Genomic DNA, 57,671 nt, shown 5'->3' with positions numbered 1-57,671 from the left:
CTTGCGGAAATCCTGGCCGGTCTGGCCAAGGTGATCCGCGCGCGTTTCCGGCTGTTCCGCCGCGTGAACGCCATCACCGCCGAGGCGAAATGGTCCGGCAAGTTTCTGTCAGCCTTCCCGATTGTCGCATTGATCGTGATCAAGCTGGGTGACCCGCATTACTACGACGAGGTCATGTTGCATGAAATGTTCATTCCGGGTTGTATCGCAGTCGTCCTGTTTCTGGGGGCGAACCTGCTGGTGATGCGCAACCTTACAGACATCAAGGTTTAGGGGGATATCGTGAGTATTTTTTCTTCGATCAACGACATGATGGGGCCGCTTGGCTGGATTGTCTTGCTGGGCGTTATGGGGCTGACGATGATCGGCCTGACCATTCTGTTCATCGCGCGCCAGCCCGAAGACCCGCTGACCAAGCTCAAGCGCACCCAGTCGGGGGCGTCCGATGGCCGTCCGTCACAACAGCGCTTGCGCCAAACCGACCGCAACGAGCAGCTTCAGAAATTCGCAAAGTTCCTTGAACCCGAAAACATCGAGGAACTGAGCGCGAAAGAACTGATGCTGCGTCAGGCGGGCTATTCCTCGCGCGATGCGGTGCGGTTCTTCCACTTTGCCCAGATGATCCTTGGCATACTCGGCCTTGTGGTCGGTATTGTTTATGTCAACTTTCTGGGCGGCGGCGAAGGTCTGACCACACAAAAGATGATGATCTATACCGTTGGGCCGGGTGGCTTGGGCTATTACCTGCCGCGCTATTGGGTGAACAAACGCGTCGCAAAGCGCAAAGAGGAAATCACCCGCGGCTTTCCCGATGCGCTGGATATGATGCTGGTCTGCGTCGAAGCGGGGCAATCACTGGATCAATGTATCGTACGTGTTGCCCACGAACTTCACGCGTCATACCCGGCCCTGGCAGAGGAATTCGAAGTCGTCGCTTATGAAATGAAAGCGGGCAAAGACAAGATCAACGTCTTGAACGATATGGGTGAGCGCTGCGGCATTCAGGATATTTCATCCTTCGTGACCGTTCTGGTTCAATCCGCTGCCTTTGGTACGTCGATTTCGGATGCGCTTCGGGTTTATGCGGATGAAATGCGGGATAAACGCGTGATGCGTGCCGAAGAAGCCGCAAACAAGTTGCCAACCAAGATGACCCTTGCCACAATGATGCTCACAGTACCGCCTTTGCTCATCATTCTGGTAGCACCGTCGGTCATTGGCATTACCCAGCTAGGTGAAGGTACAAGATGATCAAGCACCAAAGTCTCAAGCGTCTTCCAACGCTTGTACTTTGTTTGACAATCACCACCGGATTAACCGCCTGTTCAACAGGCGGTTTTCCCGCGTTCGGGGTATCGCGTACCGACGCCAACCCCTTTGCCCCCGGCGTGAACCAACGCAAGGACGCCGAAGACGGTGTCGAGGTCGCCCATCGCCTGATGAAGGCCGGTGAATACGAGCTGGCCATCCGCGCCTTTAACCGTGCGGCCCTGGCCACCGAATTGAACGCCGAAATCCTGTCAGGTCTGGGCAGTGCCAATCTGGGTCTGGGGCGTCTGGGTCAGGCGGAAAAGCTGCTTCGCGAGGCCGTGGCCAAAGACGATACACAGCCCGAAGTCTGGAACAATCTGGGCGTTGTTTTGATGGAACGTGGCAAATTAGCCGAGGCAAATCTGACATTTCGCAAGGCGTATGCGCTGGATAATGGCGAAAGTGACGCAATCCGCGACAATTTACGCTTAGCACTCGCAAAATCAGAAAACTCTGCTACGATCCCATCTCAAGAAGAAGATTATAAATTGGTACGGCGCGGTTCGGGTGACTACCTACTCCGGCCGGTACCATGACCGAGGCAGAGCAGTAAAAGGACGCAAAAATGCGCCACCCCATGATTTTGGCCGCCTGCATTGCAGGCGTCACCGCTGTTGCAGGCTGTGGAGACAAATCCGGTGACAACACCGTTTCACGCGCGTTTCAAGACGTGAACGTGATTGATGAAACAAATCTGAATGATGTCATGCTGACGGTCGCGGACCCGAACGAGGCGGTGAATTATTTCGCCCGCACCGAAAAGGAAAGCCCCGAGCGGATTGATATCAAACGTGGTTTGGCGAAATCTCTGGTCCGTGCAAAACGGTATACCGAAGCCGCCGCCGTCTGGGCAAAGATTGTAAAGATGGAAGACACCACCTCCGACGACAGCGTTGATTATGCCGATGCGCTGATCCGCTCTGGCGACTGGGCAAGGGCCGAAAAGACCCTTGATGCGGTGCCCCCTACCCATGAAACCTATAACCGCTACCGTCTCGAGGCGATCGTCGCCGACAGCAAGCAGGAATGGGAAAAGGCCGACAGCTTTTATGAAATCGCAATCGGTCTGACCACGAAACCCGCATCGGTTATGAACAACTGGGGCTATTCCAAGCTGACACGCGGCGAATACAAAGCTGCCGAACGGTTGTTTGGCGATGCGATCCGCCAAGACCCGACCTTGTTCACCGCCAAGAACAACCTGATCCTTGCCCGTGGCGCACAGCGTGAATACACCCTGCCCCCGATCGAGATGGACCAGACCGAACGCGCCCAGCTGTTGCACACGCTTGCCCTGTCCGCGATCAAAAAAGGCGATGTGGAAACCGGCAAGGGGTTGCTTCAAGACGCAATCAACACCCATCCGCAGCATTTTGAAACAGCCGTCCGGTCGCTTCGTGCGCTGGAAAACGCGGGCTGACGGGGGATGTCGATCACCGTCTATGCCGCGGTTTGGTTCTTACCCTTTGTCCTGCCACTGTGCCTTTATGCAGCCTACACCGATTTGGCATCCATGCGGATCACCAACCCGACAGTGCTGGCATTGGGTGCCGTCTTCTTGATCATCGGCCCGATTGCCCTGCCGCTCGAAACGTACCTCTGGCATCTGCTCGCCATGGTCGTCACCTTGATCATCGGCATCTTCTTGAATGCCGTCGGGGCGATGGGGGCGGGTGACGCGAAATTCATTGCCGCCGGCGTGCCTTTCATTGCCTTGGGTGATTTGCGGCTGATGATGGCATTGTTCATGGCGACGCTATTGGCGGCAGCCGTCACGCACCGCGGTGTAAAATATACCCCCCTGCGCAAACTGGCACCCGATTGGACCAGCTGGGATCAAACCAGGAAATTCCCCATGGGGCTGGCGCTCGGTCCTGCTCTTGCCATATATTTGATCCTCGGCGCGCTGTTCGGAGCCTGAATTACGCCATATTCGCCTGCTAGTTTGATCTCCAGTCAACGATCATTCGACCCAGAGGGCCTTTTCATGAACATGCAAAACTCTACCGTGCTGGCACCGCCGCCACCGCGCACCATCGAAGACATGAAACTGCCCGTCGTCATGATGCGCGATATCATGATCAAAACCATGTACCGCAAGAATGTCACGATGGTCAGCGAAGTCGCAAAAGCGATTTGTCTGCCCATTCAGGTCACCCAGGAACTGGTCGACATGGCCCGCGACCAACGCCTTCTGGAGGCAACAGGCACGCTGAACGCCAATAACGGCAATGAAATGGGCTATCAACTGACCGATTTGGGCAAGGCGCGCGCGCTTGATGCCCTTGCCCAGTCCGAATATTTCGGCCCCATGCCGGTCCCGCTCGAGGTCTACCGCGAGCAGGTTGAGCGCCAGTCGGTGCGCAACATGCAAATCACCCGCGCCCAGCTCGAAGGGGCAATGGGCCATCTGGTATTGCCCGACGCATTGATCGGCAACCTCGGGCCTGCCGTGTCTGCCGGCCGCTCGATCCTGATGTACGGCCCACCCGGCAACGGTAAATCCAGCATCTCGAATGGCATCCGCGACGCGCTTGGCGACAAGATATTCGTCCCCCGCGCGATCGAATATGCGTCGCAGGTCATCACCGTCTATGATCCCATCGTGCATTCCGCCGCCTCGGACGAGGAACAAGACCCCAATTCCCTGCGCCGCGTGACCCGCTATGACAGCCGCTATGTCAAATGCGAACGCCCCACGGTCATCACGGGTGGCGAATTGTCCCTTGATATGCTCGATCTGGTCTACAACCCCACGGCGCGCACCTATCAGGCCCCGCTTCAGCTGAAATCGACAGGTGGCATCTTCATCGTCGATGACCTTGGCCGCCAGAAGGAACCACCCCAAAGCATCGTCAACCGCTGGATCGTTCCGCTTGAGGAAAGCAAGGATATCCTGGCCCTGCAATCGGGCGAGAAATTCGAGGTGCCTTTTGACACGCTGGTGATCTTCTCGACCAACTTCCACCCGAACGAAATCTTTGACCAAGCCGCCTTGCGCCGCATCTTCTTCAAGATCAAGATCGACGGGCCGAACCAGAAAAACTTCCTCAAGATCTTTGCGATGGTTGCAAAAAAGCGCAAGATGCCCTTGGATGAACCAACCCTGATCCACCTGCTCAAGAATAAATACCCCACGATCGACAATACATTCGCGAACTATCAGCCGATCTTCCTGATCGACCAGATCATCGCAATCTGCGAATTCGAAGGAATACCCTACCAAATGACCCCCGAATTGATGGACCGCGCCTGGGCCAACATGTTCGTCAAAGACGAACACATCGTGAAATGATGCAATGCGGTCTTTGATCGGTGTCGCAGGCTGTGGCCGCATGGGCGCGCCTATGCTGGCCGCGCTGCGGGCGGCTGACCTGCCCGCGCGGGGCTATGACGTGGTGCCCTCCGATCTGGCACACATCACCGACGACATCGCCGTCTTCTCCGAAGACCTCCATACGCTGATCACCGTCGTGCGTGACATCGACCAGACCGATGCGGTGCTATTCGGCGATCAGAATTTCACCGCCATTCCCAGCCTGCGCCGGATCATCGTCTGCTCGACCCTCAGCCCGCGCTACGTGCTTGGCCTGCGCGACCGCGTGCCACCTCATATCACCCTGATCGACGCCCCCATGTCCGGTGCCCAGATCGCGGCCGAACAGGCGCGCCTCAGCTTCATGCTGGGCGGGGACAGCGATGATCTGGAAAACGCGCAACCCCTGCTCAACGCCATGGGCAAACATTTCCACCATATGGGCGACTTCGGTGCAGGCATGCAGGCCAAGGTTCTCAACAACCTGCTAGCCGCCTCAAACACCGCCATGACCCGCCTCGTGCTGGATTGGGCCGATCAGGCCGGACTGGATGAAAGAAAACTCCTCAAGCTCATTCACACATCCTCCGGCCAGAACTGGCTGGCCTCGGGCTTCAATGACATCGAATTCGCCCGCGACGGTTTTGCCGCCGATAACACCATCGGTATTCTTGTCAAAGACGTTGCCAGCGCCCTCGATGCCGCCCCGACGAATGCCGACACAGCGCTGCCCGAACTCGTTCAATCCGCGATTAGAAGCCTGACACCCCGCCCCTGATTTCATTTTGCCATGTAAACTCCGGGGGTTTGGGGGCTGGCCCCCAATCTTATTGCCGGGCCCGGGGCTGTTTCCTGCGCAATCGCACCCTATCTTACCTCCCATGCACATCCTTCCGCCCCAATTCACCACATGGTTCGACAGCAAAGGCTGGACAGTCCATCCGCACCAGCAAGCCATGCTGGACCGCGCAGACGCCCCCGCCCTTCTGCTGATCGCCCCCACAGGCGGTGGTAAAACCCTGTCCGGCTTCCTGCCCACGCTGGTCGATCTGGCCGATGGTGACCACAAGGGGATGCACACGCTTTATATTTCCCCGCTCAAAGCCCTTGCCGCCGACATCAAACGCAATCTCACGACGCCGGTCACCGAAATGGACCTGCCAATCCGGATCGAAGACCGCACGGGCGACACCTCACAAACCCGCAAACGCCGCCAACGGGCCGACCCGCCCCATATCCTGCTGACCACCCCCGAAAGCCTGGCCCTGCTGACCTCTTACGAGGACGCGCCGCGCATGTTCAAAGGCCTCAAACGGGTTGTGATTGATGAAATCCACGCCTTGGCAGAAAGCAAACGTGGCGACCAGTTGATGCTGGCGCTGGCGCGGCTGCAAACCCTTTGCCCCGATCTCAAACGGGTTGGCCTGTCTGCCACGGTCGAAGACCCGGCCGCCATCGCGCATTTCATGGCGCGTCACCCTGACCCCTGCCCGATCCTTCTGGCCGATCCCGGCCCCCCCCCCGACATCCAGATGCTGCGCACTGCTGAGGCCCCGCCGTGGTCGGGCGGCGGCGCGGCCTATGCAATTCCGGCAGTTCTTGATCAAATCCAGCAGCATAAAACGACGCTGATTTTCCACAACACCCGCGCCCAGGCCGAGATTTTCTTTCACAACCTGTGGCTGGCGAATGACGACAGCTTGCCCATCGGCATCCATCACGGGTCGCTGGACCGCACCCAACGCGAACGCGTCGAAGCCGCAATGGTGCGTGGCGACCTGCGGGCGATCGTCTGTACCGGCAGCCTTGATCTGGGCATCGACTGGGGCGATGTGGATCTGGTCATCCAGATCGGCGCGCCCAAGAATGTGAAACGCCTTGTTCAACGCATTGGCCGCGCCAATCATCGCTACAACGCCCCGTCCAAGGCCCTGCTGGTCCCCGCCAACCGCTTCGAAGTCGTCGAATGCGTGGCGGCTCTCGAAGCGGTCTTGGCCGGAGAGCTGGACGGCGACCCGCGCGGCCCCGGCCCCCGCGACGTGCTGTGCCAGCACATCCTGATCACGGCCTGCGCCGGCCCGTTTGATGCAGACACGCTCTTTGCCGAAGTCACCTCCGCCGGCGCATATGCGGCACTGACCCGCCCCGAGTTCGACGCCTGCCTCGATTTCTGCGCGACCGGTGGCTACGCTCTGCGGGCCTATGACAAATGGCAACGCCTGATGCTGCGGGACGGGCTCTGGACCCTGCGCGACCCGCGCAGCAGCCAACGCATCCGCATGAACATCGGCACGATCCAGGACACCGATACACTCAAGGTCCGCATGAAACGCAACCGGGGCGGCAAACCTCTGGGCGAAATCGAAGAAGCCTTCGCCGCGACCCTAACGGCAGGCGATACGTTTCTGATCGGCGGGCAGATCGTCAAATACGAAGGCCTGCGCGAAATGACTGTTGAAGTCAGCCGCGATTCCGCGAAAAAGCCGCGCATCGCATCTTTCATGGGCACGAAATTCGCGACCTCGACGCAGCTATCAGAACGGGTGCAACGGATGTTCACCCAAGAAAGCTGGCCCGACTTGCCCGAGCACACAGCGCAGTGGCTGGCCCTGCAACGCGAGGTCAGCCAACTGCCCCAACCCGGCCGCCTACTGGTCGAAAGCTTTCCCCACGACGGGCGCGCGCAAACCGTGATTTACGGCTTCGCAGGGCGCAACGGCCAGCAAACCCTCGGGCTTCTTTTGACCAAACGCATGGAAGAACTTGGGCTCAACCCGCTTGGATTTGTGGCAACCGATTATGCCACATTGATCTGGGGCCTGGACCCCGTGCAAGATCCGGCACCGCTTTTTGACCCAATCGCATTACACGACGGGCTGGATCTTTGGTTGGCCGGAAACGCCGTGATGAAACGTACCTTCCGCGCGTCAGCCACAATCGCCGGACTGATTGAACGCAACACGCCACAGGCCCGGAAATCCGGCAGACAAGCGACCTTCAGCTCTGACATTCTTTACGACACGCTCATGAAATACGACCCCGACCACCTGATGCTCGACATCACCCGCCAAGAGGCCCTGCGCGGGTTGGTTGATTTTGGGCGGATCGAAGAAATGTTGTCACGTATTGGCAGCCGGATCGACCACCGCGTCTTAGATAAAGTCACCCCCCTTTCGGCACCGCTTTTTCTGGAAGCAGGGCGTGTCCCCGTCAAAGGCGACGCCGAGGAACGATTGCTGGCGCAAGAAGCGGCGCGTCTGATGGAAGCCTCCGGATTGGCCAACATAACGCCCGCCCCCTCCAATACCCCACGGTGGAGGGTAGGCTGGTAACCACATCCGTCGCCTTTGGTTTCGATCGCGGTCTTTTTGAGTATTTTTAAAAGGGTGAAGCCAAAGCCGTTCATCCCTTGTTAACCAGGTGAGCCGTACAACGTTAAGGCGGTACAGGCTGGAGAGCCGATGGCCGTAAAGGGTGAAGGCGTTCCGGCTGGTTCAAAGACTTCTGCTGGGACGTCTTCCGTTCTTCACCCTTTTAAAAATACTCAAAATTCGAACATCTCTGCGAATGAAGCGCCTGCAAACCTCTTGCAGTCCATGCCTCCATACCCCATGAACGAAGCATGAACTTAGGCCATAACTTCACATTGTTCGGGGCGCGGCTTACCGCGCTTGGCTCTGGCGCGCTATGGTGGGCCGAACACCGTTTGCTTTGTGTTTCTGACCTGCATTTGGGAAAATCAGAGCGCATCGCCCGCTGCGGCGGCACCCCGTTACCGCCTTACGAGAGCCAGGATACTCTGACACGGTTGGCGCATGATCTTGAACGGTGTAATGCGCAGACAGTGGTCGCTTTGGGCGATAGTTTTGATGACCTTGGGGCGGCCCAAGCATTGCCGGAGGCGGCGCGTCTGTGGATTGCAAAGCTGCAGGCGGGTCGAAAATGGGTTTGGATAGAAGGCAATCACGATCCCGGCCCTGTTGGCCTTGGGGGCGTGCATCTGGGCGAAATCGCATGCGATGCCTTAACCTTTCGACACATCGCGCAGCCCGGCGCACAGGGGGAGGTTTCTGGGCATTATCACCCCAAAGCATCCGTTTCCCTGAAGGGGCGTACGATATCGCGTCCGGCTTTTATCTATGACCACGCACGGCTGATCCTGCCGGCCTATGGCACCTATACGGGGGGCTTGCGGACAAGTTCGGAACCCATCCGGTCGCTCATGTCCCCCCAGGCGTGTGCAATCTTGACTGGACCAGCCCCTGTTGTCGTCCCGATGCCGCGCTAGGCATTTTCATGTGTTTTGAAATGTGCCAGCCTGACCAAAACAAGGAGCGCCCCATGGACGAAGCGAAACGGATCCGGATATACGACAGCTTTGCGGCGCAATCGATGATGGCGACCTTGGGGGCCAAGTTGTGCGATGTTTCAGATGGCAGCGTCAGGATCGAAGCCCCTATTCTGCCGGGGGCGCTGCAACAACAGGGGTTCGGCCACGCCGGCCTGACGTTTTCCATTGGCGACAGTGCGGCAGGCTATGCGGCTTTGACCTGTCTGTCGCTGGACATGGAAGTTGTCACAGCCGAGATCAAGATCAACCTGATGGCCCCCGCCCGCGGTGAAAAACTGATCGCGGTTGGCAAGCTGGTCAAACCCGGCAAAAGGCTGTGTGTCGTCACATCCGAAGTGTTTGCGGTCGAAAATGGCGAGGAAAAACTGATCGCGATCCTGCAAGGCACGATGGTGCCGGTCCCTGCCTAGATCAATCCGGCCTCTTGGACCAAGGGCCGGTAACTCCGGCTGACAGGAACCTCCTCCCCCGAGGCAAGTATCAGGAAATCGCGCCCCTGCACCCGCCGGTGCCGGACCACAGCCCCCGTTGCAACCCAATGCGAGCGGTGAACCTGCAAGCCATCCAAGTCCTTCAGCGCCTCGACAGCATCCTGAAGGCGCAGCAGAACAAGCGTGCTCCCGTTCTGCGTAACCACATTCAAATAGTGATCCTGCGCCTCGAGCCTGATCAGTTTTCCACGCCGGTCCAGGGGAAGCCGTCGCAGGAAACTTGCCTCTGTATCCTCTGTCGATATTTCAGCAGGCGGCACGAACACAGTGCGGGCAAGCGCCAGCGTTCCATGCACAACGACCACCGTCATGGCGATGATCCCGATCAGATAGAGCAATTGCCCAACGCCCTGCCAGCCCGGAAACAGCCAGCTGTTTACGCCATGGATGATGCCAGACAGAACGAGTGTGAAACCGACCCAAAACAGCAGGGCCTTCCAGACATCCGCCTTTTTTGCCAGACGCAGGCTTAACGTCGTGCCAAACACTGACAGCGCTATGATGCCCGCCCAATAGAAAAACCTCGGCACTATCGTCAACGCATCATGGGTGCCAAACGGGCCCGCAAAGGTGCAGAACACAGTCGCCAGCAGCCAGACCGCCAGCAAGACCAACCCGCGTTTTCGTTCACGAAGCGTCGATGACATTCCCTGATCCGACCCCTGATCCAACCTGTTATTCACGAAGCCCCGGCGGCATTCGCGTAAACCCACTTGGGGGCAACCACCAAAGTTTGGCACGCATTGGGCGGTAAACACAACGGAGTTTCCCCATGTCCCTTTCCCCGCTTTTGAATGCCGCCCCGATCATCCAGATTCACGCTTTCATGGCGATTGCCGCCTCCATTTTGACCATCGCCATCTTCACCCTGCGACGCGGGACCATCGCCCATCGCTGGATGGGGTGGTCATGGGTCATCCTTATGGCGGTCGTAGCGCTTAGCAGTTTTGGCATTCACGGGATCGCGATGTTTGGTGCCTTCAGCCCCATCCACCTTTTATCGGCCTTTGTTCTGTTCCAACTTGTGGTGAATATCCGCGCGGCCCGGTCGAAACGCATCCACACCCACGCCCGCAACATGAAGCTGCTGACGTTGGGCGCACTTGTCGGGGCAGGTGCGTTCACCTTCCTGCCCGGTCGCATCATGTATCAGGTGGTGACGGGGGGTTAGGCCGTTAGCCCCTCAGGCTCGTCCAGCCCATTGGCGCGACAGCAGGCGGTGACCGTGTTGGCCAACAGACAGGCAATGGTCATCGGCCCCACGCCGCCAGGCACCGGTGTAATCGCCCCGGCAACTTCCGAACAGCTGGCGAAATCCACATCGCCCACAAGGCGGGTCTTGCCCTCGCCGTTTTCAGGCGCATCCAAGCGGTTGATACCGACGTCAATCACGGTTGCACCGGGCTTGATCCAATCGCCCGGCACCATCTCTGGGCGTCCGACTGCGGCGACAACAATGTCGGCGCGGCGCACGACATCTGCCAGATCCTTGGTCCGCGAATGGGCAATCGTCACGGTACAGCTGTCATTCAACAGCAGCTGCGCCATAGGCTTGCCGACAATATTGCTGCGGCCGATGATGACCGCGTCCATGCCGGACAGACTGCCGTGATGATCCCGCAACATCATCAGACATCCCAGCGGCGTGCAGGGCACCATCGATTTTTGCCCGGTCCCCAACAACCCGACGTTCGAGATATGAAACCCGTCGACATCCTTGCCGGGATCAATCGCATTGATCACCAGATCCTCGTTCAGATGCTGGGGCAAAGGCAGTTGCACCAATATACCGTGAATTTCCGGATCAGCGTTCAGATCAGCAATCAACGTCAGCAAATCGGCCTCGGATGTATCCGCCTGCAACCGGTGCTCCACCGATTTCATGCCAACCTCGACCGTCATCTTCCCCTTGGAACGGACATAGACCTCGGATGCAGGATCAGCCCCGACCAGCACAACGGCCAGCCCTGGCGTAATGCCGTGCTCCGCCTTCAATCGGGCCACATGCTCAGCTACCTGCCCCCGCACGCGGGCTGCAAACGCTTTGCCGTCAATGATTGTCGCTGTCATGGGTTCCGTCCTTCATCTTCTCTGGCTCTTAAATATCCCTGCCAGAGGCAGGAAAGGGCGCGGGGGTCTTCCCCCGCGCCCTTTTCATACGCCCTTAGAACAGACCTTCAACATCCCCATTGGCATTCAGGCGAATATTTTCAGCCGATGGCACCCGTGGCAGGCCCGGCATGGTCATGATTTCACCGCAGATCGCCACGACGAACCCTGCGCCCGCTGACAAACGCACCTCGCGCACAGGGATGTTAAAGCCCGTGGGCGCGCCACGGCGTTCCGGATCGGTGGTAAAGCTGTATTGCGTCTTGGCCATACAGACCGGCAAATTGCCGTAGCCCTGATCTTCCCAATCCTTCAACTGGTTCAGGATTTTCTGATCCATCACCGCAGCATCCGCGCGGTAGATCTTGGTCGCAATGGTGTTGATCTTATCGGCAAGGCTCATTTCATCCGGATAGATCGGTGCAAAATTCGCCTCACCCTTTTCGATCACTTCCACAACCTTGGTTGCCAGATCGGCAGAGCCTTCGCTGCCCAGTTCCCAATGCCGGGACAGGACCGCTTCGGACCCCTGAGAGGCGACATAATCCTTTACCGCCTGCACTTCGGCATCCGTATCGGTGACAAAATGGTTGATCGCCACGACCACTGGCACGCCAAAGGATTTGAGGTTCTCGATGTGGCGGCCAAGGTTGGGACAGCCCGCCTGAACCGCCGCGACATTCTCGGCCCCCAGATCGGCCTTGGCCACACCACCGTTCATCTTCATGGCGCGCACGGTGGCCACAACGACCACGCAAGACGGTGCCAGACCCGCCTTGCGGCATTTGATGTTCAGGAACTTCTCGGCCCCTAGATCGGCGCCAAAGCCCGCTTCGGTCACAACATAATCGGCCAGTTTCAGCGCCGTGGTCGTCGCAATAACCGAGTTGCAGCCATGCGCGATATTGGCGAACGGGCCGCCGTGCACAAAGGCGGGGTTGTTTTCAAGCGTCTGCACAAGGTTCGGCTGCATCGCGTCTTTCAGCAGCACGGTCATCGCGCCGTCTGCCTTGATGTCGCGGGCATAGATCGGTTTGCGCTCGCGGGTATAGGCGACGATCATATCGCCAAGACGCTTTTGCAGATCGCTCAGGTCTTTTGCCAGACACAAGATCGCCATGACCTCGGATGCTACGGTAATGTCGAACCCTGCTTCGCGCGGGAAACCGTTGGATACGCCGCCCAGCGACGCCGTGATCTGGCGCAGCGCGCGGTCGTTCATGTCAACGACACGGCGCCACACGACACGGCGCAGGTCGATCTCAAGCTCGTTGCCCCAGTAGATGTGGTTGTCGATCATCGCGCTTAGCAGGTTATGCGCCGAGGTGATCGCGTGAAAGTCGCCGGTGAAATGCAGGTTCATTTCTTCCATCGGCACGATCTGCGCATAGCCACCGCCAGCGGCACCGCCCTTCATGCCAAAGTTAGGCCCCAGCGATGCCTCGCGGATACACACGGCGGCGTTCTTGCCGATGCGGTTCAGACCGTCACCCAGACCGACGGTGGTGGTTGTCTTGCCTTCGCCCGCAGGTGTCGGGTTGATCGCGGTCACAAGGATCAGCTTGCCATCAGGGCGGTCCTGTACCGAGTTGATGAAGGACTGCGACACTTTCGCTTTGTCGTGGCCATAGGGCAGCAGATCGTCGCTGCTGATGCCCAGCTTTGCACCAATCTCTTGAATGGGTTTCTTGGACGCTTCGCGTGCGATTTGGATGTCAGTTTTAAAAGCCATGGTATCCCCCATTCAGTGCCGCTGCGGCATGTTGTAGCGGATTCATACAGCGATGCACTGCTAATCCGGGTCAGATTTACGACATTTCCAACGCGCCTTGCGGCGTAGCCCCGACACGCAGCTTTCTTTTAAGATACGGCGGGGTTCCTGATAGAGGACGGCCCTGCGCGACGCAGACCTCACATCCACGAATGCGCGCGGGACAAACGAACCGGCAGCGTCAGCTTGAACCGCGTAACTGCCCGTTCTTTTTCATTCGAAGAAAGCGAAACAGGCCAAATCTGTCGGCAGTCTCTCGGCTCAGATCATCCCCGGTGCCCAAGGGCGCTGATCGGGCACATGCAGGCGCATCCGCTCTCCCAGCGTCAGGATGCCTTCACGCTCTACCCATGCGGTCACGCCGCGGCGGTCTTTGGCTGCCGGTTTGAACGCTTTGCCGCGCCCCGGCATATCGGCTTCGATCTCGCGCGCGGGCAAGGTGCAGGGGCGGTTTTCCATGTCGATCACAAGGGTCGCACCCGATTCAGCCTGAAGCCGCGAGGACGGCGGCACATGGGTGAAATCAGAAATCCCTTCAATCACCAGACTTGCCCCCAAATAGCTGGGGTCCAGCGCGTCAATGCCCATAGTGGCGGCGATGGCGGCGATTTCCTCGGCGCTCATGACGCACAGCTGACGGGTGTTCCGGATCACCGTGTCGCGCGGGTATTGTGACAGCACGCGGCTGCAAGACGGGCGCGTCAACCCGCCATGGGTTTCGCCTTCGGCACCGGCAAAGCTTAGGGCAAGGGACTGTCTCGCGTGGGCTTTGAGCCCGGCTGCGCGGTCGGGTACGGTACCAAGCCAGGTGATCGTGGCGTAATGGTCGGTCGGGACGAGGGCTGGCATAGGTTTTCTCCTTGTTGCGGCAACTTGCGCAAAACCGCCCAAAAAGAAAAGGCCCCGCAGATGCAGGGCCTTGTGATTTATTTTGATGGGTCCATCAGCGATGCTGATCAGGCCATTGGCTCCGGTTCCATATCACCAGAGGGGGGCGATTTCTTGCCCTTTGCCTTGGGGATCGCCGTTACACTTGGCTTGTCCATCCCGCTGGTGTCTTCACCATCGGGGTCCTGGGGTGGCTTGCCATCCATGATGCGCTGGATTTCTTCACCGGTGAGGGTTTCATATTCCAGCAGACCTTGGGCCAGACGCTCGAATTCGACCTCATGTTCGGAAATCATCTTGAAGGCCACATCATAGCCGGTATCGATGATGGCTTTGACTTCGCTTTCGATCAGTTCCTTGGTCGCGGCAGAGACGCTAAAGCCTCCTGCCCCGCCATTGGCCTGATACCCGGCAGCCGCTTCGGAATAGTCGATGTTGCCGACCTTGTCCGACATGCCCATGCGCATAACCATACCGCGCGCCAGTTGGCTGGCTTGCATGATGTCACCCATTGGGCCGGAAGACACACTGTCAGGGCCGTATTTAAAGATTTCAGCCGCTTTGCCCGCCATGGTCATGGCGATCTTTTGTTCGGCTTCGTCCTTGAACATTTGCAGCTTGTCCATTTCAGGCAGGCTCATCACCATGCCCAAGGCACCACCGCGCGGGATGATTGTGGCCTTGTAGACGGGGTCACATTTGTCGAGCTTCATACCAACGATGGCATGGCCCGCTTCGTGATAGGCGGTCTTTTCTTTCTGGTCCTGGGTCAGAACCATCGAACGCCGTTCGGCCCCCATCATGATCTTGTCCTTGGCAGATTCGAAATCCATCATCGCCACGAAACGACGACCGACACGCGCAGCCGTCAACGCAGCCTCGTTTACCAGGTTCGCCAGATCGGCACCCGAGAAACCGGGTGTACCACGGGCGATGATGCGCAGATCAACGTCGGGGCCCAGCGGTGTCTTGCGCGCATGCACGCCCAGGATTTTCTCGCGGCCTTTGATGTCGGGGTTGCCGACAGTCACCTGACGGTCAAAACGGCCCGGACGAAGCAAGGCAGGGTCCAACACATCTTTGCGGTTTGTGGCCGCGATGATGATGACACCTTCGTTGGCTTCAAAGCCGTCCATTTCGACCAGCAACTGGTTTAGCGTCTGTTCGCGTTCATCGTTGCCGCCACCATAGCCGGCCCCACGCGAGCGGCCCACGGCGTCGATTTCGTCGATAAACACAATACACGGTGCGTTCTTTTTGGCTTGCTCGAACATGTCGCGCACACGCGATGCACCAACACCTACGAACATTTCAACAAAGTCGGAGCCCGAGATGGTAAAGAACGGAACACCCGCTTCGCCCGCGATAGCACGCGCCAGCAGGGTTTTACCGGTACCGGGAGGGCCCTCAAGCAACGCGCCTTTGGGGATCTTGCCACCAAGACGGCTGAACTTTTGCGGGTTGCGCAGGAATTCAACGATCTCTTCCAGTTCTTCCTTGGCCTCGTCGATGCCTGCAACGTCATCAAACGTCACACGACCGTGCTTTTCGGTCAGCATCTTGGCCTTGGATTTGCCAAAGCCCATGGCACCGCCTTTGCCGCCACCTTGCATCCGGTTCATGAAATAAATCCACACACCGATCAGCAGCAGGATTGGCAACAGCGACATCAGAAAGGTCTGGAAACCGGACTGCTGCTGCGGCTCGGCGCGCACGGGCACGTCATTGGCCATCAGCATCGCAGTCACTTCGGCGTCTTGCGGCATGATCGTGACATAGTCGGAGCCATCAGCGCGACGGAAACGAACCTGTTCACCATCCAGCGTGACGTTGCGAACATCGCCCGCCTCAACCGCTGTTACAAATTCGGAATAGCTGATTTCGCGGCTTTGCAGACCGTTGGTTGACCCGCTGAACAGATTGAACAGCGCCAATACCAGCAGCATCAAAACGACCCAAAAGGCGAGATTACGCATATTACCCAAGGAAACTCTCCTAAATCCGGGGGACGACATCAAGACAATGTGCCCGTTGCCTATAAGATAGAGACGATGGGCGTATGTTCAATGCGTTATGTGTGCGGCAAAAAAGGTATCTTCACCGCGATTAAGCCGTGCTTGCCAGTTTTGCGGCCAACCAGCAAGGGGGGCAGCGACCAGGCGCGTGCCATTCCAGACAGCAGGTGTCGATAAAAGCGCGCCGCGCGGGATATCCAAGGCCCGCCAGTCTTTGCATTGGCTTAATCCTTTGGCACCCAGGGCCTGAACGGTCAGATGCCCCGTTTCACCGGTTGGATCGGATGGCGGCGTCAGAACCCAACGGCCATCCCAGATATCGCCCACAGCGGCCTTTAGGTCTGCGATGGCGTTCAACTCTCTGAAAATCCAGAGGGTTTTCCCCTTTCGGCGCAATTCGCAGCCCTGCAAGGTCGCAGAAGGGCCATGTTCAAGCGCCTCGAATACGGATGCAATGGCGCTGCTGCGGGGGGCGTAATAGGCACCGTTCAGCCATTTCAGCGCATGTACGACCAGACGGCGGCGCAATTCGGGATGCTCAGCGGCCAAGCCTTCGGCGTCGATTGCGATGGCACCGGCACGCAGCGTGACAATGTTTCGCGCAATCTCCAGCATCTGATGGTTCAATGCGTCTTTTGCAGCGGAAAGGTTGTGCGAAACATCGCTTATGGCCTCTGCGTCGATCCCCAGATCCGACAGAATCGCAAGCGCCTTGCGGGTCCGGACACGGGCAAAACGGTCGTCCTCATTGCTGGGGTCATCGACCCAAGTGACATTCCGCGCGGTCAGATAATCGCGCAGCCCGGCCCTGCGGGCCTGCAAAAGCGGCCTGACCCACTGCATTCCTTCGCGGTCAAACCGGCGGGGCATGGCGGCCAAACCGTCAACGCCCGCACGCCGCCCTACGCGCATCAGAAAACTTTCGGCCTGATCGTCCATGGTGTGTCCAAGGGCGATGCAGTCCACGCCAACATCGCGGCCCCACTGCGCGAGCAACCCATAGCGCGCCTTGCGGGCTTCATCCTGCAGATTGCCGCTATGATCCCAGTTTTTCCAGTCGAGAATGCTGTGACCCACCCCAAGGCCTGCACAAACGGAAGCCACCATTGCTGCCTCGTCTGCGGCCTCGGGGCGCAGGCCATGATTGACTGTCGCGACCGCAAGCGTGACGTCACGGGTTTGTGCAAACGCGTGCAGTAAATGCAGCAAAGCCATGGAATCGCTGCCGCCGGAAACGGCAACGCCCATGGTTTTCGGGGGATCAGCCGGAAACTGGTCAGCAATCAGCCGCGCCAGATCAGCCGTCATCGACTTACTGGCAGTTCAGCGCAGCACGCTCGTTTGCGGCTTGCGGCACAAAGGGGCTGGTCGGGAAACGGGTTGCGACCTCGCCCAAGGTCACACATGCCTCTTGGCGTTGTTCAAGCGCACCAAGGGATTTGCCCAGCTGGTACAAGGCTTCGGGGGCCACCGGGCCAACCGGATCAGAGCTGAAGCTGGCAAGATAGGCACGCGCCGCTTCGCGGGTGTCGCCCAGACCGCTGAGGGCATCACCGCGCCGCAGTTCTGCCTCGGGGCCTAGCGGGCCACCAGGGTAGGTCTGATTAAAGGTCGCAAACTGGTCAGCGGCGGTGCGAAAGTCACCGGTGGCGAGCGCCGCCTTCGCCCGCTCAAAATCATCCGCTTCACCGATGGCAAGTTCGGCCGTGTTGGTGGAAGGGGCCGTCGGGGCAATCGGGGCGGTGTTGGTGGCGGGCATATCACCGCCGCCAAGCGTCGAGGTTTCGCCAATAGCGCCCACATCGCCACCCTCAAGCTCCACAAGGCGGAACTCAAGATCGCCGATGCGGTTGGTGCCATCGGTGACAACACGGTTGATCCGGTTCTCAAGCTCTTCGGTTTTCGATGTCAGGCGCTGCAATTCGCTTTCCATTGCGTTCATACGGTCCAAAACGGAATTGCCGCTCAGGTTCAAGGACGCACCACCCGTTGTCGACAGTTCACGCCGCAGCTTTTGCACTTCGACGTTCAACACGGTCAGCTCCTGACGCACATCCGCCAGAGTTTGCGCATCCTGCGCCTGTACGGCGACCGGCCCAAAGGCCAGCCCCAGTACCATCATCATTGCAAACCGCATCATAACATTCCTAACCGTTTCGTTCTTTCTTAGCTCGACAGACCGCCAGCCAGTACGGTGACCGCACGGCGGTTTTTGGCATAGCATGCTTCTTGCGAACACACTTCGATCGGGCGTTCCTTGCCATAGCTGACGGTGCGCAGACGGTTGCCGGAAATGCCGCGCGACACCAGATATTCGCGCGCCGCGTTTGCGCGACGGGCACCAAGGGCGACGTTGTATTCACGTGTGCCTTGCTCGTCCGCATGGCCTTCGATGATGGCCTGATAGTCGGTGTTCTGGTTCAGCCAGTTGGCTTGACCGTCCAACGTCGCCTGACCTGCCGGGGTCAATGTCGACTGGTCGACCTCGAACAACACACGGTCGCCGATGGACTGCTGGAAATAGGCCGTCGATGCAGGGTCATTGGCGCTGCCGGGGATGATCCCGCCGTTCAGGTTTGCCATGTTGCCCGATCCGTCCATACCGTCCGCGCCAAAGCGGTTGGGGTTGGTACAGGCCGATACGGCGAGGGCGGCGATCAAAAGAGTGCTGGTCAGGATGCGGTTCATAGGGCTGCCTTTATAAAGCTGGCGTTAATTCTGGTTTCTTTGGTGTTAACACAGCGCCGTGGCCTTGGGAATCACCAAGGCGCTGCGGTGATCAGTTCTGAAGCGGCGACCACGACGGGTCGGACCCGCCTTCTTGGGTGCGTACGGGTTTCAGGTTCCGGCCCGAAATATCCACGGAATACAGCGAGGATGACCCGCCGGTCCCTTGGGTTTCGCGCGCAAACATGATGACGCGGCCATTGGGGGCCCATGTCGGACCTTCGTCCAGAAACGATGCGGTGAGCAGACGCTCTTCGGACCCGTCCAGACGCATGACACCGATATGAAAACGGCCCTTGTTCTGCTTGGTGAACGCCACCAGATCGCCACGCGGGGACCAGACAGGCGTGCCATAACGGCCTTCGCCAAAGGAAATACGCTGCGCTTCGCCGCCGCTGGCCGACATCACATACAGCTGTTGGCTGCCCGAACGGTCGCTTTCAAACACGATCCGGCTGCCGTCGGGTGAATAGCTGGGCGCCGTTTCGATCGCCGGTGTATTTGTCAGACGCACGGATTGCCCGCTGCCGATATCCATTGTGTAGATGTCGGTATTGCCGCCTTGGGTCAGCGAATAAACAACCGTGTTACCTGAGGGAGAGAAACGCGGCGCAAAGCTCATCGTGCCATCCGCGCTTTCCAACACGCGGCGCTGCACCGATCCGATATCCAGAACATAGATACGGGGGAAACCGCTTTCATAGCTGGTATAAAGGATGCGATCACCGGTGGGCGAGAAACGCGGTGCCAACACGATGGACGCACTATCCGTCAGATAACGGACGTTCGCGCCGTCATAATCCATCACGGCCAACCGCTTTTGACGGTTATCTTTCGGCCCGGTCTCGGACACATAGACGACGCGGCTGTCGAAATATCCGCCCTCGCCTGTGATCCGGGAGTAAACCGCATCGGAGACCTTGTGCGCCATGCGACGCCAGCCATCAACGGTACCCGAAAATTGCAACCCCGAACCAAGCTCGGCCCCCGAGAACACATCATACAGGCGGAATTTCACGTTCAATGTGTTGCCCGAAACGCTGACCGCGCCGGTAATCAGCGCTTGGGCGTTGATCGCTTTCCAGTCGGCATATTGCACAGGCGCGTTGAAATCGCTGACGGTGGAAATGAAGGCGCTCGCCGGGATTTCGCGGAACAGGCCGGAGCCGACCAGATCTTCGGAAACCACGCGCGCCAGATCAACGGCCATCTGCCCCGCATCGCCGCTTTCGGGCTGAAAGCTGGGCACCGCAAAGGGCAAAGGTTCGATCACGCCTTCGGTGATTTCGATCCGCAACGGGCCCTGCTGGGCCTGAGCGGTTCCCGCGACGGCACAGATCAGCGCCAGACATATGCTCACTACTCTTAAAATCATTTGATGCGCATCCTTTCAGGATTGAAGGTCATCTCAATATTCTGCCATTGGCCAAATTTATCTACAGGAAGCTGGTATCCGCGCGACCCGCAGCGGATAATCGCCCGTCTGGCCGCCTCAAACGCCTGTCCTGCGGCCGCCTGTGAGCCACCTGAACTGCCCGTCAGGGTGATCGTATTGGTTTGCGGCGTGCCATCCTGGTTCATCTGAACGCTGACAACAACGGTGGTGCGCAACGCTTCTGACGACAACGAGCCGACGTTCCAACAGGCAGAAACCGCAAGCCGCAGCGATTCTTTTTCGCCGCTCGACAAAGGCGGTCCGGTGGGGGCTGCGGGCGCAGGTTTGGCGGGTTTATCTTCGCCGCCCAATGCTTCGGCCAGGGCCGCGGCAACCGCATCCGTGTCAACCTTGGGTTCGGCTGGCTTTGGATCGGGTTTTGGCGTTGGTTTCGGATCGGGTTTCGGGGTCGGATCAGGCGTTTCAACCGCTTCGGCCACCTGCGGCGCAGGGGGCGTTGGCCTGCGCGCAGGCGGGCGGGCCGACTGGTTCGGCGCGGCCTTGGGGGCCTCGGCAGCTTCGGTCACGATCTCGGTTGTCGCTTCTTCCGGCGCGGTCGCCTCTTGCGCTTCGTCCACGACTTTCTCGGCGGGCGCATCGGGCGTTGCGGCTTCCTGCTCGACCACATCGGGGCGTGCCTCGGGGTCGGGCTGGGCCACGGCTTCGGGGGCGACACGGTCCACCGGACGCGGCACAGCGACAGGTGCCACTTCGGGCGCAATCACGGCGACCTCTGCCGGTGGTTCGGGCAATTCGGGTGCTGCTTCGCTGACCTCTGGCACGGGTGGCGGCGTTGGTGCGGGTTGCTCTGGTACAGGATCGGGCTCTGGTGCCTCAGGCTCGATCGGTTCGGGCTGCTGGATTTCGGGCTCGGGTGTTTCTGCGGGGGCTGGTGGTGTCTCGGACTGCACCGCTTCGCTCGGCGGTTCTGCCGATTGCGACGCGGCAACAAGCGCGTCAAACTCGGCTGCCGACAGCACCGATACTTCTTGCATCTCAAAGGGTTCAGGGTCCGGCCTGAAAACGCCGCCAAACAGCAAAAAGGCGATCAGCCCCAGATGCCCTGCCCCAGAAATGTAATGCCCCGTGTGCATGGTTAACCGCCCGACGTCCCAGTGCCGTCCAGCTTTGGGCCACCCGTTTCAGTCACCAAACCGATGTTAGAAAAGCCGCCGGCGTTCAGCGCGCCCATGACTTCCATGACCATCGCATAAGGCACAGACCCGTCAGCACGCAGGAACACCCGATCACTTGCCCGCTCTGTCGCAATGGCTCGCAGCTTGGCAATCAGGTCGCCGCGCGCGGTTTCGGTCTTTTGAATCTGCACCGACCCGTCCGCCAACAGCGTAATGGTCAAAGGCTCTTCCTGCTCGGATGGCAATGCGGTCGCCGCGGTCTTCGGCAATTCGACCGGCACACCGACCGTCAGCAGCGGTGCCGCGACCATAAAGATGATCAACAACACCAGCATCACGTCCACGAAAGGCGTAATGTTGATCTCGGCCATCGGCTGCGCGCGGCCGCGACGCCGTCCGCGTCCGCCACCGCCCGATTTTTTTGCGATACCAGCCCCCATCGGTCAGCTATCCAACTGGCGGCTAAGGATGGTGGCGAATTCATCGGCGAATGCTTCGTAACCGCCAAGGATACGATCTGAATCCGCGCTCAGCTTGTTATAGAAGATCACCGCCGGAATCGCAGCCAGCAGACCAATGCCGGTCGCCAGCAGCGCCTCGGCGATGCCGGGGGCCACAACCACAAGACTGGTATTTTGCTGCGAAGCGATTTCGATAAACGAATGCATGATCCCAAAGACCGTCCCGAACAGCCCGACAAAAGGCGCTGTCGATCCGGTGGTCGCCAGGACGGGCAAGCCCTTTTGCAGCTTTTCCGCTTCCTTGGCGATGGCCACGTCCATCGACCGGTCAATGCGCGCAGTGGCACCGGGTATCAGATCACCATCCTCGCGGTGCGATCTGCGCCATTCGGTCATGCCAGCGGCAAATATCTTTTGCGCGGCCCCGTCAGGGTCCGACCCGATGGTGTCATACAACCCGTCCAAAGGTTCGCCCGACCAGAACGCCTGATCAAAAGCATCGGCCTCGGCCTTGGCCCGACGATATTGCAGCATCTTCTGCACAATGATCGACCATGACCAGAACGATGCAACGATCAAACTGATCATCACTAATTTAACGGTGAATGTCGCGCGCAGGAATAGACCCAAGAGCGAGAAATCAATCTCGCTCGCCGCCGCCAGCGTTTCTGCTTCCATCGGTTCTGCTCTTTACTAAGGGCCCCTCTCGGGGCTGTTCTGCCTCAACGGCCCTGTTTTCCAAGGCGCTATTTGGCACAAGCTTAGCCGAGTGCAATGTCGATTGCTAGGATTATGGCGTCAATCCGCGCGTCACAGAGGGATTGAGCGAAGTTTCGCTGGCAATCGGCACGGTTTCCCGCTGGCGCTGATACACACAATCGTGACTGCGGCGCGAAACAGCACCGTATCGCCGCGCCAGACCTCCTGGGCCATCTCCATGCGCGCAGGCCCGATGGACGTCGCCCATGTCCGCACCTCAAGCAGATCGTCGAAAACTGCGGGCGCGATATAGTCTGCTTCGACCCTGCGCACCGCGAAAACAACGCCATCCGCTTTCATCTCAAGCTGGTCGATCCCGATCTCGCGGACCCAATCGCTGCGCGCCCGTTCAATATAGCGCAGATAATTGGCGTAATAGACGATACCCGCCATATCGGTATCTTCGTAATAGACGCGGATCGGCAGGGTATGGGTCATTGGGGTTTGTTTAACCTCGCAAGAAGACGCAGCGCATGGGACGCATCCTGCGCAGCAGATGGCAGCACCGGATCATACGCCGCCCGCAAAAGCTCTGCTATGTCGGGGCGCAGGATGGTGGTTTGATCCGCAACAGCCAAAGGCGACCGGTCCTTGAAGGCCACATCAGACCAAAGCAGAAAGGACTGCACAATCTGGCTTAGCGCCAAGGTCTGCGCAGGCACCGAACTTAGATGTTCGTCCATGCGCAAAAACACAAAGCAGGCCTTGATCGCACCGGCCTCGTCAAACCGGAACAACCGGTACTGATTGGCATCCACCGCCTCCAGCTTCTCGACCAAAGGCCCCAAATCCGGCACCAGACGATCCAGCCCCGGCACCTCTGGCAGTTCGGCCCATTCCTTGAAGAAGAACATCATCAGATTGCTGCCCAGTTCCGGGTCCGTCTCGGCCATCTTGTGACCCGACAAAACACAAACCGCCTCCAGCGCGCCTTTGATGACAGACAGGGTCGCATCGTCCACGCCGAACACAACAGGCGAAAGGGGCCGCCCCCACCGCGCAAAGACAAAATCCCCACTGTCCCGCGTAAACAGTTTTTCGATATCTTGTGGTGTCATCACATTTTCCAAATGGTCTAAAATCCTCGCCGAAGGCTGCGCGACGTCAGCCAAACAGGTCCGCCCGTGGTTTTGGCGGTGCCATCCCCAAATGGGTCCATGCCTTTTGCGCCAGCATCCGGCCGCGCGGTGTGCGCTGGATCAAGCCCTGCTGCAACAAGAACGGCTCGATCACCTCTTCCAGCGCATCGCGTGATTCCGACAGCGCTGCCGACAGCGTTTCGATTCCGACCGGCCCGCCTTGGTAATTCTCGGCAATCAGCCGCAGATAGCGGCGGTCGGCACTGTCCAGACCCAAACGGTCCACACCCAACCGCGTCAGTGCCATATCGGCCAGTTCCTGTGTTACACGGCCGTTGCCTTCGACCACCGCGAAATCCACGACGCGGCGCAACAGACGCCCTGCGATCCGCGGCGTACCACGGGCGCGTTTGGCGATTTCGCGCGCGCCGCCCTCATCCGCCGGTGCGCCCAGCTTGCGGGCATTGCGGTCCACGATGATGAACAACTCATCCTCTGTATAGAACTCCAGCCGCGTTGGGATGCCAAAACGGTCGCGCAGCGGCGTGGTCAGCAGGCCCATCCGCGTGGTGGCCCCCACCAGCGTAAAGGGCTGCAATTCAATCCGTACGGTGCGCGCCGCGGGTCCTTCGCCAATCACCAGATCGAGCTCAAAATCTTCAAGTGCGGGGTACAGCACTTCTTCGACGGCGGGGTTCAGACGGTGGATTTCGTCGATAAACAAGACATCGCGGGCTTCAAGGTTGGTCAGGATCGCCGCCAGATCACCGGCTTTGGCCAGCACCGGCCCAGATGTCATGCGAAACCCGACACCCAATTCGCGCGCCATAATCTGTGCCAGCGTCGTCTTGCCCAAACCGGGGGGGCCGTGGAACAGCGTGTGGTCCATCGCCTCTTTGCGTTGCTTGGCGGATTGGATAAATACCTTGAGGTTCGAACGCGCCTCGGCCTGGCCCACGAATTCATCCAGCATCTGAGGCCGCAAGGCGCGGTCAAAATCCTCTGGCAGCGGATCGGGCCGCAAGGTGGGGTCGCTGTCGATCATTCAATTTCCAAAACTTTGGGGCGCTTTATGCCGATGCGGCTACTCTACCCCTTGGGGGCCAGAAGTTTCAACGCCGCGCGGATCAGGGCCGGTGTTTCCGCATCGGGGTTTTCGCCGGCGGCTTGCGCCACCGCCCCTGCGGCATCCCCCGGACCATAGCCAAGGTTGCCAAGTGCAGACAGCGCCTCCGATTGCGCCGATTGATTGGGGGCAGGTGCCGGCCTGCGCTTGGGCGCGGGGGATTCGATCACTTGCATCGCTTCAACCTCGCCGTGGGCTTCAGCCAGCGTGCCAGTCATCGCCATCACACCCGGTGCCTTGTCCTTGAGGTCAAGAACAACCCGCTGCGCAATTTTCGGGCCAACGCCTTTGGCCGCTTTGACGGCATTCCAGTCACCAAGCGCAATGGCACGGCTGACGCCATCAGGGCCAAGCGCGCCCAGAATCGCCAGCGATGCCTTGGCACCGACGCCTTGAACCGAGGTCAGCAGGCGGTGCCATTCCTTTTCAACAAGGGTCTGGAAGCCGAACAACTGCATCAAATCTTCGCGCACGACCAAGTCGGTGAACAGGGCGACTGCCTCCCCGACACCCGGAAGCGCTGCCAATGTGCGGTCTGAACAATAGACCAGATACCCGACACCGCGCACATCAATCAGCACATGATCGGGGGCGCGGTAATCAATACGGCCTGTAATCTTGCCAATCATGCGCTTGCCCTTGCGACCGCCTGGGCCAAGGTGCTGGCCCCGCCGTGATGCGCATGACAAATCGCAATCGCCAATGCATCGGCGGCATCCGGGCCTGCGATCTCGATCCCCGGCAGTTGCATACGCACCATGTGCAACACCTGCCCCTTATCCGCGTGGCCGACGCCCACGACGGTTTTCTTGACGGTGTTGGGCGCATATTCACCCACCGCCAACCCCGCCTGCGCAGGCACGAGCATCGCGATTCCGCGCGCCTGGCCCAGCTTTAGCGTGCCAGCACCGTCCTTGTTCACGAATGTTTGCTCGACCGCAGCGGATTGCGGGCGGTAGGTCACCATTATTCTGGTCAGCTGTGCATGAAGCGACAAAAGCCGCGAAGCCAGATCCGGCCCTTCGGACACACAAACCCCGTTTGCAACATGACTTATCCGGCTTCCGGCCACATCAATGACCCCCCACCCCATGTTGCGCAGCCCCGGATCAATCCCGATTACCCGTATCATGTGCTTTTTTACCTCAGTTTTTATCTTTTTCGACAATTAGCACAAAACACGAACATCCACCAAGGCCTTTTCCCATATGCCTTGAAATGGACACAATTGGCGCATTTGCCGCGCTTAACTGCGCGAAAGCGACGCTCGGACATCTGTTCACGGCAATCGCTGTGCCTTGGATTCGCCATATTTTACTACGGCTCCGGCGGATTATGCTGCCATGCAGCAAACGCAGATCACACATGCAAGTCTGGGTGTTGTGGCGTGTTTTCAAACTGCCTAGTTGCTGGGCACAACGACGCGACTACCAGTTTATTTGAAATTCAAGGATGGCTCTCATGGCTATGTTCTACACACCAACAACCAACTACGCGACGGCTTCCACAGTCAACCGCGCTTTCTCCCATCTGGGTGACATTGTTGCCAGCGTTATTGCCTGGAACGATGCACGCGTAACACGCAACGCTTTGTCTTCACTGACAGACCGCGAACTTGATGATATCGGCCTGACACGTGGCGATATCGAAAATGTCGCGCTGAACCACTTCATTCGCTAACGCGCAATGACAGACCCATGCCCCAAGGGCAGTCCATCGGACAAAAAATAGCCACGCCTACCAGACGGTAGCGTGGCTAAATTTTTTTCTAAATAGCAGATCAGGTGCGGTTAAAGCTTTGCAACATCGCCCCGCAAGACCGGACCGATCTTGTTGGCCAGCGCTTGCGTCACCGGATCCACTTGCAAAATCCAAGCACCGGCCCGCTCAATTGCCGTCCCCTCGCTCAGGGCATTGAGCCGGATCTGATATGTGCCCGGCCCGTTTGCCGACAGCATAAATGCCTTGAGCAAGACAAACAGAACCACCAGTGCCAGAATATATTTGACGGGCAGGCCTGTGTCCCGACGACGTGGCCTTGCAATGACCAGTCCGTCGTTACGAATTGTTGTATAATAACCATTCGCCAAAGCTTTGTGCTTGCGGTTCAAATTATTAACGCGCTTCCCAAATTGTTGATGTGTCTCAACCATGGTCGCCTCGTATTGCTTAAGGCCCCCACCTTTCACAAAACATACAATACAGGAAAAAAACGCCATTTTCCACAAAATCGCACCAAATGCGGCGCAAAAGCGGCTTTTATTGTGTCGATTTCTGGACCGTTAACGTTGTCCAGTCGCCAATCATCTCTCTGTTAACCAGATTGATGCCAGATCGTGCATAAACCTCAACCACGTCATCTGCTTGCTCGTTCAGGATTCCAGACAGAATCGCCATGCCGTTCGGGGCCAGCGCCTCTGCCATATCCGGGGCCAGCGCAACCAGCGGCCCTTTCAGGATATTTGCAAAGATCAGATCAAAGGGGGCCTTTGCGGCAAGATCGGGGTGATCAAACCCGGCTGCCTCTACGCAGATCAAACGATCGCTTAGCCCGTTCGCCGCAGCATTCGCCCGCGCCACGTCAACCGCAACCTCGTCGATATCGCTGGCCAACACGGGGTTCGGCCATATCCGCGCGGCAGCCATCGCCAAAACGGCAGTGCCACAGCCGATATCAGCCACGTTCTGCGCAACCATACCGCCATTGGCCAAGCGGTCCAGCGCCCGCAGGCAGCCCAATGTCGTGCCGTGATGCCCTGTCCCGAATGCCATCGCGGCCTCGATCAACAGCGGCTCACAGCCCTCGGGCACCTTGTCGGCGTCGTGGCTGCCATAAACGAAAAACCGACCCGCCTCGACGGGGGACAGTTCGCGGCGCACATGGGCCACCCAATCGGTCTCGGGCAGTTCGGAAACCACGAAATCTTTTGCGCCCATCGCAGCCGCCAGAATTGCCAAGGCAGTCTGGTCCGGGGCTTCCTCGAAATAGCCGCCCACTTCCCACAGGCCCGATCCGTCTTCCATCTCGAACACGCCAACCCCTGTTGGCTCCGGGGTCAAACTCTCCATCGCCTCGCCCAAAGCATAGGCTGGCGTGCGTCCTTCAAGGGTCGTCAGGGCTGTGAATGTGGGCATTGGTCTCTCCGCAGGTTGCTCGCGTCGCCTAAAGCAGGGGCGCGGGTCGGGTCAAGGCTTGGCTATTGGGCGGCCACGGTCTGTGGTCGCGAAAATATCGTCTCGTTGCCCGGCATGGGGTGGCGCGGGATCATCAAGGACAGGATCAGCGACACCCCCGCCATCGCCGCGGCCAGCACGAATACCGCAGCGGGCGACACCAGCCACAGCAGGCCAAGGCCGACAGGCAGGAACACCGCCGCAATATGGTTGATGGTAAAGGCAACCGCCGCAGTGGGCGCGATATCACCAGGATCGGCGATCTTCTGAAAATAGGTTTTCAAGGCCAGCGCCAGCGCAAAAAACATGTGGTCAATCACATACAGGCTCGCCGCCACGACCACACCCCAGCCCAGATAATAAACGCCGCCATAGGCCAGAAACACCATGATCAGCCCGACATATTCAAACGACAGCGTCCGCCGTTCCCCGAAAAACCCGACAGCCCGCCCCATAAGCGGCGCGAATATCATGTTGGCGATCAGGTTGACCAAATACAGCAGGGTGATTTCATGCACATCAAAGCCAAACCGTTCGACCATCATGAAGCCCGCGAACACCACGAATATCTGACGCCGCGCGCCCGACATGAACTGCAACGCATAATACAGCCAATACCGCTTGCGCAGCACCATCTTTTTGACCTGCGGATGCGGTGCCTCGAACTGCGGATAGGCAAACAGCGCGAACAAGGCGACGACCACGGTGACACTGCCGCCAATCATGTAAACGATGTTATAGGACAGCGACAGCGTGTCCCACAGCGCCATAATCGCCAGATAAGCCACCAAAGTCGCAGCAGACCCCGCCGCCATCAACCAGCCGATCATCCGCGGCGCATCTTCAATCTTGAGCCATTGCAACTGCAACGACTGGTTCACCGTCTCGTAATAATGAAACCCGATCGAGCTGAGCATGGTGATCGTCAAAATGCCGCCCATTGACGGGAACCAGGCCGTGACAGCCGTGGCCGCCCCCAGCAAAACCAGCGACACCAATCCCAGGACCTGCTCGCGCACAAAGATGATGATCGCAATCACACCAACAGCCAGAAACCCCGGAATCTCGCGCACCGTATGCAACAGCCCGATATCCGAGCCGTCAAAATTCGCGACCTCGATCACAAAGTTATTCAGCAACGCCGACCACGTATTGAACGCCACCGGCATGGCCAAAGCCATCAGGAACAACAACGCCACCGGGCGGCGCCAAAACGGTTGATGCTTGGCATCCTCAAGGGTCACAAATTGGGTCATGGCAAATCCTTTACGCCCCATTCCCAACCTTGACGAGGTCAAATCAAACGAAGGCGGTGCAATGAAATCCCGCCGCCTCTTCCAAATGGAAATAAATCCTCGCCGAAGGCATGTTTTGCCGGTCAGGCAAAACCAATAAAGACTCAGTAAAAACTTTGCGGGTCAATATCGACGGCAATCCGTACATCCCCCTTCAAACGCACCTGCCCGACCCATCTGGCCAGCGCCTCTTGCAGGGGCACCGACTTGTCTGCCTTGACCAGCAACCGCACGCGGTGACGCCCGCGCACCCGTGCAATCGGCGCGGGGGCGGGGCCGTAAACCTGCGCACCAACCGCACGCAGCGGCCCGTCCTGCCGCGCCAGTTGGTTGCCCGCATCAAACAGCGCAGCCACATCCGGCCCGCTCAGAATGATCCCCGCCATGCGCCCGTAGGGTGGCACACCGGCCTGCCGCCGCTCTGCCGCCTCGGCCTTCCAAAAGGCTTCTTCCTCGCCCGCCAGAATGGCGCGGATCACCGGATGGTCGGGCTGGTAGGTCTGCAACATCGCGGCCCCCGGTGCCTCGGCGCGTCCGGCACGCCCTGCGACCTGCCGCATCAGTTGAAAGGTACGCTCGGCGGCGCGCAGGTCCGACCCCATCAGCCCAAGATCCGCGTCAATCACCCCCACCAATGTCAGGTTCGGAAAGTTATGGCCCTTGGCGACCAGTTGCGTCCCGATGATGATGTCTGCGGCCCCCTCGGCAATGCCCGCGATCTCGGCCTTCAGGGCGCGGGCCGATCCGTACATGTCCGAACTCAGCGTGGCGACCCGTGCGTCCGGCCACAGCTCGGCGGCCTCTTCGCCCAACCGTTCGACCCCCGGCCCCACGGCGGCCAACTTGCCTTCGACCTCGCAGGACGGGCAGGCATCGGGCATCGGTTTGCTTTCGCCGCATTGATGGCAGACCAGTCGCTTGAGGAACCGGTGTTCGACCATGCGCGCATCACAATGATCGCAAGCGATCTGGTGCCCGCAGGCCCGACACAACGTCACGGGCGCATAGCCGCGGCGGTTGATGAACAACATCGCCTGCTCGCCGCGCTCCAGTCGTTTGTCGACCTCTGCACGCAAAGTCGGTGACACCCATTTGTCGCTTGGCAATCCTTCAGCGCGCATGTCGATTGCGCCCATTTCCGGCATGACGGCAGGCCCGAATCGCGAGGTCAGCTCGACCCGCGTGTATTTACCCGCCTCGGCATTGGCCCAGCTTTCCAGACTGGGCGTGGCCGAGGCCAGAACCACCTGCGCCCCGCAGATTGATGCGCGCAGCACCGCCATGTCGCGGGCATTGTACAGCACGCCTTCTTCTTGCTTATAGGAGGTGTCGTGTTCTTCATCCACGACGATCAGCCCCAGATTCTGGAACGGCAAGAACAGCGCCGACCGCGCACCGATCACCACTTGTGCCTGCCCCTGCCCGACCATGCGCCAGATGCGGCGGCGTTCGGTCATGGTGGCCCCTGAATGCCATTCGGCAGGCTTTGCGCCAAACCGTGCTTCGACCCGGTGGAGGAACTGTTCGGTCAGCGCGATCTCGGGCAGCAGCACCAGCGCCTGACGTCCGGCTTTCAGCGCGGCGGCCACGGCCTCAAGATAGACTTCGGTCTTGCCCGACCCCGTCACACCGCGCAGCAATGTCGTGCCGTATTTGCCTGAGTGGACCCCTTTGGCCAGCAGCGCCGACGCATCCGACTGATCCTGTGTCAGCTCTTTGCTGGGCAGGCTTGGGTCCATCCGCAAAAACGGCACATCGCGGGGGCTGTCCTGTTCAACCACGGCATCTTGCGCAACCAATCCCTTGATCACCGATGACGTCACCCCGGCCATCTCGGCCAGCTCCTTGAGGGTAAAGGACAGATCACCGTATTCCGCCAGGGTTTCCAGCACCCGACGCCGGGCATCTGTCATGCGGTCGGGCTCCGCCGTGCCGCGCCGGTAAATCTTGCGCATCGAGGGCGGGTCGCCCAGCCCCGGCGCGCGGGTGGCCAGCCGCAACATCGCGGGCATCGGCGTCAGCGTATAGGCGGCGGCCCTGCTCAGGAACGCGCGCAACTCCTCGCGCATGGGGGCGGCGTCCATCACGCGTATGACGGACCGGATTTTCGACAATTCGTAATCGCCCTGCCCCGCGCCCCAGACAACACCCAGAACTTTGCGCGGGCCCAGCGGCACCTCGACAAACGCCCCCAGATGGCAGCCGCCTTCGGGGGCCTTGTAATCAAGGGCGCGACCCAAGGGTTGGGTTGTCAGAACGGCGACCAAATCACCTTGGTGAAAGAATTCAGGGGATGTCACCAGCGGCTCCGGCCTTGGGTTACGGGAATTAGGGTTTCAGCAGCGCGGATCATGCGCTAAAGCGTGTGGCAACAGACATAGCCATTAGGCCACCCTATTCCAACCGGAAGGAAGCAATATGAAATTCTTTGTAGATACAGCTGAAATCGACGCGATTGCAGAACTGAACGATCTGGGCATGGTCGACGGGGTTACAACCAACCCGTCGCTGATCCTGAAATCGGGCCGTAACATTCTGGAAGTCACAAAAGAGATTTGTGATCTGGTAGACGGCCCCGTGTCGGCCGAAGTTGTCGCCCTCAAGGCAGACGACATGATCGCCGAAGGCCGCAAGCTGGCCGAGATCGCGGAAAACATCGTTGTCAAACTGCCCCTGACATGGGACGGCCTGAAGGCCTGTAAGGTTCTGTCGGGCGAAGGCAAGATGGTGAACGTGACGCTTTGCTTCTCGGCAAATCAGGCGTTGATCGCGGCCAAAGCCGGCGCGACATTCATCTCTCCGTTCATCGGTCGTTTGGATGACATCAACCTTGATGGCATGGAACTGATCCAGGATATCCGCATCATCTATGACAACTACGGTTTCGATACTGAAATTCTGGCCGCATCGATCCGCACGGTGAACCACGTTCTGGAAGCCGCGCGTATCGGTTCCGACGTGATGACCGCCCCACCAGAAGTGATCAAAAAGCTGGCCACGCACCCGCTGACCGACAAAGGTCTTGAGCAGTTCATGGCCGACTGGGCCAAGACCGGTCAGAAGATTTTGTAAAACATTCTGGCGTGCGCTGTTCTTGGGCATCGCACGCTACATGCCCGGGTCTGGCAGGAAAATCCGGCTGAATGACGGTGCGGTCTGGAGCTCCGGCTTTCTTTGGTCCCCTGATTCTGCCCTCATTCGACACCGCAATGACCCTATCAACGCCAAAGTTGCATTGGCGCACGGGGCCGAAAAACATCAATCTGCGAAAAAACCGGCGCGTTGCCGAAAGAAAAAAGCAGATTTTGGGATTCCCGCGTGTTATTGCATTAAAAAATAAAAACGAGACGAGCATGAGCAGTAGCCACAAAATCGAAGATTCCCTTCGGGAAGCGATCATTTCGCAGCCAGATGTCATCCTTGACGACAATGACGTGATGCAGGCCCTGATCGCCGCCAACGAACGTGCGATGGGCGGCAATATCGTCGATCTACGCGGAATCGCGATGGACCGGCTGGAAACACGCCTGGACCGGCTGGAAGACACCCATCGTAATGTCATCGCCGCTGCCTATGAAAATCTGGCGGGCACCAATCAAATTCACCGCGCCATTCTGCGGATGCTTGACCCTGTCGAGTTCGAAACATTCTTGCGCGATCTGGGCGGCGATGTTGCTGACATCCTGCGGGTCGATGCCGTCAGGCTGGTTCTGGAATCTGTCCAGAACGACAATGATCCGGCGGTAAAGCGACTGGGCGATGTACTGAACGTGGCTGAACCCGGCTTTATCGATGATTATCTCACCTCCGGGCGCGGCGGCAACGTGCGTCAGGTGACCCTGCGCGGCGTTCAGGACAGCCCCGCAAGCGTTTATGGCGATAACGCCGACTGGATCAGATCCGAAGCCTGCCTGAAACTGAACTTTGGCGATGGCCGCCTGCCCGGTCTGCTTATTCTGGGGTCGGAAGACCCGCATATGTTCGGGCCGCAACAAGGCACAGACCTGTTGGGCTTTTTCACCGGCGTGTTCGAGCGGGCGATGCGCCGCTGGTTGTCTTGAGCACGGGTGTAAATGCTCTTCTGATCAGCCCCGCCGCGCGGGATGCGCTGCAAACCTGGCTTGACCACCAACGTGCCCTGAAAGGTGCCGCCGAAAATACAATCACCGCCTATCAAGGCGACGTGATCGATTTTCTGGCGTTCATGACCTTGCACAAGGGCGACAGTCAGGGCTTGGGCGCATTGGCCAGGCTGACCATCTCGGACATGCGCAGCTGGATGGCCAAAACACGCGGGCCGGATGTCGGGCCGCGGTCTTTGGCGCGCAAGCTGTCATCGGTCAAAGCCTTCTATCGGTGGCTGGCCGAACGCGAGGGATTCGAGCCCACCGCCGTTCTATCGACACGGTCCCCAAAATTTTCCAAAAAGCTCCCCCGCCCCTTGGCTGTGGATGCCGCCAAAGCGATGATCGACTGCGTTGAATTGCAATCGCGCCATGCATGGGTGGCTGCGCGCGATGTGGCCGTGCTGACCCTGCTGTGGGGCTGCGGGCTGCGCATATCAGAGGCGCTTGGCCTAAAGGGCGCTGACGCACCGTTGCCGGATGTGTTACGCATTGTCGGTAAGGGCGGCAAGGAACGGGTTGTTCCGGTGTTGCCAGCCGCCAAAGACGCCGTAGACGCCTATCTGCGCGCCTGCCCCTTTCCACAGGAACGCGACGCCCCCCTGTTCAAGGCGATGCGGGGCGGCCCGTTGGCAGCGCGGGCGATTTCACAGGTAATGATGGATGCGCGGATGCAACTGGGGCTGCCCGCAACAGCGACGCCACACGCCATGCGCCATAGCTTTGCCACCCATCTGCTGGACGCGGGCGGCGATCTGCGTGCCATTCAGGAGCTGTTGGGTCACGCATCTCTGTCGACCACCCAAGCCTATACTGCGGTCGATACGGCGCGTTTGATGGAAGTCTACAACAGCGCCCATCCCAAAGCCGCCAGATAGCCCCTGCCCTTTCGTCCGGTGCCGATTTTTTGTAAAAAAATCGTGCCGGAATTTTTCAAAAATTCCGCCGCGATCCTAACGGTCGAGCTGCATAACGAAATCCTGAGCGGCCTTTGTCGGGTCTTCAAGCCCCTCTGCCACGCGGTCGCCCAGAACCTTGAGCGCGGCTTTCGCCTTTGGGGTTTCAAGCTGGGCCAGTAATTCCTGCTTCACCGATTGTTCGAACCAGTATCGCGCCTGCGACGCACGCGTGCCTTGCCAAAATCCGTTGGCGCGGCGCCATTCGATCAACTTCTGGACCTCGTCCCATGTCTCGGCCAATCCGTCTTCTTGCAGCGCAGACACCATCATCGCTTTGGGGAAACCATCAGGGTCCTGGGGCCGCTTTCGCATCAACCGCAACGCCCCTGCGTAATCCGCACATGTCCGCGAAGCTGCGGGTTTCAGATCCCCGTCGGCCTTGTTGACCACGATGATGTCCGCCATTTCCATGATCCCGCGTTTCACGCCTTGCAATTCGTCCCCCCCGGCTGGGGCCAAAAGCAGCAAGAACAGATCGGACATTTCCGCCACAACGGTTTCAGATTGTCCGACCCCCACCGTTTCAATCAACACCACATCAAAACCTGCGGCCTCGCACAGGCTGACCGCCTCACGGGTGCGGCGGGCCACGCCACCCAGATGGGTCTGGCTGGGCGACGGGCGAATAAACGCGGCCTTTTCGCGCGACAGCAGATCCATGCGGGTCTTGTCCCCCAGAATAGAGCCGCCCGACCGCGACGAGGACGGATCGATCGCCAGAACCGCCACGCGCAATCCGCGCCCGATCAGCATCATGCCAAAGCTTTCGATAAAGGTTGATTTGCCAACCCCCGGTGTGCCCGACAAACCGATCCGCAGGGCTTCGCGGTCTTTGGGCAACGCGGCCAAAAGGGCTGTGGCCTGCGCGCGGTGGTCCTCGCGGGAGGATTCGACCAGCGTGATCCCCCGTGCCAATGCCCGCCGTTCGCCTGCAATGATACCCTTGGCCAATTCATCAATATTCATGCGCCGTCCCCATGCCTTGGCCTGCATCTTTCAAGCGATGCGGCGCAAATGTCCAGACCAACGCAAGGGTTGGCGGCGCAAGCCATTTGTCCCATAAGCTGACGCATGGCCTATGACCTTCCTATTGATGATGTGATGCCGCAGGTGATTGACGCCCTGCGCGCGTCCGGCCGTGTCGTTTTGCAAGCCCCGCCCGGTGCCGGTAAAACCACGCGCGTTCCTTTGGCAATGCTGGATGCGGGCCTGACCAAGGGCAAAATCATCATGCTGGAACCCCGCCGCCTTGCCGCGCGGGCGGCTGCCGAACGGATGTCGGCCACCCTGGGGCAGGATGTCGGCCAGACGGTCGGCTTTCGCGTGCGCGGGGCATCCGCCATCAGCGCCCAGACCCGTATCGAGGTGGTGACCGAAGGCATTCTGACCCGCATGTTGCAGCAGGACCCCGATTTGCCCGGTGTCGGTGCCGTGATCTTTGACGAATTCCACGAACGGTCGCTGAACGCCGATCTCGGGCTGGCGCTGTGTCTTGAGGTGGCGGGCGCGTTGCGCGACGATCTGCTGTTGGTGGCCATGTCTGCCACCCTGGATGCAGCCCCCGTTGCGGCCTTGATGGAGGCCCCGATTGTCACCTCTGAGGGGCGCAGTTTTCCTGTGACATCGCATTGGCTGGACCGGCCGACCGGCAAACAATGGTTCGAACAGGCTGTTGCCGATCTGGTGATCCATGCGCTGCATACCTCTCCGGGGTCGGCGTTGGTGTTCCTGCCCGGCGAAGGCGAAATCCGCCGGGTCGAGGCCGCATTAAGGGACCGCATACCGTCAGACTGCACCTTGGCCCCTTTGTTTGGTGCGATGGAATTCAAGGCGCAGCGGGCCGCCATTGCGCCGGCGGAAACAGGGCGGAAGATCGTTCTTGCGACCTCGATCGCCGAGACGTCTTTAACCATCGAAGGCATCCAGATCGTCGTGGATGGTGGCAAGGCGCGGCGTGCCCGGTTTGACCCAGCATCGGGCATGTCACGGTTGGTGACGGATCGCGTCACGCGGGCCGAGGCCACCCAAAGGGCGGGTCGCGCGGGCCGAACCAGCGAAGGGGTGGCCTACAAGCTGTGGACGAAGGGAGAGGAAGGCGCGTTGGCCGCCTTTCCTCCCGCCGAGATCGAGGTTGGCGATTTGTCATCCTTTGCGCTGGAGCTTGCGATCTGGGGGGCTCAGGCCACTGATCTGGGCTTCGTCACCCCGCCCCACGAAGGCCGTCTGGCAGAGGCCCAAGCTGTGTTGCAGATGCTGGGGGCCTTGGATGGTAACGCGCGGATCACCGAACACGGGCGCGCCCTGGCAAAGCTGCCCTTGCATCCCAGACTGGCGCATATGGTGGCCAAAGGCGGGCGCAGCGCGCCGACGCTTGCTGCCATTCTGGCGGAGCGTGACCCGCTGCGCGGTGCCCCCGTTGATCTGTCGCTGCGCATGGACGCCGTTGCAGGCAAACGCACCTTGGGAGAGGTCAACCACGCCACCCTCGCCCGCATCCGCCAAGAGGCCAAGCGCCTTGCGCGGGGTCAGAAAACCGACGGGCCTGACACATTGGGCGTGCTTGCCGCGCTGGCCTATCCCGACCGTGTAGCCTTGCGCCGCAAGGGCGACAGCCCGCGTTTTGTGATGTCAGGCGGAAAGGGGGCGGTGATGCCTGATGGCGACCCGATGGCCAGCGAGCGGTTGCTGGTTGCGACCGATCTGGACGGTGACCCCCGCGAGGCGCGCATCCGTCAGGCCGTGCGCCTGTCTGACGCGGATTTACGGGCAACATTTCCCGAACAGATCGGCTGGCATGATGTTTGCATCTGGTCCCGCCGCGAAGGGCGGGTTCTGACGCGGCAACAAGAACGGTTCGGTGCCTTGGTGCTGGATGATCGTGCGTGGTCAGACGCCAGCCCCGATGAAATCGCGCTGGCGATGCTGGACGGTGTGCGGCAGCTTGGGTTAATGCCCGGTAAGGCCGCGAAACTGTTCCTTGCCCGTGCCCGGTTGATGGGCAGCGATTTCCCCGATTTCTCAGAGGCGCATCTGATGGCGACGCTGGAGGACTGGCTGCTGCCGCATCTGACCAATGTCCGCAGCACCGGCGACTGGAAGGGGTTTGATCTGCATCCGGCGCTTGTGGCGCGGCTGTCGTGGGATGAACAACAAATGCTGGACAAGGCAGCACCGGCGCATTTCACCACCCCTCTGGGGCGCAAGCTGGCAATTGATTATGACGGCGCGCAGCCGCAGATATCGTTGCGCCTGCAAGAGGTGTTCGGTGTCACCCGCCACCCGATGATCGCCGGCCAACCGCTGCAAATCACCTTGCTGTCCCCCGCCCAGCGCCCGGTTCAGGTGACCACGGATCTGCCGGGGTTCTGGACAGGATCATACGCCGATGTCCGCAAAGACATGCGCGCCCGCTATCCGCGCCACCCGTGGCCCGAAGACCCGACACAAGCCGACCCGACCTTGCGGGCGAAACCGCGTGGAACCTGAAATGCTGTTTGTTTAAACCAAGGAACGGTTTGGGTTTTTGCCCAGATTGTTAACCAAGACGGGCCGCCCTTTACAGGCGGCCCGAAGATATGGTGACATTGACCTAGCGGTCGATCATGCGGCTTATGTGTTTAAACAGCTGGCTTAAACGTCAGTGCGACGCCGTTGATGCAGTGCCGCTGGCCTGTCGGTTTTGGCCCGTCATCGAACACATGGCCCAGATGCCCGCCGCAGCGGTCGCAATGCACCTCGGTGCGCACTGAAAACAGGCGGCGGTCTTCCATCGTGGCAACGGCATTTTCCAATGGTGCATAGAAGCTGGGCCAGCCGGTTCCACTGTCGAATTTTGTCTCGGAGCTGTAGACAGGTTGGTCGCAGCCTTTGCATTGAAATGTCCCAGCGCGTTTTTCGTCGTTCAGAGGGCTGGAAAAAGCCCGCTCCGTCCCCGCTTCGCGAAGCACGTCGTAAGCAGCAGGGTCCAGGCGCGCACGCCATTGTTCGGGGGTAAAGCTCACCTCGAAATCACCTTTTGCCACGTTAGCCGCCTGCGCGGCCCCGACGAAAGCAAACGGAGATGCAGCCGCAACAACACTGCCAAACTTTATAAAATTCCTACGTTTCATGGGAGGCCCCTTTCGACTGGATCATTCTTGGAAGAATTGAGCTGCCGAACGCCCTGAATATCAGGGTCGTTCAGCAGATACTCGTTACCATGCGCCATGCGCTTACACTGATTAAACTTACTCAAGCGGCAAAGAGTTCCGTTATACTTAAAACTCATTAACGTTGCACCGGTCTGAACCCGCTTTCCCACCGATCGATGCCCCCGTTTGCAGGCGGCACAGATACGATCGAAAACACCACGTTGCAGCATCCATGAACGCCAAACATGCTGCCGCTTCTTTATTCACAAAGTTGGATGACAAAGCGTTGCCACGGCTGACCAAAAAACAAACAGTTTTATCCGCATTGTCTGGATGGCCGCCAGGTCGCCCATCCCCGCCAACAATCATTTCCTGACATCAGGCCATCACAGCGTTGTCATGGGCCCCGCGGCCAAGACATCACCCGTTGGCCCGCCCGTCGGTGAGCCGCCCAAAGGTTCATCCGTGATCGCCAATGTAAACTGCGCCGCCTGACTGCGTAGCGCGGCCGGCACCAAAATGCGCGCGGTTTCACTGTCAGGCAACACCCCAAGCGAAATAGGGGCCTGTCCGGGCAGAATGGCCCACAGTTCCAACGATCTATCCGCCCGGGCCTCGCCTGCGATCCGCCGCAGCGCAATTTCATGGCTTACCGGTTCAATCACGGCCAAAACTTGCAAGGGGCCTGTGTCGCTCACCAATTGCGCGGCCAGAACTGCCGGTTGTTGGTTCGGTTGCGTATTGATCGTCAACAGCTGAACGCCCAGATAGCCCGCAAACAGAAGGGCAGCCACACTGATCCCCTGCCAGAGCCACACCCGCTCAAGGATGGAAACCCGCTTGGCCGGGAACACCTGCGCAAGCATCCGCTGTTTCAACCTTGCAGGCGGGGCAACCGGATCAATGCTATCGGCCATCGCCGCCAGACGCTCTTGCCAGAACACGACATGGGCGGCAAAGGTCGGGTCCGTGGCCATCCGCCGACGTCCCGCAGTCCGATCATCATCCGAGGCAAGCCCCAATACCAGCTCTGCGGCATGAATGTCGTCATTGTCGGGAAACTCTGTTTGATCGGTCATTGGCTCATACACTCCCGCAGGGCGATTAATCCTCGGCGCAGCCATGTGCGCATTGTGTTCAGCGGCACGCCAAAACGGTCCGCAAGATCGGCATAGGTTTCACCATCCAGATAAGCGCCCCGAATGGCATTGCCGCGGTCTTGCTCAAGCGTGTCGAGGCAGCCTGACAGACGCAGCGCCTCTGACGATGCGACGGCGGCTTGTTCGGGGTTGGGACCGGGGGCAACCAGTTCAAAACCGGGGGTATCAATATCCTGATGGCCCTTTTTGCGTGCCCTTAGCCGATCGATGGCCGTGTTGCGCGCAATCGTGATCAGCCATGTCATCGGGCTTAACCCGTTGGCATTATACCGGTCTGCGTTTTTCCAAATCTTTACAAAAGTATCCTGCATCGCATCCTCTGCTGCAGCGCGCTTGTTCAACACACGCAGGCATACCCCAAAAAGTTTCGCGGAAACACGATCATAAAGCTGCTCAAACGCCGCGCGATCCCGAAGTGCTACCCGCGCGATAAGGTTTTCAATTTCGTTCCGGTCCATGTGCACGGGTCCGTTCTCCAATAGATCGAAAGGATACTAAAGCGTAATCAACTAACTAAAGTTTGGCATGGATTTTTCCAATGAAAATACTGTCAGCCAGTTTGATACCATGGTCATGCGGTGCAACCTAATTTCTATTGCGGCTGTCTTACAAATAGGGTCGATATTGGCAGATGCTTACCCTCAAGCGAAACACCACCCATGAAAGGCCCTTGATATGACCCATTTGCGTTCGTCCTATGACGTGGTGATTGTGGGCGGTGCGATATTTGGATCATCCCTTGCGTGGTGGCTGACGCAGACTTCGGGCTTTGACGGGACCGTTCTGGTGATTGAACGTGACCCCACATATCAATTCGCGTCAACAAGCCACACGAACAGTTGCATCCGGCAACAGTTCAGTTCTGCGATCAACATCAAGGTGTCGCAATTCGGCGCAAAGTTCATCAAGAACTTCCGCGCCTTCATGGGCAACGATCCGGAGGTACCGCATCTTGCGCTGCAAAGCTTTGGCTACATGTATCTTGCCGATGATCCCGAGTTCGCCCAGACCCTTTTGCGCAACCAGCAAATACAGGCGTCTCTTGGCGCAGGCACAAAACATCTAACCCGTGACGAGATTGCCGCCGCCTATCCGTTCTATCAGCTGGACGATATTCTGGCGGGCAACCACAACCTGATCGACGAAGGCTATTTCGACGGCGGCACGATGTTTGACTGGTTCAAACGAAAGGCCAAACGCGGCGGGGTGGCGTTTATCCATGACGAGGTCGTCGCGATGACCAAATCACCCGACGGCAAATCGGTCACATCCGTCACGCTGAAATCCGGCAGCATTGTTGCCTGCGGCACCGTGGTGAACGCATCAGGCCCCCGCGCCCTTGCCACTGCGCAGATGGCAGGGGTTTCCCTGCCCGTTGAGCCGCGCAAACGCTATACCTTTGTCTTTGATGCCGCCGACCCGTTGGACCGTGATCTGCCACTGACGATTGACCCGTCCGGCATCCATGTTCGCAGCGAGGGCAAATATTACATGGCAGGATCGCCGCCTGACGATGATCCGGCCGTTGCCTATGACGATTTCGGGTTTGATCACAGCCTGTGGGAAAACAAGGTCTGGCCAGCCGTTGCCACCCGCATACCCCAGTTTGAACGGGTCAAGGTGATCAATGAATGGGTCGGGCATTATGCCTATAATACACTGGACCAGAACGCGATTCTGGGGGCCCATAACGAGGTCGGGAATTTCATATTCATGAACGGCTTTTCCGGGCATGGCTTGCAACAATCCCCTGCGATCGGGCGCGGGATTGCTGAACTGATTGCCTATGGGGAATATCGCAGCCTCGATTTGACGCCTTTTGATTACGCCCGGATAGAGTCACAAAGCAAGATGATCGAACAGGCCATCATCTAAAGAAAAACAAGGAGACGACGAATGTTGAAGAAATTGGTTTTGACCGGCGCTGCGGGGCGTCTTGGGTCTTATCTGCGCGAACCTTTGTCGAAGATGTGCGAGGAGTTGATCAGCACCGATATCGCGGATGATATCGGCACCTTGTACCCGAACGAACGTTTCGCCCAAGCCGACATCGCGGTCTACGACCAGATTGCGCCGCTTTTGGAAGGCGCTGATATGGTTGTCCATTTCGGTGCCATCGTGGATGAAAAACCGTTCGAAGAATTGCTGGGCCCGAATTTTGTCGGCTCCTATAACATCTGGGAAGCCGCCTATCGGCACGGGTTGCAGCGCGTTGTTTACGCGTCGTCGATCCATGCGGTCGGGATGCATAAAAAGGCGGATTTCATCGGCATTGATGCGCCCCACAAGCCCGATACGTTCTACGGTCTGGCCAAATGTTTCAGCGAAGACCTTGCCAGCATGTATTGGGACAAGCGCGGCCTAGAGGCGGTTTGCCTGCGCATCCTGAGCTGCGCACAGGTCAATAACCCGCGCGCCTTGGGGTCTTGGCTGTCTTATGATGACCTGATCCAGCTTGTTACCCGCGCCATCGACACGCCGTCGGTCGGGTTCAGCGTGGTTTACGGTGTGTCAAACAACGACCGCGCACCGGTCGACAATGCCAAAGCCTCGTTTCTGGGGTACCGCCCCAAAGACAACGCCGAACAATTCGCCGAGACCATTCTGGCGAATGCAGCACCGGCAGACCTGAAAGACCCCGGCGAAATGTGCCACGGCGGGCCGTTTGCATCTGTCGATCTGGGGCAAAGCGGTGTCGCGTCGATGAACATCGTCAACGATAAAAAGAAGACCTGAAACGGGTCAGCGGCGGTGGTTCGGTTTTTTGCCCTGATCCACCGCTGAACCACTCCACATGCAGTTAGTCAGCCAGTTCCTGCCAGCGATGGCAGGCGACCTTGTGTTCGATGCCTGCGGCTTCCAACGTCGGTTCCTCCACGCGGCACCGGTCAATCGCCACGGGGCAGCGGGTTTGAAACTTGCAGCCTGGCGGCGGGTTGGTGGGCGACGGGATTTCCCCCTCAAGCTTTTGCGCCTTGCCCCGGTCATCGGGGTCCAGCGACGGGATCGCCGACAGCAATGCCTTGGTATAGGGATGGCGCGGCCCCGAAAACAGCGTGCGCGTCGGCGCGGTTTCGACAATGCGACCCAGATACATGACGGCCACATGATCGCAGACATGCGCGACGACGCTTAGGTCGTGGCTGATGAACAGGAATGTCAGCCCCATATCCTGCTGGATCGCCTTGAGCAGGTTCAAAACATCCGCCTGAATGGACACATCCAACGCCGCGACGCTTTCATCGGCCACGATAAACTTGGGACCGGACACCAGGGCGCGCGCGATGGAAATACGCTGGCGCTGACCACCTGAAAACGCATGGGGAAACCGGCGCAGGTGTTCGACGTTCAACCGGCATTTGGCGGCGATTTCGCGAACCCGCGCGTCGGTCTCAGCGCGGTTGCGGGTCAGGCCCATCACCTCGAGCGGTTCGGCGATGATGTCGCGCACGGTCATGCGGGGGCTGAGCGCGGCATAGGGATCCTGAAAGATCAGTTGTGCGCGTTTGCGGTAGTCTTTCAGCTCTTTCTTGCCGAGCTTTTTGAGCGAATAGGCGACTTCGCCATCGTCAAACACCACGTCGCCCCGGCTGATCGGTGCCGCGCGCAGCATGGCGCGGCCCAATGTTGTCTTGCCGGAACCGGATTCGCCAACCAGCCCGAAAAAGCTGCCCGGCGCGATTTCGATATCGACGTTTTCGACGGCACCGACATAGGGTTTCGGGCCGATCAATTTGCCACGCAAGGCATAGTGGACCGACAGGCCCTTGGCTGCGATCAAGGGTTTGTTGGTCATGTCGTCCCCTCTTGCGGATCATAGAGATGGCAGGCGGCAAAGTGATCCGCATCGACGTTGTGAAACGCGGGCACCTGCGCGGCACAGCGCGGGCCGATCACCTCTTGGCAGCGGGTGTGATAGACGCAGCCCGAAGGGCGTTCCAACGGCGAGGGAATATCGCCGGGGATAGGCGTGAGCGGTGCGTCAATATCATCAAGTGTTGGCAAGGCAGCCAGCAGCCCGCGGGTGTAGGGATGCGCAGGTTTGCGGATCACATCCCGCACGGTGCCCTGTTCGACCAAACGGCCCAGATACATCACCGCCACCTTGTCAGCGGTCTGCGCAATCACCCCCAGATCATGGGTGATAAAGACGATCCCCATGCCAAATTCTGACACGAGGTCCTTCATCAGGTCAATGACCTGCGCCTGAATGGTCACGTCCAGCGCCGTTGTGGGTTCGTCCGCGATCAGCAGCTTGGGCTTGGTCGACAGTGCCATCGCGATCATCGCGCGCTGCCGCATCCCGCCGGACAGTTCGAACGCATATTGACCAAAGCGTGTGGAAGGGTCGGAAATGCCAACGCGGTCCAGCATCTCGATCGACACCTCCTTGGCCTGCGCCTTGGAGAAATTCGTGTGGATCAAAAGCTGTTCCACCATCTGGTCCCCGATAGAGATCGCAGGCGCGAAACTGGCCATCGGTTCCTGAAAGATCAGCGATATCGCCCCGCCGCGCACGATCTTCATCTCGCGGTCGGTTTTCAACGACAACACATCCACCGGGCCGTCATCCAGATGCAAGGTGATCTTGCTGTCGGGGCCATAGACCGCATTGCCGGGGTTCAGCTTCATCAGCGACTTGGCGGTCACGGATTTACCCGACCCGCTTTCGCCGACCAGCCCCATGACCTCGCCCGCCTCAAGGCTGAAGGACACGTTATCGACAGCGGTGATGCGGCCTTCGTCTGTGTCGAATTGCAAGGTCAGGTTTTCAACGTCGATCAGTCGGCTCATTTCTTGGTATCCCCATACGGATCAGCCGCATCGCGCAACCCGTCCCCCACAAACACAAATGCCATCACAAGGATGATGAAAAACACCACCGGAATGAAATACCATTGATAATTCAGCAAAACATCGGCGCTGGTGACGTTTTGCAACATGACACCCAGCGAATTGACAGGGTCCTTGAGGCCAAGCCCGATAAAGCTGAGCGCGGTTTCGGACAGCACCATATACGGAAAGGAAATGACCAGATCGACGATGATGTAGCTGGTAAAACTGGGCAGCAGATGTTTGCGGATGACATGCCCGCTGGAGGCCCCGCAGAGCCGCGCGGCCAGCACATATTCCTGATTACGTTCGGTCAGGATGTGGGTGCGTACGCGCCGCGCCAATGTGGGCCAGCCGATAAAGCCCAAGATGATCGAGATGAAGAAAAACCTTTCCTCCGCGCTCCAGGTGTCGGGGATAAAGGCGGCCAGCGCCATGAACAGCGGGATCGCCGGAATGGTACGCACGGCATCGGTCGCCATTTGAATGACGGAATCCGCCCAGCCCCCATAGAACCCCGATATGCCCCCGATCACCAAGGCAAGCACAAAGGCGATCAGCACCCCGATGGTCCCCACCGCAAGCGATGTGTTGATGGCATGGAACGTGCGCGAAAAGATGTCCTTGCCGGTTGAATCGGTCCCGAACAGGTGGATGTACCCTTCGTCCACGCCAAACAGATGGGTGTTGAAGGTCATGAAGAACAAGGAATATTCGGACCCTTCGACAAAGAATTTCAGGTAATGCCGTTTGTCTTTGTTGACGGTCGTGACCCACCTGAAGTTCGTTTTGATCGATCGCTCACGCTCTAACGCGTAAATGAACGGCCGGAACGAACATCCGTTGTCATCGCAGAAATGCGGGACGGTGGGGGCACCGTTCAGATAGTCTTTGTCGCGGCCCGCGATGGTCGGGTCATAAGGCGTTAGGAACGGCGCAAATATCCCCGACAGGATCAACACCACCAACACCCAAGCCGCGACCATCGCCGCTTTTTGTTTCTTGAAACGGGTCCAGATCAATTGCCCTTGGGACGCCGTAAAATAGGCATCCTTGGCGGTTTGGTCGATCGCGGCGTCATAGCTATTGGTATCTGCCATTTTCATTACCCCAATATGCTGCGGCGGATGCGCGGATCGACCAAGGCCAACACGATGTCCGTGATAAAGTTGATGGCCACGATGCTGCCCGTCAGGAAAAAGATGATCGCGCCTGCAAGCTGTTGATCGTTCGATCGCGCCAATGCCTCGATCAGCAGCGACCCCGCCTCGGTCAGGGTCAGGATCAGGGCCACGATGGGCAGTTCGTTAAAGATGCGGTTCAAGTCGAACCCCAGCGAATTGATGATCGGGCTTAGCGCGTGGCGTGCAGGGTAGCGCAGCAACAAGCGGCGGCCCGACACCCCGCGCGCCGCAGCGGCGGTGACATAAAGCTTGCTGATCTCGTCCGACATCAGCGCGCGCACCGTCTGGATCGCGAATGCCGTGGCCGACCAGCCAAGGATAAAGACCGGCAGCCAGACGTGGCTCAGGAAATCCCTGACCTTGGCGGCGTCCCACGGTGCATCGCGGTACTGGGGTGAAAACAGCCCCGTCAAACTGTCGCCGAACATCACCGTTGAAAACAACATGATCATCAGCGCCAGCAAGAAGTTCGGCAATGCCAGACCCAGATAGCTGACCAGACGCAGCCCGTTGTTTAGAAACGGGTTGCGCGATGTGGCGGCGATGATCCCAACAGGGATCGCGATGATATAGGCCAGCAAAAGGGAGCCAAGGCAGATGCCGATGCTCAACCAGACCTTCTGACCCAAGAGTTGATTGATGTTCAGGCGCAAGATGCAACTGTCGCCAAATTCGCCTTGGAAAGCGTTGAATATCCAGCCGGTCCAACGTTCCAGAAAGGGGCGGTCCAGACCAAGGCGCACGCGCTCTGCCTCGATGTCAGCGATCGAAATCTGCGCGCCCTGGCTGTTTTTGAACGCCAGATAGCGTTCTGCACAATCGCCCGGGACCATTTCCATCAGGGAAAAAACGATAAAGGACACAAGGCACAGCGTGATAAACGCAAGCACCAAGCGGATGAACGCAAACCTTAAAAATTGCACCATGAATGTTTTTGCCCCGCAGCAGATGACGACCCATTTGGGTTCGCTGTTATAAAGGTTGCGGGCCAACAACGCTGGCCCGCAACCCGGTTCATTTCAACAAGCGATGATTACTCGTCAAAGAACCACTGCGACGGACGGTAAGGGTAGGTCCGGTAATAGGCATAGGACGCTGTCTTGAACTCGGGGAAGTTCTTGAGCGCATTGGAGTGGTAGATCGGCTTTTGCTCTTTCACCGTACCGATGAAGAGCAGGTTGCCGGTCATTGCCTCGACCAGTTTCAGACCCAAGGCATCCGATTCAGGGGTGCCAACGGGCGTTGCCTGAAACGCTTTGACGTCTTCCATCATCTGCTTGGCATAGGCGGGCGGCTCAACACCGGATGCGCCATTTGAGTCAACATATTCGCCCCACAGCATCGCCGTGCGCATGTTGAAATAGTTGTCATAGGGCGGAATAAAGATTTCCGCGTTCCCCAAGACAACGGCCAAAGGTACCGATTTCTCCCAAAGCGTCACATCCAGCTGGTTGGACGATTGCGAGGACCGGTATTCATCCGATGTCACTTCCTTGACCGTGTTGTTGACCCCCACATCGCGCCAGCTTTGGCCGACAAGTTCAACAATCTTGATCGATATCCCTTGCGTTGCGACTTGCAGGTTCAGGATCAAAGGATCGCCATTTGGCAATTCGCGCATACCGTCGCCGTCAACATCGACAACGCCGATTTCATCCAGCAGCGATTTTGCCATTTCAGGATCGAACTGCGCGTAATGCTGTTCCCATTCCGGTGTGACAAAGCCGGGCGTGGGCGAAAAGCCGACATATTGCTGCGGCGTACCCAGACCGAACATCGCGACTTCGTTGATTTCGTCGCGGTTCATTGCCACAGACATGGCCTGACGGAACTTCAGATCGCCGAACACCTTGCGTTTTTCCAGATCTTCAGACGTCACGTTGAACGCAAAAGTCGGCATGGTGATGTCGGGTTTCAGATCGACGGTAAAGCCGGCTTTCTCTTGGTTTTCCATCAACAGCGGGACGTAGTCGATTTGCAAAGCCTGCGCTTTATAATCCACTTCGCCGTTCACTAGCTTGAGCAGACGCACTTCGCTTTCGCCGACAAAGATTTCGTCCATTTCGTTGATATAGGGCAGTTGATGGCCGGCTGTATCGACCATGTAGTAATAGGGGTTCGCCACGAATTGACGGCCCTCGGTCGTCTCGGAAATCACGATGTGGCTTTCCAATGTCGGTGCTGCATCCAGCGGCAGGTTTGCGACCTTGTCGGGATGTGCCAGCATCGGTGTTGGCGTGTCCATCCAGTCAGAGCTGCCGTAATAGGCTTTGATCAGGTCATAGCCGCCTTCAAACCCAAGCGATTGTGCCAATGTATCGGCGTCGGGGTTGATGGCCGGGTGATACTGGCCAAGGAAATGCTTGGGCTGAAAGCCTTGGGCATAGTGGTTGGCGAAATGGGCCAGAAACCCGGGCTTGGGCGATGGCATGGTGAAACGCACCGTCAGCGGGTCAATGACCTCGACCTTCATCGGCTCGCCACCGGCAAGAACGTAATCCTTGGGGCTTTCGATCACCTTGGGATCAAGCGCAAGGTTCTCGTACCAGAACGCGACATCCTCGGCACCAAAGGGCTGGCCGTCGGACCATTTATGGCCTGCGCGCAGGACAAATGTCAGCTGGGTATAGTCGTCATTCCATGACCAGCTTTTTGCGACGTTGGGCACGATGGTGGTCAGGTCATCGGCATAGCGCACCAGATTGACGTGGCGCACCGACATAAAGTCGGATGTGCCCGCCTCGGTCGCGTTGGACAGGGCATTGAACGTCCCGCCATAGCTGCCGATCATGTCATAGGGGGCGACGACCAAAGGCTCGGACGGCAAACGGTCGGCCAGTGCGGGCATTTCGGGGTTGCCGCGAATGCGGCCGTTCAGGGCGGCGATATCCGGGTTCTCGGACATCTCGAGGGTGCAATCGGCCAGGCCTTGAAATTCGGCCAGTTCATATTGCTGCGGAAATGCGCCAGCGGCGACGCCCATCGGATCGGAAACGGTGACAGCCGGACAGGCCGCCATCGCAGCACCCGCCATAAGCGTCATCGCCGCGCTGGATAAAAGTACCTTCTTCATTCGTCTCTCCTTGTTGGTCGTGATGTGCGTATCCTTTTCCGGACCGCTGGGCTTTGTGCCCTTTTGCGCCTGCAATGCGTTTGCCGCATTATGTTGGTTTTATGGGTTGGATGTAAAAACGGTGTGACACGGTCCTTCGGCAACGCACCCCGTTTTTGTGCATCGGTGTAAGATTATCTTTGGATTTGAAAGAAATGCCCTGGCATTAGGCATAAACGATATAAAACGAAGCGTTTGGACGGACAGGAGCCCATGCCAAACGATTTGGCCGTGGCGCTTCACGGCAGTCGTTAATTGTCTTGGATTTGCATTGGTCGATGCCACATCTAAGGGCGCGCACAATGTTTTTGGCATGAAAAATTCCCAGCAGATACCCAGAGTAGCGGCTATTCTATGGCACCTGTCAACAATTTCCATTCAGGCCAAAGTGTTGTCGATTGGCGCAAGAGACCGTTTAACCGCGCAAAAATCGTCTATTTTCAGCCCAAAACCGGCATGTCCGGCCCATTCCCCCCACCCCGAAAGCAGGTTGCTTTCCCCCGATGCCGCCTTTGGCGCATGGGGTTCACCCAACAGTCAGCCGCTTTCTAAATCACTCGTTTTATACCGTTTTTGAACGCGCGGCCCTGCGTCTGTGATCGTGGCCAGTGACAATGTGTGGTCCATGTTCTTCATCCAGTGCTGCAACATCAACCGGGTCATCCGGTACAGTTCCGCCGCGAATTCGGGTTTATGTGCGACGTTCTCGGCCTCTCCGTCGCCGTGATGGTCATAGAGGATCGGCGGCAGATCGGCCGCGAACGTAACAAGGGTAAAACGGTCTTCGCGCAGGATCGACAAAGATGACTCACTTGGCCCCGTCCCCAAGGATTGCTCCCACAGGGTTGGGGTTTCGGGTTCTGAAAAGTCGAGTTCCGAAAACGAATAGCGCCGCCAATCGGCGGGTGTCTTTCCCGCCAACAACGGCAACAGCGATCTGCCATCCATGGAATTGGGAATATCTTGGCCCACCCAATCGAGGATCGTGGGCGTGATGTCTATCGTCTCGACCGGGGTTGTCACGACAGCACCGGCACGATCCGCATTGCCCGGCTGGCGGATGATCAAGGGCGTATGAAAGGCCGCGTCATGCGGGGTGAATTTGCTCCAGCAATGACGGTCGCCCAACATTTCACCGTGATCTGCGGTGACGATCAGCAAGGTGTCTTCATATTGGCCGCTGTCTTTCAGAAACTGCACCACCCGCCCGATATGCGCATCCACTTCGGTGATCAGCCCGAAATAAATCGCGCGCAAGGTTTGGATGTTTTCGTCGGAAGGGTCCAGATCGGGAAAGCCCACGACATTCCCCGCCGGTGTTTTCTGCGCAATCGTCGGGTCAAAGAACGGGTGCTGCGCGATTTCGGTTGCAGGATCGGCGTGACGTATGGGCAAAGGGATACTGCCAGCGTCGTACATGTCGTTATAGGGTGCAGGAGCCACGAGCGGCGGATGGGGCCGGATATAGGTCAGATGCGCGAACCAGTCCTGATCGTGATAGGCGGGCATGGTCGCAAGAAACCGGTCGGTCAGAAACGCAGTGTCACTGTCGGCATGGGAATAAAGCGCCGGATCATTGATCCTCGGCACCCCGCCCGTCGGCGAAACAGGCCGAAACACGTCTTGATAGGTGTCGAATTCATAACCCTGCGCCATCAAATGCGACCGCCACGGGTACGACATTTCAAACCGCATTTCGACGGCTTCCTGAAACCCGTTCATCGGGTATTCATAGCTGTGCATCGCCGGATCATTGGCGGGAAATACGCGCGGGTCTTGCGAGGTATCCGTGTACCCGAACAGCATCGGAACATAGCCCGATTTTCGCATTTCGGTTGCGACATTGGGCACGTCATGGCGCAGCGGCGTGCCATTGCGCACCGACCGGTGGTTCATCGCATATTGCCCCGTCAACAAAGAGGCCCGCGAAGGCCCACAGGGCGACACGACCGAAAAATGGCGCTGAAAGGTCACCGCATCCGCCATCAGCGCGCGCAGGTTGGGGATGTCGATATGGTCTGCCATCGGGCCAAACACACAATCGGCGCGCAATTGGTCGATAACGATAAACAGAACGTTTTTGGTGCTGCCCATGACGCCACTCCCTTTTGATCCGGTTGCCCCATTAGCCTTAAAAAGCGTGCCGGTGGAAAGAGTGTTTCTTTGACAATGGGTTCGGGCAGATCGGCTGCGGCATGCGCGGCTTGCCAAGTCGGTATTTTCTGTAAATGTTCGTCAAACGGAACCGATCACGGCCCGCCCCCTCCTGCGCCCAGCCCCGAAAGACCCAGATGTCGCCCTTCATTATTGCAATCATCCTGTCGGCGGCCATACTTCATGCGGTCTGGAATGCCATCGTAAAGACAGCCGCCGACCGGACAACCACCCTTGGCCTTGTGGCACTAGGGCACGTCATTCCGGGGCTGGTGATGGTGCTTTTACTGCCCCTGCCAAATCTGCAAAGCGCGCCCTATATCGCGATGTCTACGATCGTGCATTTCGGATATTTCTACCTGCTGGGGCGTGCCTACCAACATGGCGATCTAAGCGTCGTCTACCCGATTGCACGCGGGATCGTGCCGGTGCTTGTGTCGCTTTGGGCATATCTTTTGCTGGGCGAAGTCCTGTCCTGGGCCGTTTTGGCCGGGATCGGGCTGATCGCCGCCGGAATTATCCTCAGCAATTGGGTCGCTCTGCGGTCAGGCATTGGCAAGACGGCCCTGCTTTTTTCACTGGGGACGGGGTTCTTTATCTCGGTCTATTCGCTCGTTGACGGTGTCGGCGTCCGGATTTCAGGCAACACCCTGAGCTATTGGGCGTGGGGCGCATTTTTGCATCTGTTCATTGCGGGCTTTATCGGATGGCGCAAACGCGACACGCTGGCCCGGCTGCCGATGAAGGTCTGGCTTGTGGGCATTGCAGGCGGCATGGTTTCGATCACCGCCTATGGTCTGGTGCTTTACGCCAAAAACTTTGCGCCTTTGGGGGCCGTTTCAGCGCTGCGTGAAACATCCGTTATTTTCGCAACGCTTATCGGCTTCATCATCCTGAAAGAGGGCAATTGGAAACGCCGTTTAGGCGCTGCCGTTCTCATGACAATCGGCATCATCGTGATCGGGCTGAATGCCTGACGGGCAGCACTGAAAGCCGGCGGCGGCTTGCCCGATACATCGGGGTCTTGTCCGGCAAATCGCGGCATTGTTTCAGAGAGCGTGCTGCCCCCTCAAACAACCCGCCCCCATAGATCATACTCGCCCGCTTCCTCGACCTCGACCGTGACGATGTCGCCCACCGACAACCCCTCAAAGCCTTCGTCGATGAACAGGTTCCCGTCGATCTCGGGCGCGTCGGCCTTGGTACGGCAGGTTGCAGCATCGCCGTCGATCTCGTCGATGATCACATCCATGCGGCGACCGACCTTGGCCTCCAGCTTGGCCTCGGAAATCGCCTGCGCTTTCTCCATAAACCGGTTCCAGCGGTCTTGTTTGACCTCATCGGCCACGTGATCCGGCAACGCATTTGACCGCGCACCATCGACGTTTTCATATTGGAAACACCCCACGCGGTCCAACTGCGCCTCGTCCAGCCAATCCAGCAGGGTCTGGAATTCGGCCTCCGTCTCGCCGGGATAGCCCACGATAAAGGTCGAGCGCAGGGTGATATCGGGACAGGTGTCGCGCCAGGCGGCGATTTCGTCGAGCGTTTTGGCAGCCGCAGCAGGGCGCGCCATCCGTTTTAGAACATCAGGATGCGCGTGCTGGAAGGGGATATCCAGATAGGGCAGCACCAGCCCTTCGGCCATCAGCGGGATCAGGTTGCGCACATGCGGATAGGGATAGACGTAGTGCAGCCGCACCCACGCGCCAAGCGAGCCCAGATCACGCGCCAGATCGGTGATATGGGCGCGGTGGCCGCGATCTTCGGCATGTTTGATATCAACCCCGTAAGCCGAGGTATCCTGCGAGATCACCAACAGTTCTTTCACGCCGCTTTGCACCAGCTTTTCAGCCTCGCGCATGATCGCATGGGCGGGGCGCGATTGCAGGCGGCCGCGCATGTCGGGGATAATGCAGAACTTGCACTTGTGGTTACAGCCTTCGGAGATTTTCAGATAGCTGTAGTGGCGCGGCGTCAGGCTGACGGCTTGGGCGGGCAGCAGGTCAATGAACGGGTCTGGCGACGGCGGCACGGCGGCGTGCACGGCATCCAGCACCTGTTCGTATTGATGCGGGCCGGTGACGGCCAGAATGCGCGGATGGTGTTCGCGGATGTAATCGGGTTCGGCACCCAGACACCCCGTCACAATCACGCGGCCATTTTCCTTGAGCGCCTCGCCAATCGCCTCGAGGCTCTCGGCCTTGGCAGAATCAAGGAAGCCGCAGGTGTTCACGATCACCGCGTCGGCACCGGCATAATCTGGCGACACGCCATAGCCTTCGGCGCGCAGACGGGTCAAAATCCGTTCGGAATCGACCAAAGCCTTGGGGCAGCCAAGCGATACCATGCCAATGGTTGGCTGGCCGGGGCGGGACGGGTTGCTGATTTTTGCTTTGGGGGCAAGATCAGGGCGTAGATTGGGTGGGTTTGTGCTCATGAAATGCGCTATAAGCCATGCAAAGGGTCTGGGAAAGACCCCGTAACGGGCAAGGAGACGGGCAATGAAATGGATTATCAGAATTTTCGGGGTGCTGCTGCTGATCATAGCCGTTGCAATCGGGTCCTTGTTTCTGCTGCCCGCAGACCGGATCGCGCGGATTGCGGCGGATCAACTGCGCAATCTGACGGGGCGTGACGTCAAAATCACCGGCGATGTCGGCATCACCTTTTGGCCCATCCTTGGGGTCAGCGCCGGTGGGCTTGAGGTCGGGAATGCGTCATGGGCCAAGGATGGCGCGATGTTGTCCGCCGCAAACGCGGCAATTGGCGTCGATGCGCTGGCGTTCATCCGCGGCGAAATCAAGATCACCAACATCGAAGCCCAAAGCCCGACGATCCGGCTGGAGCACCGCAAGGACGGGCGCGCAAGCTGGCAGTTCAGCGATGGCGGCAGCGATGCACAAATTGAAACGGCACCGACCGCACCCGCAAGCACACCGCGCCCCTTGACCATCCAGCGGCTGAACATCACCGACGCCACCTTGATTTACGATGCCGAAGGGTCCGATCTGGTCAGATACGAAGGCGTTGATCTGTCCCTCGATTGGCCCGAGCGTGCAGGCGACGCGGTGATCAACGCGGCGCTGCGGCCAGCGGGCGACCGCGTGTCGGTTCAGGCCAATATCTCGCGGTTCGACCAATTTCTGAACGGTGACGTGCGCCCAATCACGGCGCGACTGGACACCAAAGGCGGCGGCTTTACCCTTGCGGGACGGGCCGGGCTGAATGGTGCGGTCGCGGGCGATCTGGTGTTCAAGACGCCGGACACCGGACGGTTTCTGGCCTCCCTTGGCGCAGGCACAGTTGAGCTGCCCCAAGGTTTGGGCCGCAGCGCCGATGTAAAGCTGCAACTGACCCTGACCCCTGACCGCCGCCTTGCCCTGCGCGAAATGACGGCTGATCTGGGCGGGAACACCCTGCGCGGTGCTGCCGATATCACATTGAACGGCACACCCAACATCAACGCGCAACTAACCACCGGCTTGCTGAATCTGGCCGGATTTGCAGGCAGCAGCGAAAGCGCGGCAAGCGCTGGCACAACGGCGGCGGCGCAGGCGGGCTGGTCCACGTCGCGGATTGATGCCGCCGCTCTGGCAGGTTTCAACGGCGAAATCGCCCTGCGGGCCGAGGGCGTGGAACTGGGGACTTTGACCTTGGGTGCCACGCGGGTCTTGCTGCGCAATGACAACGCGCGGATGGTGGCCGAACTGCGCGAAATCAACGCCTATGGTGGCATCGTCAGCGGTGAGTTCGTGGTGAACAACCGCAGCGGCCTGTCTGTCGGCGGCAAACTGGCAGCACGCGGCATCCAGATGCAGCCCTTGCTGGTGCAAACGGCGGGCCTGTCGCGGTTCAAAGGGACCGGCGATGCGGATCTGAGCTTTTTGGGGGTCGGGCAATCCATTGACGCCATCATGCGGTCCCTCAAGGGGGATGGCGCTCTCAATGTCGGGCGCGGCAGCATCGACGGGATCGATCTGGATGCCTTGATGGGCAATTTCGATGTCAAAGGCGGGACTACCGTATTTGATTCCCTTGGTGCGACTTTCACGATGGATCAGGGCGTGCTTGCCAACAGTGATCTGCTGATGCTCTTGCCCAACTTTACCGCAACGGGCGCGGGCAAAGTGGGCATTGGCGCGCAAACGGTCGATTACACCGTCACCCCAAAAGCGTTGCGGGTGAACGGTGATCGGGGGTTTGCGGTGCCGGTGCGGATTTTCGGGCCTTGGGCCTCCCCGCAGATCAAACCCGATTTGCAGGCCGCAATCGATTTGAACTTTGCCGCCGAGAAAGAAAAAGCCCAGCAAAAACTGGAAAATAAATTGCAGGAAAAGCTGGGGGTGGCGCGTGAAGACGGGCAATCAGTCGAAGACGCCTTGAAAGACCGCGTGGAAGACGAACTGAAACGTAAATTGCTCAAGATATTCGAGTGAGGGCGCGGCGGAATTTTTCAAAAATTCCGGACCGGAAAATTCGAATTTTCCGTCTGACGCGGTGGGCGTTAACCATAAGTGTCAAATCGTCGCCGCGTCCTTGTCTTTACCTGCCTTAGCTGGGGCGCTATGGCTATGCCAAGCGCAAGGAGCACCTCATGTCCAATGATCTTTTCAACTCTTTCATGACCGGACCCGACGAAAACGGCCGGTTCGGCGATTTCGGTGGGCGGTTCGTTTCAGAAACCCTGATGCCTCTGATTCTCGAGCTGGAAGAGCAATATGAAAAGGCCAAGACCGACGACAGTTTCTGGGCCGAAATGAATTTCCTGTGGAAGCACTATGTTGGCCGTCCCAGCCCCTTGTATTTCGCCGAGCGTCTGACCGACCATCTGGGCGGTGCCAAGGTGTACATGAAGCGCGACGAGCTGAACCACACCGGTGCGCATAAGATCAACAACGTCTTGGGCCAGATCATTCTTGCCCGCCGCATGGGTAAAAAACGGATCATCGCTGAAACCGGTGCCGGCCAGCACGGCGTGGCAACGGCAACGGTTTGTGCCAAGTTCGGTTTGCAATGTGTGGTCTATATGGGCGCGCATGATGTTGAACGTCAGGCACCCAACGTTTTCCGTATGCGGTTGCTTGGGGCCGAAGTGATCCCCGTCACCTCTGGCCGTGGCACATTGAAAGATGCGATGAACGACGCCCTGCGCGACTGGGTGACCAATGTCCGCGATACGTTCTATTGCATCGGCACGGTCGCGGGTCCGCACCCCTACCCCGCCATGGTGCGCGATTTCCAAAGCATCATCGGCAAGGAAGTCCGCGAACAGATGATGGAGGCCGAAGACCGCCTGCCCGACACCTTGATCGCGGCCATTGGCGGCGGGTCCAACGCGATGGGTCTGTTCTATCCTTTCCTGGACGATAAGCAGGTCAACATCATCGGCGTCGAAGCCGGCGGCAAAGGCGTGAATGAAAAGATGGAGCATTGCGCGTCGCTAACCGGCGGGCGTCCGGGTGTCTTGCATGGCAACAGGACCTATCTGTTGCAAGATGACGACGGGCAGATCCTCGAAGGGTTCTCGATCTCGGCCGGCCTTGATTACCCCGGCATCGGGCCTGAACATTCGTGGCTGCATGATATCGGCCGCGCAAAATATGTGTCGATCACCGATGTCGAAGCATTGGAAGCCTTCCAGCTCAGCTGCAAGCTTGAGGGGATCATCCCCGCGCTGGAGCCCTCGCACGCCTTGGCACATGTCATGAAGATCGCGCCAGACCTGCCGAAAGACCACATCATCTGCATGAACATGTGCGGGCGTGGCGACAAAGACATCTTTACAGTCGCCAAGGCACTGAAATTTGAAATGGGTGCCTTTGCCTAAACGACAAACGCTAGGATGCGGGTCGCCTGCATCCTAGCCACCTGACGCCTGACGGTCACCTAACGCGTCAACTCCAGTATATCGAAATCGCTTTCGACGACGGGTGCGGGAAACATCAGCCTTGCCCGTTGGTTGCTGACCCGTTCGAACACGGCGATGTCGGGCTGAATTTCCCCGTCCCCTTCGAAATCGGCGGCCAAATCTGCGTAAGCTGGCGGAATGCTGCCCGCGACATACCCCACACCGACATAGACAGCCCGTCCGTCACGCAAGGACAAAAAACCGCTGGTGCGTTGTGATCCGCTCAGTTTCTCGAACGTGTATCCGTTGCCCTGAAACGTAAGGCGGCATTTGAACGGGGTATAAACGATTAGCCCGGATATCCCGCCCAGCTTCACGGTGCGGCAGGTCCAGTCGCCCCCCAGCCCTTCGTCAAATGCCACCAACGGGGTGCCCGAAAGCGCAACCGTCAAGGCGGCGATGTCACTTGGCGCACCGGTTTGAAAGGCCTGCAGCAGGGCTTCTCCTGCCGTCTGCTCGAACCGGTCAAGGCGGCGCATTTCCTGAGGGCGCAAGACATCCTGCGCAGCGGCAGGCAATGCCGTCAAACAAAGGTAAGCAGCGATCAAAGCACGGATCACGATGCATAGCCTTGGCCAGTTACGACCGCATGATCCTTCAGCACGTCCATCGGCACGATCTCAAGCGCGCGTTTATGGGTTGCCTCAAGGTGGACCAGCG

At 58.8% G+C, this 57,671-nt stretch carries 55 protein-coding genes (2 of these 55 cut by a window edge); 21 read left to right on the top strand and 34 right to left on the bottom strand.

Annotation, left to right across the window (positions count from 1 at the left end; genetic code table 11):
- The 10 genes from HGT1_RS01370 to HGT1_RS01325 form a co-directional block, all read left to right on the top strand.
- A protein-coding gene (locus tag HGT1_RS01370) for a type II secretion system F family protein (protein WP_176248182.1) crosses the window boundary here: on the top strand, nt 1–273 show its end. It extends 690 nt beyond the left edge of the window; only the last 273 of its 963 coding nucleotides appear in the window; the start codon falls outside the window, past its left edge; its stop codon occupies nt 271–273.
- 9 nt (nt 274–282) lie between these two features.
- Nucleotides 283–1,251, top strand: a complete 969-nt coding sequence (locus tag HGT1_RS01365; protein WP_255200054.1) for a type II secretion system F family protein — start codon at nt 283–285, stop codon at nt 1,249–1,251.
- The gene (locus tag HGT1_RS01360; protein WP_176248181.1) at nt 1,248–1,847 is read left to right on the top strand and encodes a tetratricopeptide repeat protein; all 600 of its coding nucleotides are present in this window, start codon (nt 1,248–1,250) and stop codon (nt 1,845–1,847) included. Before HGT1_RS01365 ends, HGT1_RS01360 begins: the two co-directional genes overlap by 4 nt.
- 29 nt (nt 1,848–1,876) lie before the next feature.
- Nucleotides 1,877–2,731, top strand: a complete 855-nt coding sequence (locus tag HGT1_RS01355; protein ID WP_176248180.1) for a lipopolysaccharide assembly protein LapB — start codon at nt 1,877–1,879, stop codon at nt 2,729–2,731.
- Nucleotides 2,732–2,737: 6 nt separating this feature from the next.
- Nucleotides 2,738–3,232, top strand: a complete 495-nt coding sequence (locus tag HGT1_RS01350; RefSeq protein ID WP_176248179.1) for a prepilin peptidase — start codon at nt 2,738–2,740, stop codon at nt 3,230–3,232.
- 66 nt (nt 3,233–3,298) lie between these two features.
- Entirely contained in the window at nt 3,299–4,606 is a 1,308-nt protein-coding gene (locus tag HGT1_RS01345; RefSeq protein WP_176248178.1) for an ATPase, read from the top strand.
- Nucleotides 4,607–4,610: 4 nt separating this feature from the next.
- Nucleotides 4,611–5,405: an NAD(P)-dependent oxidoreductase gene (locus tag HGT1_RS01340; RefSeq protein ID WP_176248177.1), complete on the top strand. Its 795-nt coding sequence runs from the start codon at nt 4,611–4,613 to the stop codon at nt 5,403–5,405.
- Nucleotides 5,406–5,508: 103 nt separating this feature from the next.
- Nucleotides 5,509–7,959 carry a ligase-associated DNA damage response DEXH box helicase gene (locus HGT1_RS01335; protein WP_176248176.1) on the top strand — a complete coding sequence of 817 codons (2,451 nt, stop codon included), beginning with the start codon at nt 5,509–5,511 and terminating at the stop codon, nt 7,957–7,959.
- 290 nt (nt 7,960–8,249) lie between these two features.
- Nucleotides 8,250–8,915: a ligase-associated DNA damage response endonuclease PdeM gene (gene pdeM / locus HGT1_RS01330; protein WP_176248175.1), complete on the top strand. Its 666-nt coding sequence runs from the start codon at nt 8,250–8,252 to the stop codon at nt 8,913–8,915.
- Nucleotides 8,916–8,968: 53 nt separating this feature from the next.
- Entirely contained in the window at nt 8,969–9,388 is a 420-nt protein-coding gene (locus HGT1_RS01325) for a PaaI family thioesterase (RefSeq protein WP_176248174.1), read from the top strand.
- Here the strand turns inward: HGT1_RS01325 and HGT1_RS01320 are convergent.
- Nucleotides 9,385–10,116: a LytTR family DNA-binding domain-containing protein gene (locus HGT1_RS01320; protein ID WP_176248173.1), complete on the bottom strand. Its 732-nt coding sequence runs from the start codon at nt 10,114–10,116 to the stop codon at nt 9,385–9,387. The genes HGT1_RS01325 and HGT1_RS01320 overlap by 4 nt on opposite strands.
- A gap of 125 nt (nt 10,117–10,241) precedes the next feature.
- Between HGT1_RS01320 and HGT1_RS01315 the strand changes: the two genes are divergently transcribed.
- Nucleotides 10,242–10,640 (top strand): DUF2306 domain-containing protein, encoded by a 399-nt coding sequence (locus HGT1_RS01315; protein WP_176248172.1) that lies wholly within the window; start codon nt 10,242–10,244, stop codon nt 10,638–10,640.
- Here the strand turns inward: HGT1_RS01315 and folD are convergent.
- From folD to ruvC, 16 genes are all read right to left on the bottom strand, one after another.
- Nucleotides 10,637–11,539 (bottom strand): bifunctional methylenetetrahydrofolate dehydrogenase/methenyltetrahydrofolate cyclohydrolase FolD, encoded by a 903-nt coding sequence (folD, locus tag HGT1_RS01310; protein ID WP_176248171.1) that lies wholly within the window; start codon nt 11,537–11,539, stop codon nt 10,637–10,639. The genes HGT1_RS01315 and folD overlap by 4 nt on opposite strands.
- Before the next feature lie 94 nt (nt 11,540–11,633).
- Entirely contained in the window at nt 11,634–13,310 is a 1,677-nt protein-coding gene (locus tag HGT1_RS01305) for a formate--tetrahydrofolate ligase (RefSeq protein ID WP_176248170.1), read from the bottom strand.
- 300 nt (nt 13,311–13,610) lie between these two features.
- On the bottom strand, nt 13,611–14,198 hold the full coding sequence (locus HGT1_RS01300; protein ID WP_176248169.1) for an MOSC domain-containing protein: 588 nt from the start codon (nt 14,196–14,198) through the stop codon (nt 13,611–13,613).
- A 107-nt stretch (nt 14,199–14,305) separates the two neighbouring features.
- Nucleotides 14,306–16,213: an ATP-dependent zinc metalloprotease FtsH gene (ftsH, locus tag HGT1_RS01295; protein WP_255200065.1), complete on the bottom strand. Its 1,908-nt coding sequence runs from the start codon at nt 16,211–16,213 to the stop codon at nt 14,306–14,308.
- Nucleotides 16,214–16,300: 87 nt separating this feature from the next.
- Complete coding sequence (gene tilS, locus HGT1_RS01290; RefSeq protein ID WP_176248167.1) at nt 16,301–17,560, bottom strand: tRNA lysidine(34) synthetase TilS; 1,260 nt, start codon at nt 17,558–17,560, stop codon at nt 16,301–16,303.
- A gap of 4 nt (nt 17,561–17,564) precedes the next feature.
- Nucleotides 17,565–18,389 (bottom strand): tol-pal system protein YbgF, encoded by an 825-nt coding sequence (gene ybgF, locus HGT1_RS01285; RefSeq protein ID WP_176248166.1) that lies wholly within the window; start codon nt 18,387–18,389, stop codon nt 17,565–17,567.
- A gap of 29 nt (nt 18,390–18,418) precedes the next feature.
- Nucleotides 18,419–18,940, bottom strand: coding sequence for a peptidoglycan-associated lipoprotein Pal (gene pal, locus HGT1_RS01280; RefSeq protein ID WP_176248165.1), 522 nt, complete (start codon nt 18,938–18,940; stop codon nt 18,419–18,421).
- A gap of 91 nt (nt 18,941–19,031) precedes the next feature.
- Complete coding sequence (gene tolB, locus HGT1_RS01275) at nt 19,032–20,354, bottom strand: Tol-Pal system beta propeller repeat protein TolB (protein ID WP_176248164.1); 1,323 nt, start codon at nt 20,352–20,354, stop codon at nt 19,032–19,034.
- Entirely contained in the window at nt 20,351–21,508 is a 1,158-nt protein-coding gene (locus HGT1_RS01270; RefSeq protein WP_176248163.1) for an energy transducer TonB, read from the bottom strand. The genes tolB and HGT1_RS01270 overlap by 4 nt, the downstream gene beginning before the upstream one ends.
- 2 nt (nt 21,509–21,510) lie before the next feature.
- Complete coding sequence (tolR, locus tag HGT1_RS01265) at nt 21,511–21,990, bottom strand: protein TolR (protein WP_176248162.1); 480 nt, start codon at nt 21,988–21,990, stop codon at nt 21,511–21,513.
- Nucleotides 21,991–21,993: 3 nt separating this feature from the next.
- Nucleotides 21,994–22,689 (bottom strand): protein TolQ, encoded by a 696-nt coding sequence (gene tolQ / locus HGT1_RS01260; protein WP_176248161.1) that lies wholly within the window; start codon nt 22,687–22,689, stop codon nt 21,994–21,996.
- Nucleotides 22,690–22,821: 132 nt separating this feature from the next.
- Complete coding sequence (ybgC, locus tag HGT1_RS01255) at nt 22,822–23,208, bottom strand: tol-pal system-associated acyl-CoA thioesterase (protein ID WP_176248160.1); 387 nt, start codon at nt 23,206–23,208, stop codon at nt 22,822–22,824.
- Nucleotides 23,205–23,828, bottom strand: coding sequence for a hypothetical protein (locus HGT1_RS01250; RefSeq protein WP_176248159.1), 624 nt, complete (start codon nt 23,826–23,828; stop codon nt 23,205–23,207). The genes ybgC and HGT1_RS01250 overlap by 4 nt, the downstream gene beginning before the upstream one ends.
- A 46-nt stretch (nt 23,829–23,874) precedes the next feature.
- Nucleotides 23,875–24,894 (bottom strand): Holliday junction branch migration DNA helicase RuvB, encoded by a 1,020-nt coding sequence (ruvB, locus tag HGT1_RS01245; RefSeq protein ID WP_176248158.1) that lies wholly within the window; start codon nt 24,892–24,894, stop codon nt 23,875–23,877.
- 44 nt (nt 24,895–24,938) lie between these two features.
- Entirely contained in the window at nt 24,939–25,604 is a 666-nt protein-coding gene (ruvA, locus tag HGT1_RS01240; protein WP_176248157.1) for a Holliday junction branch migration protein RuvA, read from the bottom strand.
- Nucleotides 25,601–26,107, bottom strand: coding sequence for a crossover junction endodeoxyribonuclease RuvC (ruvC, locus tag HGT1_RS01235; protein ID WP_176248156.1), 507 nt, complete (start codon nt 26,105–26,107; stop codon nt 25,601–25,603). The genes ruvA and ruvC overlap by 4 nt, the downstream gene beginning before the upstream one ends.
- A gap of 329 nt (nt 26,108–26,436) precedes the next feature.
- On the opposite strand from ruvC, the gene HGT1_RS01230 reads away from it, so the two are divergent.
- Nucleotides 26,437–26,655, top strand: coding sequence for a DUF1127 domain-containing protein (locus HGT1_RS01230; protein ID WP_176248155.1), 219 nt, complete (start codon nt 26,437–26,439; stop codon nt 26,653–26,655).
- A gap of 110 nt (nt 26,656–26,765) precedes the next feature.
- Here the strand turns inward: HGT1_RS01230 and HGT1_RS01225 are convergent, their stop codons facing one another.
- The 4 genes from HGT1_RS01225 to HGT1_RS01210 form a co-directional block, all read right to left on the bottom strand.
- A complete protein-coding gene (locus HGT1_RS01225) occupies nt 26,766–27,194 on the bottom strand; it encodes a hypothetical protein (protein WP_255200053.1) in 429 nt (142 codons plus the stop codon).
- Nucleotides 27,195–27,234: 40 nt separating this feature from the next.
- Nucleotides 27,235–28,110 (bottom strand): 50S ribosomal protein L11 methyltransferase, encoded by an 876-nt coding sequence (locus HGT1_RS01220; protein WP_176248154.1) that lies wholly within the window; start codon nt 28,108–28,110, stop codon nt 27,235–27,237.
- Nucleotides 28,111–28,172: 62 nt separating this feature from the next.
- Nucleotides 28,173–29,405: an MFS transporter gene (locus HGT1_RS01215; RefSeq protein ID WP_176248153.1), complete on the bottom strand. Its 1,233-nt coding sequence runs from the start codon at nt 29,403–29,405 to the stop codon at nt 28,173–28,175.
- Between the two features lie 143 nt (nt 29,406–29,548).
- Nucleotides 29,549–31,744, bottom strand: coding sequence for a primosomal protein N' (locus HGT1_RS01210; RefSeq protein WP_176248152.1), 2,196 nt, complete (start codon nt 31,742–31,744; stop codon nt 29,549–29,551).
- 118 nt (nt 31,745–31,862) lie between these two features.
- On the opposite strand from HGT1_RS01210, the gene fsa reads away from it, so the two are divergent.
- The 3 genes from fsa to HGT1_RS01195 all read left to right on the top strand — a co-directional run bounded on the left by fsa (nt 31,863) and on the right by HGT1_RS01195 (nt 34,446).
- Complete coding sequence (gene fsa / locus HGT1_RS01205) at nt 31,863–32,516, top strand: fructose-6-phosphate aldolase (protein WP_176248151.1); 654 nt, start codon at nt 31,863–31,865, stop codon at nt 32,514–32,516.
- A 281-nt stretch (nt 32,517–32,797) separates the two neighbouring features.
- Nucleotides 32,798–33,505, top strand: coding sequence for a DUF484 family protein (locus tag HGT1_RS01200; protein ID WP_176248150.1), 708 nt, complete (start codon nt 32,798–32,800; stop codon nt 33,503–33,505).
- Nucleotides 33,502–34,446, top strand: a complete 945-nt coding sequence (locus HGT1_RS01195; RefSeq protein ID WP_176248149.1) for a tyrosine recombinase XerC — start codon at nt 33,502–33,504, stop codon at nt 34,444–34,446. The genes HGT1_RS01200 and HGT1_RS01195 overlap by 4 nt, the downstream gene beginning before the upstream one ends.
- Nucleotides 34,447–34,521: 75 nt before the next feature.
- On the opposite strand, the gene meaB is transcribed toward HGT1_RS01195, so the two are convergent.
- Complete coding sequence (meaB, locus tag HGT1_RS01190; protein WP_176248148.1) at nt 34,522–35,493, bottom strand: methylmalonyl Co-A mutase-associated GTPase MeaB; 972 nt, start codon at nt 35,491–35,493, stop codon at nt 34,522–34,524.
- Between the two features lie 105 nt (nt 35,494–35,598).
- Here meaB and hrpB point away from each other — a divergent pair, with 105 nt between their 5' ends.
- Entirely contained in the window at nt 35,599–38,013 is a 2,415-nt protein-coding gene (hrpB, locus tag HGT1_RS01185; protein WP_176248147.1) for an ATP-dependent helicase HrpB, read from the top strand.
- A gap of 131 nt (nt 38,014–38,144) precedes the next feature.
- Here the strand turns inward: hrpB and msrB are convergent, their stop codons facing one another.
- The 3 genes from msrB to HGT1_RS01170 form a co-directional block, all read right to left on the bottom strand.
- Nucleotides 38,145–38,636, bottom strand: a complete 492-nt coding sequence (gene msrB, locus HGT1_RS01180) for a peptide-methionine (R)-S-oxide reductase MsrB (protein ID WP_176248146.1) — start codon at nt 38,634–38,636, stop codon at nt 38,145–38,147.
- A 407-nt stretch (nt 38,637–39,043) separates the two neighbouring features.
- Complete coding sequence (locus tag HGT1_RS01175) at nt 39,044–39,736, bottom strand: anti-sigma factor domain-containing protein (RefSeq protein ID WP_176248145.1); 693 nt, start codon at nt 39,734–39,736, stop codon at nt 39,044–39,046.
- Nucleotides 39,733–40,275: a sigma-70 family RNA polymerase sigma factor gene (locus HGT1_RS01170; protein ID WP_176248144.1), complete on the bottom strand. Its 543-nt coding sequence runs from the start codon at nt 40,273–40,275 to the stop codon at nt 39,733–39,735. Before HGT1_RS01170 ends, HGT1_RS01175 begins: the two co-directional genes overlap by 4 nt.
- A 217-nt stretch (nt 40,276–40,492) precedes the next feature.
- Between HGT1_RS01170 and HGT1_RS01165 the strand changes: the two genes are divergently transcribed.
- Both HGT1_RS01165 and HGT1_RS01160 read left to right on the top strand, forming a co-directional pair.
- The gene (locus HGT1_RS01165; RefSeq protein ID WP_176248143.1) at nt 40,493–41,692 is read left to right on the top strand and encodes an FAD-binding oxidoreductase; all 1,200 of its coding nucleotides are present in this window, start codon (nt 40,493–40,495) and stop codon (nt 41,690–41,692) included.
- A gap of 21 nt (nt 41,693–41,713) precedes the next feature.
- A complete protein-coding gene (locus HGT1_RS01160; RefSeq protein ID WP_176248142.1) occupies nt 41,714–42,553 on the top strand; it encodes an NAD(P)-dependent oxidoreductase in 840 nt (279 codons plus the stop codon).
- Nucleotides 42,554–42,617: 64 nt separating this feature from the next.
- Here the strand turns inward: HGT1_RS01160 and HGT1_RS01155 are convergent, their stop codons facing one another.
- The 6 genes from HGT1_RS01155 to HGT1_RS01130 form a co-directional block, all read right to left on the bottom strand.
- Nucleotides 42,618–43,613 carry an ABC transporter ATP-binding protein gene (locus HGT1_RS01155; protein ID WP_176248141.1) on the bottom strand — a complete coding sequence of 332 codons (996 nt, stop codon included), beginning with the start codon at nt 43,611–43,613 and terminating at the stop codon, nt 42,618–42,620.
- Complete coding sequence (locus HGT1_RS01150; protein ID WP_176248140.1) at nt 43,610–44,611, bottom strand: ABC transporter ATP-binding protein; 1,002 nt, start codon at nt 44,609–44,611, stop codon at nt 43,610–43,612. Before HGT1_RS01150 ends, HGT1_RS01155 begins: the two co-directional genes overlap by 4 nt.
- Nucleotides 44,608–45,750, bottom strand: coding sequence for an ABC transporter permease (locus tag HGT1_RS01145; RefSeq protein WP_176248139.1), 1,143 nt, complete (start codon nt 45,748–45,750; stop codon nt 44,608–44,610). The genes HGT1_RS01150 and HGT1_RS01145 overlap by 4 nt, the downstream gene beginning before the upstream one ends.
- A 5-nt stretch (nt 45,751–45,755) precedes the next feature.
- Nucleotides 45,756–46,760 (bottom strand): ABC transporter permease, encoded by a 1,005-nt coding sequence (locus HGT1_RS01140; RefSeq protein ID WP_176248138.1) that lies wholly within the window; start codon nt 46,758–46,760, stop codon nt 45,756–45,758.
- A gap of 107 nt (nt 46,761–46,867) precedes the next feature.
- Nucleotides 46,868–48,907: an ABC transporter substrate-binding protein gene (locus tag HGT1_RS01135; protein WP_176248137.1), complete on the bottom strand. Its 2,040-nt coding sequence runs from the start codon at nt 48,905–48,907 to the stop codon at nt 46,868–46,870.
- Between the two features lie 576 nt (nt 48,908–49,483).
- Nucleotides 49,484–51,040, bottom strand: coding sequence for a sulfatase-like hydrolase/transferase (locus HGT1_RS01130; protein WP_176248136.1), 1,557 nt, complete (start codon nt 51,038–51,040; stop codon nt 49,484–49,486).
- Nucleotides 51,041–51,237: 197 nt separating this feature from the next.
- On the opposite strand from HGT1_RS01130, the gene HGT1_RS01125 reads away from it, so the two are divergent.
- On the top strand, nt 51,238–52,077 hold the full coding sequence (locus tag HGT1_RS01125) for a DMT family transporter (RefSeq protein WP_176248135.1): 840 nt from the start codon (nt 51,238–51,240) through the stop codon (nt 52,075–52,077).
- Nucleotides 52,078–52,169: 92 nt separating this feature from the next.
- Here HGT1_RS01125 and rimO read toward each other — a convergent pair whose 3' ends face one another.
- Nucleotides 52,170–53,540: a 30S ribosomal protein S12 methylthiotransferase RimO gene (rimO, locus tag HGT1_RS01120; protein ID WP_176248134.1), complete on the bottom strand. Its 1,371-nt coding sequence runs from the start codon at nt 53,538–53,540 to the stop codon at nt 52,170–52,172.
- A gap of 64 nt (nt 53,541–53,604) precedes the next feature.
- On the opposite strand from rimO, the gene HGT1_RS01115 reads away from it, so the two are divergent.
- Both HGT1_RS01115 and trpB read left to right on the top strand, forming a co-directional pair.
- On the top strand, nt 53,605–55,539 hold the full coding sequence (locus tag HGT1_RS01115) for an AsmA family protein (protein ID WP_176248133.1): 1,935 nt from the start codon (nt 53,605–53,607) through the stop codon (nt 55,537–55,539).
- A gap of 158 nt (nt 55,540–55,697) precedes the next feature.
- On the top strand, nt 55,698–56,930 hold the full coding sequence (gene trpB, locus HGT1_RS01110) for a tryptophan synthase subunit beta (RefSeq protein WP_176248132.1): 1,233 nt from the start codon (nt 55,698–55,700) through the stop codon (nt 56,928–56,930).
- A gap of 59 nt (nt 56,931–56,989) precedes the next feature.
- On the opposite strand, the gene HGT1_RS01105 is transcribed toward trpB, so the two are convergent.
- Both HGT1_RS01105 and HGT1_RS01100 read right to left on the bottom strand, forming a co-directional pair.
- Entirely contained in the window at nt 56,990–57,571 is a 582-nt protein-coding gene (locus tag HGT1_RS01105) for a DUF4893 domain-containing protein (protein ID WP_255200052.1), read from the bottom strand.
- On the bottom strand, nt 57,568–57,671 hold the 3' portion of the coding sequence (locus HGT1_RS01100) for a DUF2237 family protein (protein ID WP_176248131.1). Its footprint extends 289 nt past the window's final position; 104 of the gene's 393 nt are visible here — the last part of the coding sequence; its start codon lies beyond the right edge, outside the window; its stop codon occupies nt 57,568–57,570. Before HGT1_RS01100 ends, HGT1_RS01105 begins: the two co-directional genes overlap by 4 nt.

Source organism: Sulfitobacter sp. HGT1, assembly GCF_013282155.1.
Lineage (GTDB): Bacteria > Pseudomonadota > Alphaproteobacteria > Rhodobacterales > Rhodobacteraceae > Sulfitobacter.
This window is presented reverse-complemented; position numbering and strand designations above follow the sequence as displayed.

Coding starts and splice junctions, on each gene's coding strand:
- HGT1_RS01360 (WP_176248181.1), top strand. CDS start 1,248: ATGATCAAGCACCAAAGTCTCAAGCGTCTTCCAACGCTTGTACTTTGT.
- HGT1_RS01355 (WP_176248180.1), top strand. CDS start 1,877: ATGCGCCACCCCATGATTTTGGCCGCCTGCATTGCAGGCGTCACCGCT.
- HGT1_RS01350 (WP_176248179.1), top strand. CDS start 2,738: ATGTCGATCACCGTCTATGCCGCGGTTTGGTTCTTACCCTTTGTCCTG.
- HGT1_RS01345 (WP_176248178.1), top strand. CDS start 3,299: ATGAACATGCAAAACTCTACCGTGCTGGCACCGCCGCCACCGCGCACC.
- HGT1_RS01340 (WP_176248177.1), top strand. CDS start 4,611: ATGCGGTCTTTGATCGGTGTCGCAGGCTGTGGCCGCATGGGCGCGCCT.
- HGT1_RS01335 (WP_176248176.1), top strand. CDS start 5,509: ATGCACATCCTTCCGCCCCAATTCACCACATGGTTCGACAGCAAAGGC.
- pdeM (WP_176248175.1), top strand. CDS start 8,250: ATGAACTTAGGCCATAACTTCACATTGTTCGGGGCGCGGCTTACCGCG.
- HGT1_RS01325 (WP_176248174.1), top strand. CDS start 8,969: ATGGACGAAGCGAAACGGATCCGGATATACGACAGCTTTGCGGCGCAA.
- HGT1_RS01320 (WP_176248173.1), bottom strand. CDS start 10,116: ATGTCATCGACGCTTCGTGAACGAAAACGCGGGTTGGTCTTGCTGGCG.
- HGT1_RS01315 (WP_176248172.1), top strand. CDS start 10,242: ATGTCCCTTTCCCCGCTTTTGAATGCCGCCCCGATCATCCAGATTCAC.
- folD (WP_176248171.1), bottom strand. CDS start 11,539: ATGACAGCGACAATCATTGACGGCAAAGCGTTTGCAGCCCGCGTGCGG.
- HGT1_RS01305 (WP_176248170.1), bottom strand. CDS start 13,310: ATGGCTTTTAAAACTGACATCCAAATCGCACGCGAAGCGTCCAAGAAA.
- HGT1_RS01300 (WP_176248169.1), bottom strand. CDS start 14,198: ATGCCAGCCCTCGTCCCGACCGACCATTACGCCACGATCACCTGGCTT.
- ftsH (WP_255200065.1), bottom strand. CDS start 16,213: ATGCGTAATCTCGCCTTTTGGGTCGTTTTGATGCTGCTGGTATTGGCG.
- tilS (WP_176248167.1), bottom strand. CDS start 17,560: ATGACGGCTGATCTGGCGCGGCTGATTGCTGACCAGTTTCCGGCTGAT.
- ybgF (WP_176248166.1), bottom strand. CDS start 18,389: ATGCGGTTTGCAATGATGATGGTACTGGGGCTGGCCTTTGGGCCGGTC.
- pal (WP_176248165.1), bottom strand. CDS start 18,940: ATGAACCGCATCCTGACCAGCACTCTTTTGATCGCCGCCCTCGCCGTA.
- tolB (WP_176248164.1), bottom strand. CDS start 20,354: ATGATTTTAAGAGTAGTGAGCATATGTCTGGCGCTGATCTGTGCCGTC.
- HGT1_RS01270 (WP_176248163.1), bottom strand. CDS start 21,508: ATGCACACGGGGCATTACATTTCTGGGGCAGGGCATCTGGGGCTGATC.
- tolR (WP_176248162.1), bottom strand. CDS start 21,990: ATGGGGGCTGGTATCGCAAAAAAATCGGGCGGTGGCGGACGCGGACGG.
- tolQ (WP_176248161.1), bottom strand. CDS start 22,689: ATGGAAGCAGAAACGCTGGCGGCGGCGAGCGAGATTGATTTCTCGCTC.
- ybgC (WP_176248160.1), bottom strand. CDS start 23,208: ATGACCCATACCCTGCCGATCCGCGTCTATTACGAAGATACCGATATG.
- HGT1_RS01250 (WP_176248159.1), bottom strand. CDS start 23,828: ATGACACCACAAGATATCGAAAAACTGTTTACGCGGGACAGTGGGGAT.
- ruvB (WP_176248158.1), bottom strand. CDS start 24,894: ATGATCGACAGCGACCCCACCTTGCGGCCCGATCCGCTGCCAGAGGAT.
- ruvA (WP_176248157.1), bottom strand. CDS start 25,604: ATGATTGGCAAGATTACAGGCCGTATTGATTACCGCGCCCCCGATCAT.
- ruvC (WP_176248156.1), bottom strand. CDS start 26,107: ATGATACGGGTAATCGGGATTGATCCGGGGCTGCGCAACATGGGGTGG.
- HGT1_RS01230 (WP_176248155.1), top strand. CDS start 26,437: ATGGCTATGTTCTACACACCAACAACCAACTACGCGACGGCTTCCACA.
- HGT1_RS01225 (WP_255200053.1), bottom strand. CDS start 27,194: ATGGCGTTTTTTTCCTGTATTGTATGTTTTGTGAAAGGTGGGGGCCTT.
- HGT1_RS01220 (WP_176248154.1), bottom strand. CDS start 28,110: ATGCCCACATTCACAGCCCTGACGACCCTTGAAGGACGCACGCCAGCC.
- HGT1_RS01215 (WP_176248153.1), bottom strand. CDS start 29,405: ATGACCCAATTTGTGACCCTTGAGGATGCCAAGCATCAACCGTTTTGG.
- fsa (WP_176248151.1), top strand. CDS start 31,863: ATGAAATTCTTTGTAGATACAGCTGAAATCGACGCGATTGCAGAACTG.
- HGT1_RS01200 (WP_176248150.1), top strand. CDS start 32,798: ATGAGCAGTAGCCACAAAATCGAAGATTCCCTTCGGGAAGCGATCATT.
- meaB (WP_176248148.1), bottom strand. CDS start 35,493: ATGAATATTGATGAATTGGCCAAGGGTATCATTGCAGGCGAACGGCGG.
- hrpB (WP_176248147.1), top strand. CDS start 35,599: ATGGCCTATGACCTTCCTATTGATGATGTGATGCCGCAGGTGATTGAC.
- msrB (WP_176248146.1), bottom strand. CDS start 38,636: ATGAAACGTAGGAATTTTATAAAGTTTGGCAGTGTTGTTGCGGCTGCA.
- HGT1_RS01175 (WP_176248145.1), bottom strand. CDS start 39,736: ATGACCGATCAAACAGAGTTTCCCGACAATGACGACATTCATGCCGCA.
- HGT1_RS01170 (WP_176248144.1), bottom strand. CDS start 40,275: ATGGACCGGAACGAAATTGAAAACCTTATCGCGCGGGTAGCACTTCGG.
- HGT1_RS01165 (WP_176248143.1), top strand. CDS start 40,493: ATGACCCATTTGCGTTCGTCCTATGACGTGGTGATTGTGGGCGGTGCG.
- HGT1_RS01160 (WP_176248142.1), top strand. CDS start 41,714: ATGTTGAAGAAATTGGTTTTGACCGGCGCTGCGGGGCGTCTTGGGTCT.
- HGT1_RS01155 (WP_176248141.1), bottom strand. CDS start 43,613: ATGACCAACAAACCCTTGATCGCAGCCAAGGGCCTGTCGGTCCACTAT.
- HGT1_RS01150 (WP_176248140.1), bottom strand. CDS start 44,611: ATGAGCCGACTGATCGACGTTGAAAACCTGACCTTGCAATTCGACACA.
- HGT1_RS01145 (WP_176248139.1), bottom strand. CDS start 45,750: ATGGCAGATACCAATAGCTATGACGCCGCGATCGACCAAACCGCCAAG.
- HGT1_RS01140 (WP_176248138.1), bottom strand. CDS start 46,760: ATGGTGCAATTTTTAAGGTTTGCGTTCATCCGCTTGGTGCTTGCGTTT.
- HGT1_RS01135 (WP_176248137.1), bottom strand. CDS start 48,907: ATGAAGAAGGTACTTTTATCCAGCGCGGCGATGACGCTTATGGCGGGT.
- HGT1_RS01130 (WP_176248136.1), bottom strand. CDS start 51,040: ATGGGCAGCACCAAAAACGTTCTGTTTATCGTTATCGACCAATTGCGC.
- HGT1_RS01125 (WP_176248135.1), top strand. CDS start 51,238: ATGTCGCCCTTCATTATTGCAATCATCCTGTCGGCGGCCATACTTCAT.
- rimO (WP_176248134.1), bottom strand. CDS start 53,540: ATGAGCACAAACCCACCCAATCTACGCCCTGATCTTGCCCCCAAAGCA.
- HGT1_RS01115 (WP_176248133.1), top strand. CDS start 53,605: ATGAAATGGATTATCAGAATTTTCGGGGTGCTGCTGCTGATCATAGCC.
- trpB (WP_176248132.1), top strand. CDS start 55,698: ATGTCCAATGATCTTTTCAACTCTTTCATGACCGGACCCGACGAAAAC.